The organism is Sedimentimonas flavescens (genome assembly GCF_019264375.1).
Lineage (GTDB): Bacteria > Pseudomonadota > Alphaproteobacteria > Rhodobacterales > Rhodobacteraceae > Rhodobacter > Rhodobacter flavescens.
In genome coordinates this window covers 55,082-109,106 of sequence record NZ_JAHVAI010000001.1, presented here as the reverse complement: position 1 = coordinate 109,106, position 54,025 = coordinate 55,082, and the positions used below count along the sequence as shown (strand labels likewise).

The 54,025-nt window shown below is 65.2% G+C and carries 57 protein-coding genes and 1 tRNA gene (2 of these 58 cut by a window edge); 31 read left to right on the top strand and 27 right to left on the bottom strand.

Annotation, left to right across the window (positions count from 1 at the left end):
• The 4 genes from ilvD to KTQ37_RS00565 form a co-directional block, all read right to left on the bottom strand.
• Positions 1-230: the 5' portion of a dihydroxy-acid dehydratase gene (ilvD, locus tag KTQ37_RS00580; protein ID WP_218628525.1), read on the bottom strand. 1,606 nt of this gene lie to the left of the window's left edge; the window shows 230 of its 1,836 coding nt (coding positions 1-230); its start codon is at positions 228-230; the stop codon falls past the left edge of the window.
• A gap of 110 nt (positions 231-340) precedes the next feature.
• Positions 341-817, bottom strand: a complete 477-nt coding sequence (gene ybaK / locus KTQ37_RS00575; protein WP_218628524.1) for a Cys-tRNA(Pro) deacylase — start codon at positions 815-817, stop codon at positions 341-343.
• A complete protein-coding gene (gene parE / locus KTQ37_RS00570; protein ID WP_218628523.1) occupies positions 817-2,775 on the bottom strand; it encodes a DNA topoisomerase IV subunit B in 1,959 nt (652 codons plus the stop codon). The genes ybaK and parE overlap by 1 nt, the downstream gene beginning before the upstream one ends.
• Before the next feature lie 98 nt (positions 2,776-2,873).
• A complete protein-coding gene (locus KTQ37_RS00565) occupies positions 2,874-3,539 on the bottom strand; it encodes a glutathione S-transferase family protein (RefSeq protein ID WP_218628522.1) in 666 nt (221 codons plus the stop codon).
• 157 nt (positions 3,540-3,696) lie between these two features.
• Between KTQ37_RS00565 and ppk2 the strand changes: the two genes are divergently transcribed.
• The 5 genes from ppk2 to KTQ37_RS00540 all read left to right on the top strand — a co-directional run bounded on the left by ppk2 (position 3,697) and on the right by KTQ37_RS00540 (position 8,039).
• Positions 3,697-4,725 (top strand): polyphosphate kinase 2, encoded by a 1,029-nt coding sequence (gene ppk2 / locus KTQ37_RS00560; protein ID WP_218628521.1) that lies wholly within the window; start codon positions 3,697-3,699, stop codon positions 4,723-4,725.
• 78 nt (positions 4,726-4,803) lie between these two features.
• Positions 4,804-5,400 (top strand): SAM-dependent methyltransferase, encoded by a 597-nt coding sequence (locus KTQ37_RS00555; RefSeq protein ID WP_218628520.1) that lies wholly within the window; start codon positions 4,804-4,806, stop codon positions 5,398-5,400.
• Between the two features lie 112 nt (positions 5,401-5,512).
• On the top strand, positions 5,513-5,962 hold the full coding sequence (locus KTQ37_RS00550; RefSeq protein WP_218628519.1) for a c-type cytochrome: 450 nt from the start codon (positions 5,513-5,515) through the stop codon (positions 5,960-5,962).
• Positions 5,963-6,027: 65 nt separating this feature from the next.
• Positions 6,028-6,609, top strand: coding sequence for a cytochrome b/b6 domain-containing protein (locus KTQ37_RS00545; RefSeq protein WP_218628518.1), 582 nt, complete (start codon positions 6,028-6,030; stop codon positions 6,607-6,609).
• Between the two features lie 86 nt (positions 6,610-6,695).
• The gene (locus KTQ37_RS00540; protein WP_218628517.1) at positions 6,696-8,039 is read left to right on the top strand and encodes an MATE family efflux transporter; all 1,344 of its coding nucleotides are present in this window, start codon (positions 6,696-6,698) and stop codon (positions 8,037-8,039) included.
• An 8-nt stretch (positions 8,040-8,047) separates the two neighbouring features.
• Here KTQ37_RS00540 and KTQ37_RS00535 read toward each other — a convergent pair whose 3' ends face one another.
• Positions 8,048-8,860: an alpha/beta fold hydrolase gene (locus KTQ37_RS00535; RefSeq protein ID WP_218628516.1), complete on the bottom strand. Its 813-nt coding sequence runs from the start codon at positions 8,858-8,860 to the stop codon at positions 8,048-8,050.
• The gene (locus KTQ37_RS00530) at positions 8,860-9,456 is read right to left on the bottom strand and encodes a 2-hydroxychromene-2-carboxylate isomerase (protein WP_218628515.1); all 597 of its coding nucleotides are present in this window, start codon (positions 9,454-9,456) and stop codon (positions 8,860-8,862) included. The genes KTQ37_RS00535 and KTQ37_RS00530 overlap by 1 nt, the downstream gene beginning before the upstream one ends.
• A gap of 114 nt (positions 9,457-9,570) precedes the next feature.
• Between KTQ37_RS00530 and KTQ37_RS00525 the strand changes: the two genes are divergently transcribed.
• The 3 genes from KTQ37_RS00525 to KTQ37_RS00515 are packed head-to-tail and all read left to right on the top strand — an operon-like array spanning position 9,571 to position 12,256.
• Positions 9,571-10,590 carry a ribose-phosphate pyrophosphokinase gene (locus KTQ37_RS00525; RefSeq protein WP_218628514.1) on the top strand — a complete coding sequence of 340 codons (1,020 nt, stop codon included), beginning with the start codon at positions 9,571-9,573 and terminating at the stop codon, positions 10,588-10,590.
• A 40-nt stretch (positions 10,591-10,630) separates the two neighbouring features.
• Positions 10,631-11,359 (top strand): esterase/lipase family protein, encoded by a 729-nt coding sequence (locus tag KTQ37_RS00520; protein WP_218628513.1) that lies wholly within the window; start codon positions 10,631-10,633, stop codon positions 11,357-11,359.
• Positions 11,360-11,413: 54 nt separating this feature from the next.
• Positions 11,414-12,256 carry a DMT family transporter gene (locus KTQ37_RS00515; protein WP_218628512.1) on the top strand — a complete coding sequence of 281 codons (843 nt, stop codon included), beginning with the start codon at positions 11,414-11,416 and terminating at the stop codon, positions 12,254-12,256.
• Positions 12,257-12,323: 67 nt separating this feature from the next.
• On the opposite strand, the gene KTQ37_RS00510 is transcribed toward KTQ37_RS00515, so the two are convergent.
• Genes KTQ37_RS00510 through KTQ37_RS00500 form a run of 3 tightly spaced genes read right to left on the bottom strand, consistent with a single transcriptional unit; the run spans position 12,324 to position 14,142 of the window.
• Positions 12,324-13,388, bottom strand: a complete 1,065-nt coding sequence (locus tag KTQ37_RS00510) for a 5-(carboxyamino)imidazole ribonucleotide synthase (RefSeq protein WP_218628511.1) — start codon at positions 13,386-13,388, stop codon at positions 12,324-12,326.
• Positions 13,381-13,869: a 5-(carboxyamino)imidazole ribonucleotide mutase gene (gene purE, locus KTQ37_RS00505; protein WP_218628984.1), complete on the bottom strand. Its 489-nt coding sequence runs from the start codon at positions 13,867-13,869 to the stop codon at positions 13,381-13,383. Before purE ends, KTQ37_RS00510 begins: the two co-directional genes overlap by 8 nt.
• Positions 13,870-13,923: 54 nt before the next feature.
• On the bottom strand, positions 13,924-14,142 hold the full coding sequence (locus tag KTQ37_RS00500) for a YdcH family protein (protein WP_218628510.1): 219 nt from the start codon (positions 14,140-14,142) through the stop codon (positions 13,924-13,926).
• A 206-nt stretch (positions 14,143-14,348) separates the two neighbouring features.
• Between KTQ37_RS00500 and KTQ37_RS00495 the strand changes: the two genes are divergently transcribed.
• Together KTQ37_RS00495 and KTQ37_RS00490 are read left to right on the top strand one after the other, a co-directional pair.
• Positions 14,349-14,762, top strand: a complete 414-nt coding sequence (locus KTQ37_RS00495) for an Hsp20 family protein (RefSeq protein WP_218628509.1) — start codon at positions 14,349-14,351, stop codon at positions 14,760-14,762.
• 10 nt (positions 14,763-14,772) lie between these two features.
• Positions 14,773-15,000, top strand: a complete 228-nt coding sequence (locus KTQ37_RS00490) for a DUF1150 family protein (protein ID WP_218628508.1) — start codon at positions 14,773-14,775, stop codon at positions 14,998-15,000.
• Positions 15,001-15,115: 115 nt separating this feature from the next.
• Here the strand turns inward: KTQ37_RS00490 and trxB are convergent, their stop codons facing one another.
• Positions 15,116-16,057 carry a thioredoxin-disulfide reductase gene (trxB, locus tag KTQ37_RS00485; protein WP_218628507.1) on the bottom strand — a complete coding sequence of 314 codons (942 nt, stop codon included), beginning with the start codon at positions 16,055-16,057 and terminating at the stop codon, positions 15,116-15,118.
• Positions 16,058-16,225: 168 nt separating this feature from the next.
• On the opposite strand from trxB, the gene KTQ37_RS00480 reads away from it, so the two are divergent.
• Positions 16,226-16,726, top strand: coding sequence for an Lrp/AsnC family transcriptional regulator (locus KTQ37_RS00480; RefSeq protein WP_218628506.1), 501 nt, complete (start codon positions 16,226-16,228; stop codon positions 16,724-16,726).
• Here the strand turns inward: KTQ37_RS00480 and KTQ37_RS00475 are convergent, their stop codons facing one another.
• The 4 genes from KTQ37_RS00475 to KTQ37_RS00460 form a co-directional block, all read right to left on the bottom strand.
• On the bottom strand, positions 16,727-17,701 hold the full coding sequence (locus tag KTQ37_RS00475) for a Gfo/Idh/MocA family protein (protein ID WP_218628505.1): 975 nt from the start codon (positions 17,699-17,701) through the stop codon (positions 16,727-16,729).
• A gap of 56 nt (positions 17,702-17,757) precedes the next feature.
• Positions 17,758-18,696, bottom strand: coding sequence for an ankyrin repeat domain-containing protein (locus KTQ37_RS00470; protein WP_218628504.1), 939 nt, complete (start codon positions 18,694-18,696; stop codon positions 17,758-17,760).
• 69 nt (positions 18,697-18,765) lie between these two features.
• A complete protein-coding gene (gene rpoH, locus KTQ37_RS00465; RefSeq protein ID WP_218628503.1) occupies positions 18,766-19,665 on the bottom strand; it encodes an RNA polymerase sigma factor RpoH in 900 nt (299 codons plus the stop codon).
• A gap of 151 nt (positions 19,666-19,816) precedes the next feature.
• Complete coding sequence (locus KTQ37_RS00460) at positions 19,817-20,866, bottom strand: RluA family pseudouridine synthase (RefSeq protein ID WP_413243715.1); 1,050 nt, start codon at positions 20,864-20,866, stop codon at positions 19,817-19,819.
• On the opposite strand from KTQ37_RS00460, the gene KTQ37_RS00455 reads away from it, so the two are divergent.
• Entirely contained in the window at positions 20,865-21,176 is a 312-nt protein-coding gene (locus KTQ37_RS00455; RefSeq protein ID WP_218628501.1) for a DUF6476 family protein, read from the top strand. The genes KTQ37_RS00460 and KTQ37_RS00455 overlap by 2 nt on opposite strands.
• Complete coding sequence (locus KTQ37_RS00450; protein WP_218628500.1) at positions 21,173-21,592, top strand: NUDIX hydrolase; 420 nt, start codon at positions 21,173-21,175, stop codon at positions 21,590-21,592. Before KTQ37_RS00455 ends, KTQ37_RS00450 begins: the two co-directional genes overlap by 4 nt.
• Here KTQ37_RS00450 and KTQ37_RS00445 read toward each other — a convergent pair whose 3' ends face one another.
• Positions 21,593-21,838: an accessory factor UbiK family protein gene (locus tag KTQ37_RS00445; RefSeq protein WP_218628499.1), complete on the bottom strand. Its 246-nt coding sequence runs from the start codon at positions 21,836-21,838 to the stop codon at positions 21,593-21,595.
• A gap of 116 nt (positions 21,839-21,954) precedes the next feature.
• On the opposite strand from KTQ37_RS00445, the gene lgt reads away from it, so the two are divergent.
• The 4 genes from lgt to KTQ37_RS00425 all read left to right on the top strand — a co-directional run bounded on the left by lgt (position 21,955) and on the right by KTQ37_RS00425 (position 25,702).
• The gene (gene lgt / locus KTQ37_RS00440) at positions 21,955-22,833 is read left to right on the top strand and encodes a prolipoprotein diacylglyceryl transferase (RefSeq protein WP_218628498.1); all 879 of its coding nucleotides are present in this window, start codon (positions 21,955-21,957) and stop codon (positions 22,831-22,833) included.
• Positions 22,830-23,912: a class I SAM-dependent methyltransferase gene (locus KTQ37_RS00435; RefSeq protein WP_218628497.1), complete on the top strand. Its 1,083-nt coding sequence runs from the start codon at positions 22,830-22,832 to the stop codon at positions 23,910-23,912. Before lgt ends, KTQ37_RS00435 begins: the two co-directional genes overlap by 4 nt.
• Positions 23,913-23,914: 2 nt before the next feature.
• Entirely contained in the window at positions 23,915-24,676 is a 762-nt protein-coding gene (gene pgeF, locus KTQ37_RS00430; RefSeq protein ID WP_218628496.1) for a peptidoglycan editing factor PgeF, read from the top strand.
• A gap of 216 nt (positions 24,677-24,892) precedes the next feature.
• Positions 24,893-25,702, top strand: a complete 810-nt coding sequence (locus KTQ37_RS00425) for a Hint domain-containing protein (protein ID WP_328799677.1) — start codon at positions 24,893-24,895, stop codon at positions 25,700-25,702.
• Positions 25,703-25,731: 29 nt separating this feature from the next.
• Here KTQ37_RS00425 and KTQ37_RS00420 read toward each other — a convergent pair whose 3' ends face one another.
• Positions 25,732-27,549 (bottom strand): M3 family oligoendopeptidase, encoded by a 1,818-nt coding sequence (locus KTQ37_RS00420; RefSeq protein ID WP_218628494.1) that lies wholly within the window; start codon positions 27,547-27,549, stop codon positions 25,732-25,734.
• 229 nt (positions 27,550-27,778) lie between these two features.
• Between KTQ37_RS00420 and KTQ37_RS00415 the strand changes: the two genes are divergently transcribed.
• The 4 genes from KTQ37_RS00415 (at position 27,779) to KTQ37_RS00400 (ending at position 31,787) form a co-directional block, all read left to right on the top strand.
• A complete protein-coding gene (locus KTQ37_RS00415) occupies positions 27,779-29,191 on the top strand; it encodes a circularly permuted type 2 ATP-grasp protein (RefSeq protein WP_218628493.1) in 1,413 nt (470 codons plus the stop codon).
• A 73-nt stretch (positions 29,192-29,264) separates the two neighbouring features.
• Positions 29,265-30,218, top strand: a complete 954-nt coding sequence (locus tag KTQ37_RS00410; RefSeq protein ID WP_218628492.1) for an alpha-E domain-containing protein — start codon at positions 29,265-29,267, stop codon at positions 30,216-30,218.
• A complete protein-coding gene (locus KTQ37_RS00405; protein WP_218628491.1) occupies positions 30,215-31,027 on the top strand; it encodes a transglutaminase family protein in 813 nt (270 codons plus the stop codon). Before KTQ37_RS00410 ends, KTQ37_RS00405 begins: the two co-directional genes overlap by 4 nt.
• Positions 31,028-31,061: 34 nt before the next feature.
• On the top strand, positions 31,062-31,787 hold the full coding sequence (locus tag KTQ37_RS00400; RefSeq protein ID WP_218628490.1) for a proteasome-type protease: 726 nt from the start codon (positions 31,062-31,064) through the stop codon (positions 31,785-31,787).
• Here KTQ37_RS00400 and KTQ37_RS00395 read toward each other — a convergent pair.
• The gene (locus KTQ37_RS00395) at positions 31,784-32,731 is read right to left on the bottom strand and encodes an alpha/beta fold hydrolase (protein WP_218628489.1); all 948 of its coding nucleotides are present in this window, start codon (positions 32,729-32,731) and stop codon (positions 31,784-31,786) included. The genes KTQ37_RS00400 and KTQ37_RS00395 overlap by 4 nt on opposite strands.
• Positions 32,731-33,018 carry an SCP2 sterol-binding domain-containing protein gene (locus tag KTQ37_RS00390; protein ID WP_218628488.1) on the bottom strand — a complete coding sequence of 96 codons (288 nt, stop codon included), beginning with the start codon at positions 33,016-33,018 and terminating at the stop codon, positions 32,731-32,733. Before KTQ37_RS00390 ends, KTQ37_RS00395 begins: the two co-directional genes overlap by 1 nt.
• Positions 33,019-33,083: 65 nt before the next feature.
• Here KTQ37_RS00390 and KTQ37_RS00385 point away from each other — a divergent pair, with 65 nt between their 5' ends.
• The 5 genes from KTQ37_RS00385 to KTQ37_RS00365 all read left to right on the top strand — a co-directional run bounded on the left by KTQ37_RS00385 (position 33,084) and on the right by KTQ37_RS00365 (position 38,005).
• On the top strand, positions 33,084-33,644 hold the full coding sequence (locus KTQ37_RS00385) for a tetratricopeptide repeat protein (protein ID WP_218628487.1): 561 nt from the start codon (positions 33,084-33,086) through the stop codon (positions 33,642-33,644).
• A 15-nt stretch (positions 33,645-33,659) separates the two neighbouring features.
• Positions 33,660-36,416 carry a helicase-related protein gene (locus KTQ37_RS00380; protein WP_218628486.1) on the top strand — a complete coding sequence of 919 codons (2,757 nt, stop codon included), beginning with the start codon at positions 33,660-33,662 and terminating at the stop codon, positions 36,414-36,416.
• 3 nt (positions 36,417-36,419) lie between these two features.
• On the top strand, positions 36,420-36,734 hold the full coding sequence (locus tag KTQ37_RS00375) for an RNA-binding S4 domain-containing protein (protein WP_218628485.1): 315 nt from the start codon (positions 36,420-36,422) through the stop codon (positions 36,732-36,734).
• A 108-nt stretch (positions 36,735-36,842) separates the two neighbouring features.
• The gene (gene fdxA, locus KTQ37_RS00370) at positions 36,843-37,181 is read left to right on the top strand and encodes a ferredoxin FdxA (RefSeq protein ID WP_218628484.1); all 339 of its coding nucleotides are present in this window, start codon (positions 36,843-36,845) and stop codon (positions 37,179-37,181) included.
• Positions 37,182-37,495: 314 nt separating this feature from the next.
• On the top strand, positions 37,496-38,005 hold the full coding sequence (locus KTQ37_RS00365) for a CarD family transcriptional regulator (RefSeq protein ID WP_218628483.1): 510 nt from the start codon (positions 37,496-37,498) through the stop codon (positions 38,003-38,005).
• A gap of 48 nt (positions 38,006-38,053) precedes the next feature.
• Here the strand turns inward: KTQ37_RS00365 and KTQ37_RS00360 are convergent, their stop codons facing one another.
• From KTQ37_RS00360 to KTQ37_RS00340, 5 genes are all read right to left on the bottom strand, one after another.
• Positions 38,054-39,943 carry a monovalent cation:proton antiporter-2 (CPA2) family protein gene (locus tag KTQ37_RS00360; protein WP_218628482.1) on the bottom strand — a complete coding sequence of 630 codons (1,890 nt, stop codon included), beginning with the start codon at positions 39,941-39,943 and terminating at the stop codon, positions 38,054-38,056.
• Between the two features lie 153 nt (positions 39,944-40,096).
• Positions 40,097-42,802, bottom strand: coding sequence for a hypothetical protein (locus tag KTQ37_RS00355; RefSeq protein WP_218628481.1), 2,706 nt, complete (start codon positions 42,800-42,802; stop codon positions 40,097-40,099).
• A 153-nt stretch (positions 42,803-42,955) separates the two neighbouring features.
• Entirely contained in the window at positions 42,956-44,239 is a 1,284-nt protein-coding gene (locus KTQ37_RS00350) for an O-acetylhomoserine aminocarboxypropyltransferase/cysteine synthase family protein (RefSeq protein WP_218628480.1), read from the bottom strand.
• An 80-nt stretch (positions 44,240-44,319) separates the two neighbouring features.
• Positions 44,320-45,315, bottom strand: a complete 996-nt coding sequence (locus KTQ37_RS00345) for a hypothetical protein (protein WP_218628479.1) — start codon at positions 45,313-45,315, stop codon at positions 44,320-44,322.
• Positions 45,316-45,433: 118 nt separating this feature from the next.
• Positions 45,434-45,517, bottom strand: a tRNA-Tyr gene (locus KTQ37_RS00340).
• A gap of 196 nt (positions 45,518-45,713) precedes the next feature.
• On the opposite strand from KTQ37_RS00340, the gene rlmB reads away from it, so the two are divergent.
• Complete coding sequence (gene rlmB, locus KTQ37_RS00335; RefSeq protein WP_218628478.1) at positions 45,714-46,496, top strand: 23S rRNA (guanosine(2251)-2'-O)-methyltransferase RlmB; 783 nt, start codon at positions 45,714-45,716, stop codon at positions 46,494-46,496.
• Between the two features lie 186 nt (positions 46,497-46,682).
• Positions 46,683-47,102 (top strand): CoA-binding protein, encoded by a 420-nt coding sequence (locus tag KTQ37_RS00330; protein WP_218628477.1) that lies wholly within the window; start codon positions 46,683-46,685, stop codon positions 47,100-47,102.
• A 77-nt stretch (positions 47,103-47,179) separates the two neighbouring features.
• Here the strand turns inward: KTQ37_RS00330 and KTQ37_RS00325 are convergent, their stop codons facing one another.
• From KTQ37_RS00325 to KTQ37_RS00310, 4 genes are read right to left on the bottom strand one after another with little or no spacing between them, the layout of a single operon-like run.
• The gene (locus KTQ37_RS00325) at positions 47,180-48,484 is read right to left on the bottom strand and encodes an NAD(P)/FAD-dependent oxidoreductase (protein ID WP_218628476.1); all 1,305 of its coding nucleotides are present in this window, start codon (positions 48,482-48,484) and stop codon (positions 47,180-47,182) included.
• A 4-nt stretch (positions 48,485-48,488) separates the two neighbouring features.
• Positions 48,489-49,856, bottom strand: a complete 1,368-nt coding sequence (locus tag KTQ37_RS00320) for a glutamine synthetase family protein (RefSeq protein WP_218628475.1) — start codon at positions 49,854-49,856, stop codon at positions 48,489-48,491.
• Between the two features lie 38 nt (positions 49,857-49,894).
• Complete coding sequence (locus KTQ37_RS00315; RefSeq protein ID WP_218628474.1) at positions 49,895-50,515, bottom strand: FMN-binding negative transcriptional regulator; 621 nt, start codon at positions 50,513-50,515, stop codon at positions 49,895-49,897.
• Between the two features lie 2 nt (positions 50,516-50,517).
• Positions 50,518-51,198 (bottom strand): type 1 glutamine amidotransferase, encoded by a 681-nt coding sequence (locus KTQ37_RS00310; RefSeq protein WP_218628473.1) that lies wholly within the window; start codon positions 51,196-51,198, stop codon positions 50,518-50,520.
• Between the two features lie 201 nt (positions 51,199-51,399).
• Here KTQ37_RS00310 and KTQ37_RS00305 point away from each other — a divergent pair, with 201 nt between their 5' ends.
• The 3 genes from KTQ37_RS00305 to KTQ37_RS00295 all read left to right on the top strand — a co-directional run.
• Positions 51,400-51,840, top strand: a complete 441-nt coding sequence (locus KTQ37_RS00305; protein ID WP_218628472.1) for a hypothetical protein — start codon at positions 51,400-51,402, stop codon at positions 51,838-51,840.
• Positions 51,841-51,958: 118 nt separating this feature from the next.
• Positions 51,959-53,053 carry an ABC transporter substrate-binding protein gene (locus KTQ37_RS00300; RefSeq protein WP_218628471.1) on the top strand — a complete coding sequence of 365 codons (1,095 nt, stop codon included), beginning with the start codon at positions 51,959-51,961 and terminating at the stop codon, positions 53,051-53,053.
• Positions 53,050-54,025, top strand: partial view of a FecCD family ABC transporter permease gene (locus KTQ37_RS00295; protein ID WP_218628470.1) — the 5' portion only. 83 nt of this gene lie beyond the right edge of the window; only the first 976 of its 1,059 coding nucleotides appear in the window; it begins with the start codon at positions 53,050-53,052; its stop codon lies off the right edge, out of view. Before KTQ37_RS00300 ends, KTQ37_RS00295 begins: the two co-directional genes overlap by 4 nt.

The following is a 54,025-nucleotide window of genomic DNA, read 5'->3' as shown; positions in this document are numbered from 1 at the left end:
ATGGTGTTGAATTCCTTGGCCACACCGCCCGCGGCTTCGATTTCGCGCGCGACCATCTGGCCCAGATCCTTGAGGTGGACGTGGCCCGGCACGAATTGTGTGAACGAGTTGACGACTGCGATGATCGGCTTGCCGAAGTCGCTGTCGGTCATGCCGGTGGCGCGCCAGAGGCCACGGGCGCCCGCCATGTTGCGGCCATGGGTGGATTTGCGGGAACGGTAATAGGGCATCTGGCTCCTCCGATATCTTGGCCGCCCGAAGCGCGGCGTTGCGCCCTCATAGCGCAGGCGAGGGGGATTTGCCAACGCCGAACGGCGTTGCAACGCTGCAAATCAAGGGGTCAGTCGGCGCAAAGCGGGTGGGGCGCCCCGCCGCTGGCGGCCAGCGCATCGGCGGGGGCGAGGGCCACCATCATGCCGCGCTTGCCGCCGTTGATGACGACCTCAGGCACGGTAAGGGCGCTGGCTTCGAAGGCCACCGGCACGCGGCGCTTTTGCCCGAAGGGGCTGATGCCGCCGGTGTGAAAGCCGGTCAGACGCTCGGCCTTGTCGGGGGGCATCATCGTGGCCGACTTGCCGCCGAAAGCCGTGGCTACCCGTTTCATCGACAGCGAGCGATCGGAGGGGATCACCGCGCAGGCGGGCTTGCCATCGACCTCGACCATCAGCGTCTTGAGGACCCGGCCCGGATCGGCCCCGACCGCCTCGGCCGCGTGCAGGCCGATCTTGTCCTGCCCGGACACGTAGTCGTATTCCATCACGCGAAAGGCCACCTTCGCCTGTGTCAGTGCGCGGGTGGCCGGGGTCTGGGTGCTCATTACACGTCCAGCTCTTCCACGAATTGGGCGTTTTCCTGAATGTACTGAAAGCGCAGCTCGGGCTTCTTGCCCATCAGACGCTCGACCAGATCGGCGGTTTCGCCGGGCAGATCGTCATGGATCGTCACCCGGATCAGCTTGCGCGTGGCGGGGTTCATCGTGGTGTCCTTGAGATCCTTGGCGTCCATCTCGCCCAGACCCTTGAAGCGCTGCACGTCGATCTTGCCCTTGCCGCCCAGACCTTTCTTCAGCCATTCCTCTTTCTCGGCATCATCGGCCACGTAAAGCCGCTTGGCGCCCTGCGTCAGGCGGTAAAGCGGCGGGCAGGCCAGATACAGGTGACCCTTGTCGATCATCGGGCGCATCTGGGTGAAGAAGAACGTCATCAGGAGCGAGGCGATGTGCGCCCCATCCACGTCGGCGTCGGTCATGATGATGATCTTGTCGTAGCGCAGATCGTCGATGTTGAACTTGGTGCCAAGGCCCACGCCAAGCGCCTGCGACAGGTCGTTGATCTCCTGGTTCTGGCCGAGCTTGTTCGACGCCGCCCCAAGCACGTTCAGGATCTTGCCGCGCAGGGGCAACAGCGCCTGGGTCTGCCGGTCGCGCGCCATCTTGGCCGAACCGCCTGCCGAGTCGCCCTCGACGATGAACAACTCGGTCCCGGCGCGATTGGTGGCCGAGCAATCCACGAGTTTGCCGGGCAGGCGCAGCTTCTTGGTGGCTGATTTACGCTGCGTTTCCTTTTCCTGACGGCGGCGCAGGCGCTCCTCGGCGCGCAGCACGAGGAAGTCGAGGATCGCGCCCGCCGATTTCGTATCGGCCGCCAGCCAGTTGTCGAAGTGGTCGCGCACCGCGCCCTCGACCAGCCGCTGCGCCTCGACGGTGGCAAGGCGGTCCTTGGTCTGACCCACGAATTCCGGCTCGCGGATGAAGCACGACACAAGCGCGCAGCCGCCCGTCAGCAGATCCTCGCGGGTGATTTCCTTGGATTTCTTGTTGTTGACCAGCTCGCCATAGGCGCGGATGCCCTTGAGGATCGCGGCCCAGAAGCCCGCCTCATGCGTGCCACCTTCGGGGGTGGGGACGGTGTTACAGTAGGACTGGATGAACCCGTCGCGCGAGGGCGTCCAGTTGATCGCCCACTCGACCAGGCCGGGCACGCCGAACTTCTCCTGGAACTGCACCTTGCCCGCGAAGGGGCGGTCGGCATAGGTCGCGGCCTTGCCAAGCGTCTCGGTCAGGTAGTCGGCAAGACCGCCCGGGAAGTGAAACACCGCCTCGGTCGGGGTCTCGCCATCGTCGATCTCGGATTTCCAGCGGATCTCGACGCCCGAGAAGAGATAGGCCTTCGAGCGCACCATCTTCATCATCCGCGCGGGCTTGAAGCGGTGATGGCCAAAGATCTGCTCGTCAGCGTGGAAGGTCACCGTGGTGCCGCGCCGGTTCGGCGCCGCGCCGATCTTGGCGACCGGCCCCTGCGGGAGGCCGCGCGAGAAACGCTGCTCGAACAGCTCCTTGTTGCGCGCCACCTGCACGACCATCGTATCCGACAGCGCGTTCACGACCGAGGCGCCGACCCCGTGCAGACCGCCCGAGGTCTGGTAGGCATCGCCCGAGAACTTGCCGCCCGCGTGCAGGGTGCACAAGATGACCTCAAGCGCCGATTTGCCGGGGAATTTGGGGTGCGGGTCGATCGGGATACCGCGGCCGTTGTCGCGGATCGTGACCGAGTAATCGGCGTTCAGCTCGACCTCGATGCGGCTGGCGTGACCCGCCACGGCCTCGTCCATCGAGTTGTCGAGGATCTCGGCCACCATATGGTGCAGCGCGCGTTCATCCGTGCCGCCGATATACATCCCCGGCCGCTTGCGCACCGGCTCCAGCCCTTCGAGCACCTCGATCGAGGAGGCGTCATAGGCTTTCTCGGGCTGCGCGGAGAGAAGATCGTCGGCCATGCTGCTCGCTTTCTTTTGTAGCTTTGAGGGAAAGAGATACAGCAGCTAGGGGCGGGTGAGCAAGCACGGGGGCAGACCCGCGCCTGCTTTGGACCCGATCAGGCCGGCTCGCCGTCGCGCGTTGCCCACATCTTCTTGAAGGCCGGACGGGACTGGCACAGCTCCAGCCAGCTCTTGACGCGCGGCACCTGCGCCATCAACGGCGCGTGGGGTTGGGCATAGCGCACGATCTCGGCCATGTTGATGTCGGCCACCGTGAAGCGCCCGCCAACCATGTGGCTATGCGCGGCCAGATGGACCTCGAGCGCCTTGAGCGGGCGCAGCAACTGGTCGGCCGAAGTCTCGATCACGCGCTGGCCGCCCTCATCCACGCCCTTGGCATAGGCGAAGGTGATCTCGAGCGCGGGACCCTCGATCGCGGTGGCGCCGTAAAGCGCCCATTGCATCATCAGCGCCTCTTCGCGCGCATCGCGCGGAGCCAGCGTGCCGCCAGCCTTCTTGGCAAGATAGAGGTTGATCGCAAGCGACTCGGACAGCAGCAGCCCTGCATCCTCCATCACCGGGATCGCGCCTGCCGAGGTCAGCCGCAGATACTCCGGGCTGCGCGTGTTGAAAGGGGCATCCGGTGCCAGCGGGTCGATGCCCTTGGCCTCAAGCCGGTAGGCCTGGATGACCGGCTTGAGGGTGTAGGGCAGGCCCAGTTCCTCAAGCGCCCAGATGTTGCGCGTCGCGCGCGAGCGGTACATGCCGTAAAGGGTAATCATCGCCGTCTCCTGTTCGATGGGGGCAGGTTGGCCTGCCTGTGTCCGGAAGAAAAGAGCGATCTTCGATCTGGAATTGCTCTAGGTTGATGCGCATCAAGGCGGGTTTGCCGGTTTTCCGCTATGGCGCATCGAGTTCAGATTGATTGGAGGGATGTGCATGGAAGATCAGATCGCAAAAGAAGAAATTCAAGCTGTAGAGGAAGCTCCGACTGTTCCGGCCGCGAAGGTCGAGGCGGTTCCTGTGGCGAAACCTGTCGATCCGAACGAGCCGCACCCCGCAGTCGTTCCCGGCGAGCCAGAGAGCGTCGGCCCCAAGAGTTTTCCGCGCGTCGATCCCAATGCCATCCGCCTTGCTTTTGAGACCGGGAAATATCCCTATTCTCGCCGCTTGGGCCGCCCGACCTACGAGAAGGAAAAGGCCCAGCTTCAGGCCGAACTGCTCAAGGTTCAGCTGTGGGCGCTGGAGACGGGGCAGAAATTCGTCATTCTTTTCGAAGGCCGCGACGCCGCCGGCAAGGGCGGCACCATCAAGCGTTTCAACGAACACCTCAATCCGCGTTTCGCGCGCGTCGTGGCGCTGAACAAGCCCACTGACGAAGAGCGCGGCCAGTGGTATTTCCAGCGCTATATCCGCTGGATGCCGACGGCGGGCGAGATGGTTTTCTACGACCGCAGCTGGTATAACCGTGCGGGCGTAGAGCGGGTCATGGGCTTCTGTTCCGCCACCGAATACCTCGAATTCATGCGTCAGACGCCCGAGCTGGAGCGGATGCTCGTGCGCTCGGGGATCCGGCTCTACAAATACTGGTTCTCGGTTACGCGCGACGAACAGCGTCGCCGCTTCAAATCGCGCGAGACCGATCCGCTCAAGCGCTGGAAGCTCAGCCCGATCGATCTGGCGTCGCTGGACAAGTGGGATGACTACACCGAGGCAAAGGAGGCGATGTTCTTTTACACCGACACCGCCGACGCGCCTTGGACGATCGTCAAGTCGAACGACAAGAAGCGCGCACGGCTGAACTGCATGAAGCACTTCCTTTCGACGCTCGATTACCCGGACAAGGACCTGAGCATCGCAACGCCGCCCGATCCGCTGATCGTCGGTCACGCAAGCCATGTGGTCCATCAGTCGGAACATATCCTGGGCGCCTCGCTGCATCCCGATCAGCGCCGCACCCGGACCTGAACAGTCGCGCGCGGCAGGTCGTCAGCTTGCCGCGCGCCGTTTTTCCACCATCCTTGATCTGGTCGAACGGGGGTTGAGATGAGTTGGAACGAGCGTTTTTCCGGACCTGACTTTCTTTTTGGCACCGAGCCTGCGGATTTCGTGCGCCGCCAGGCGTGGCGGCTAGCGCCGGGCGCCCGCGTGCTGAGCCTCGCCGAGGGCGAGGGGCGCAACGCGGTCTATCTGGCGGGGCAGGGGCTGCGGGTGACGGCGTTTGAATCCTCGCCCAACGCGCTGGCAAAGGCGCGGGATCTGGCGCAGGCGCGTGGCGTCAGCGTCGATTGGCGCGTGGCGGATCTTGCGAGTGTTGACTGGCCCGAGGCGCAATTTGACGCGGTTCTGGCCTGTTTCATCCAATTCGCCGACCCCGCCTTCCGCGCGTGGATCTTCGACGGAGCCGCTCGGGCGCTGCGGGCGGGCGGTCTGATGCTGATCCATGGTTTCGCCACGCGCCAGCCCGGCTACGGCTCGGGCGGGCCGGGAAATGTCGCTCACCTCTACACGCTCGATCTGCTGCGCGAGGCTTTCCCCGGTTGGCCCATCCTGCATCAGGCCGATTACGACGCGATCCTTGACGAGGGTGTGGGACACGCCGGGCGCGCGGCGCTTGTTGACTTTATCGCGAGCAAGCCCTGAAGGGCTGGACGTTGCCCGCCGGGGAATGTCACATTCCGTTTCGGCGATATTTGCGCCGGAAACGATACCCGACCGCGTAACACCGGAACCATCCATTCAAAGGAGACGCTTCATGCGCCGAATTCTTCTTGCCGCCATTCCCGCAGCCCTCGTGTTCGCATCCTCTGCCTTCGCCGACCCGATGGCCACGGTCGAGGCCCGTCAGGCCTATTTCAAGTCGCTTGGCGCGTCGATGAAGGCGATGGGGCCGCTGACCCAGTCCTTTGATGCCGAGGCTGCTAAGGCCGAGACCGCCAAGCTTGAAGCCATTCTGGCGACGGATACCGCGCCGCTCTTCGCGCCGGGAACCTCGGATGCGGATGTGCCGGGCAAGACCCGTGCCATGGCCAAGATCTGGGAAGATATGGAGAATTTCGGCGCAAAGGGCAAAGCCATGCATGAGGCCGGGGCCGAGCTGATCGCTGTGGCCCAGGGCGGGGATGGCGCCGAGTTTGCTGCCGCCTATGAGAAGTTTGGCGGCGCCTGCAAGGCCTGCCACGACGTCTATCGCCTGCCCGAGTGATCGCGCCACGCAATGACCTCGTGAGGCCGCGCCGCGCGCGGCCTCGCAAGAAGGATTGACGCCCCATGAGTTCACCCCCCGAAAAATCTGCGCCGCAGATCTGGGACCCGGCGCTGCGCGCCTTCCATTGGTTGCTGGTGCTGGCCGTGGTCGGCGGCTGGTTGCTGGGCCAGTTCGGTCCGCTCAAGATGACGCTGCATTTCTACGCGGGCTACACGGTCATCGGGCTGCTGGCGTTTCGCCTGATCTGGGGGCTGATCGGCCCGGCCAACGCGCGTTTCGCGCAATTCGTCAAAGGACCCAAGGCGGTGCTGGCCTATCTGCGGACCTTGCCCGCGCGGGCGGCTTCGCACAGCGATGGCCATAACCCGCTTGGCGGATTGTCGGTCGTGGCAATGCTGCTGGTGTTGGTGGGGCAGGTGGGAACAGGTCTCATCATCGACCCCGAGGATTATATCAATATCGGGCCGCTTGCGGATTCGGTCTCGACGTCCTGGAACCGTTGGGCGCTTGGCTGGCATCACCGGCTGGGGGTGTTGCTGCTGATCCTTGTGGTGCTCCATGTCGGCGCCATCCTGTTCTACCGTTTCTGGAAGCGCGAAGACCTTGTGACGCCGATGATCACCGGGCGGCGCAAAGAGCGCTAGGCACGTAGGAATCTGTGGACGAGGCAAATTCGCTCGGCTAGCGTCGCTCGATGTTTACCTTGCAGTCAAATTTAGATGCGGGCCGGATGACATTTACGGGCCATTCCAAAGCGCTCCTGACGCTCGGCCTGCCGATTATCGGCTCCAACCTGGCGCAGATGGGGCTGCATGTCACCGATACGATCATGCTCGGCTGGTATGGCGTGCCCGAACTGGCCTCGGTCGTGCTGGGTTCGAGCTATTTCTTCTTCCTGTTCATCCTTGGGTCCGGGTTCTCCTATGCCGTGATGGGGCGCGTTGCCGCCAGCCTTGGCGCGGGGGACGATACGCAGGCGCGACGCGATGCGCGGATGGGGCTGTGGCTGTCGATCCTCTACGGCGCGCTGGTGACGCCGCTGATGTGGAATTCGGGGCAGATCCTGATCCTGCTGGGCCAACAGCCCGAGCTTGCCGCGCTGGCGCAGGAATATCTGCGGATCGCGATGCTGGGCATGGTGCCCGCGCTGATCATTGCCGTCCTCAAAGGCTTTCTTGCCGCGCAGGAGCGAACTCAGGTCGTGATGTGGGTCACCTGGCTGGGGGTGGGCCTGAACATCGTGCTGAACTGGATGTTCATCTTCGGCAACCTGGGCGCCCCCGAGATGGGGGTGCGCGGGGCGGCGCTGGCTTCGGTTGCGGTGCAGATCGCAACCGCGGGGCTTTTGATGCTTTACGCGGCCTATGCGCCCGCTTTGCGTCATGTGCATCTGTTCCAGCGCTTCTGGCGCCCGGATTGGCCGTCTTTCTACTCGGTCGCGCGGATGGGGATTCCGATCGGGCTGACCTCGCTGTCCGAGGCGGGGTTGTTTCAGGCCTCGGCGCTGATGATGGGCTGGATTGGCACGCGTGAACTGGCGGCACACGGGATCGCGCTGGAACTCGCCTCGCTGACCTTCATGGTGCATATGGGCCTGTCGAACGCGGCCACGGTGCGCGCGGGCCGTGCCTCGGGCGCGCGCGACATCGTGCGTCTGCGCGATGGGGCGCTGGTCGCGCAGGTGCTCTCGCTCGTGTTCGGGCTGGTGACCGTTGTGGTGTTTCTGGCGATCCCTCAGCAGCTTATTGGGTTGTTTCTGGACCGCACCAACCCCGAGGCGCCCGCGATCATGGCGTTTGGCGCGCGGCTGATGGTTGTCGCGGCGCTGTTCCAGTTGTTCGACTCGACGCAGGTCATGGTGCTTGGGCTTCTGCGCGGGGTGCATGACACGCGCGTGCCGATGTGGGTGGCCACGATCAGCTATTGGCTGATCGGCATCCCCTCAAGCTACGTTCTGGCCTTCCCGCTTGGCTACGGCGGGGTCGGTCTGTGGCTTGGCCTCGTGATCGGGCTGGCCTGCGTGGGCCTCACGCTGAGCGTTCGCTTCTGGCGCGGGCCGTGGCTGCGCGCCTGAAGGGCGCGTCAGCTGCGGTCGAGGTTCAGGGCGATCAGTTCGGACAGTTGCTGCGCGTGGGTAAGCGGTAGCATGTGCCCCGCGCCCGGCACGCAAGCGGTTCCGACATCGGGCAGGCGCGCGGCGATGGACTCGCACACGCGGGCCGTGATCGGCGGGCTGCGGTCTCCGTGAACCAGCAGCACCGGTGCGTCGATCTGCTCCAGGCCGCCCTCGCGGCAGATATTTCCGGGGTCGTCGAAATTGCCCGGCGCGACTTCGGCGATGATCGCCATCTGCGCGATGAACTGCGCGCGCTGATGCGCCGGCAGCGCCTCCCACGGCAGCCCAACCCCCCAGTCCCGGACAAAACGACGTGCGGCCTCTTCGTGCTCCCCGGCAGCCATCAGCGCCTCGAGGTGGTCCTGGTGGGGCCGCAGGGTGTTCCATTCCTCCGTGTTCCGGGCGGCCGCGAACAGGACCGGTTCAACCAGCGTCAGGGATCGTACCGCTTCCGGAGCGGCCACGGCGATACGCAGCGCTACGATAGCGCCGAAACTGTGCCCAATCAGATCCACCGGCCGTTCGATGAAAGAGGCCGCGATTTGCGTGGCCAGCCGCTGATAGGCGCCCGGCTCGACCGTCTCCGGGGTCCACGGCGCGCTTTTGCCATGACCGGGAAGGTCAAAGGTTGTCGCGCTGATCTGCGCGCCAAGCGGCGCGAGAACCGGCGCCCACATCTCGCCTGCGCCCAACATGCAATGGATTGCCAGCGCAGGCCGCTCTCCTTCGCCGATGACCTGCCAGTTGGTCTCGGCGCCCAGTCGAATATCCTTGGGCATCAGAGCGTTCCCAGATGCTCGTCGAGGAACTCCAGCCGGTCCTGCCCCCAGAAACGCTGATCGGTCTCGCGCACGATATAGAAAGGCGTGCCGAAGACACCCTGTTCGACGGCGTCTTCGAGGTTGCGTTCATAGGCCATCGCGCCGTCGAACAGCCCCGTGGTCACGAGATTGCCGTCGAACCCATTGGCCTCCAGCGCCGCGCGGATTACCGCATCATCGGCGATGTCCTTGTCCTCGGCCCAACGCGCGCGCAAGATCGCATGGGTCAGACCGCCCAGATCGCCGCCGCCGGCCTTCTGCGCGGCGATGATCGCGTAAGACGCAGGCGCGGGGTTGTGCGGCGTGACCATGCCGGTGTCCATCTCCATCCCAAGGCGCTTCGACCAGCGATCAAGCTCTTGCTTGCGGTAGGCCACGCGATTGGGGTGGCGCGCGGCGGGACGCGTGCCCCCGGTACGGTCGAACAGGGACATCACGTCAAACGGCCGATAGGTGATCGTCGCGCCGTGGCGAGCCGCAATTTCCTCAAGACGGGTGCCCGCCAGATAGGTCCAGGGGCTGAGAACAGAGAAAAAATAGTCAATATGGGCCATCGGGCACCTTTCACGCGCGCGTCATGTTTGCGGGCAGGCTAGGCCGGTGCTAAGGCAGGCGCAATCCCCCCGAATCCGCCGGCGCTGCTCCCGGCGCAGCCGAAAGGTGACCTGATGCCTGCCATGACCGAACCGAAACTGATCTCCGGCAATGCCAATAAGGTGCTGGCGACTTCCATCGCACGGCGGATGTCCATGCACCGCGGCATGTCGGTCGGACTGGTCGATGCGCGCGTCGAGCGTTTCAACGACCAGGAGATCTTCGTCGAGGTCTACGAGAACGTCCGCGGCGAGGACATGTACATCATCCAGTCGACCTCGCGCCCGGCGAACGACAACCTGATGGAACTGCTGATCATCACCGATGCGCTCAAGCGCTCCTCGGCCGATCGCATCACCGCCGTGATCCCCTATTTCGGCTATGCCCGCCAGGATCGCCGCGCCAAGGCGCGCACGCCGATCTCGGCCAAGCTGGTGGCGAACCTGCTGACCGAGGCGGGCGTCGACCGCATCCTGACGCTTGATCTGCACGCAGCCCAGATCCAGGGCTTCTTCGATATCCCGGTGGACAACCTCTATGCCTCGCCGATCTTCGCGCTGGACATCCTGCACCACTTCAAGGGCCAGACCGACGACATCATGGTGATCTCGCCCGACGTCGGCGGCGTGGCCCGCGCGCGTGAGCTTGCCAAGCGGATCAACGCCCCCCTCGCCATCGTGGACAAACGCCGCGAGAAGGCGGGCGAAGTCGCCGGCATGACCGTGATCGGCGACGTGAGCGGCAAGAAATGCATCATCGTGGACGACATCTGCGACACCGCAGGCACGCTGTGCAAGGCCGCCGAGGTGCTGATGGAGGCTGGCGCGACCGAGGTTCACGCCTATATCTCGCATGGCGTCCTGTCGGGCCCGGCGATAGAGCGTGTGACCAATTCGGTCATGAAATCGCTTGTCATCACCGACTCGATCGAGCCGACTGACGCCGTGAGGGCTGCCAAGAACATCCGCATCGTGCCGACCGCGCCGATGTTTGCCCAGGCGATCCTGAATACCTGGTCGGGTACCTCGGTGTCGTCGCTCTTCGAGACCGACACGCTCGTGCCGATCTACGAAGGTCTCTATTCGCAGGGCTGAGTTCTGGCCAGCACCCGAGAGCCGCGATAAGGTCCGGTCCATGTGGGTCCGGGCCTTTCTTCTTTTCCTGCTGTCGGCTTTGCCCGCCTCGGCGGAATGCGTCGTGCTGCTGCACGGGCTTGCGCGTGGCCCCGCCAGTCTGAGCGTGCTGGAAAAGGTGCTCACCGGCCGCGGCTATCAGGTGGTCAATGCCGATTACCCCTCCACACGCCTGCCGCTGCCCGAGCTTCTTGCCTATGTCGAGGACGCCGTGGCCCGCTGCCCCGAGGGCCCCGTGCAGGTCGTGACCCATTCGATGGGCGGGATCTTGCTGCGACTTTGGGCGACCGAGCCGGGAAACAGCGCTCGTATCGGCCGCGCGGTCATGCTGGCGCCCCCTGCGCAGGGATCGGAGATTGTCGATACCTTCGGCGATCAGGCGTGGTTTGCCTGGCTGAACGGCCCCGCCGGCCTGCGCCTCGGGACCGGCCCCGACGGAATCGCGGCCCAACTGCCGCCCGTGAATTTTCCCGCCGGGGTGATCGCGGGAAACGAAAGCCTCAACCCGGTGACCTCGGCGCTGATCCCGGGACCGGATGACGGCAAGGTCTCGGTCACCAGTACCCTCGGCGCAGGGATCAGCGCGCATATCGTGCTGCCCGTGACCCATACCTGGATGATGAACGATCCCCGGGTGATCCTCGAGGTGCTGAGCTTCATCGAAACCGGCGATTTTCGCCCTGAAATGAGCTGGATAGCGGCCTTCAAAGAGCTGGCCTCCCGCCACTAACCTCCGCACGGAAGGCGCGTTGCATTCCCCGCGCCCCTCGCGCAGGATGCCGCCATGCGTCTCTTCCTGCTTGTCTCGCTTGTCATGGTGGCCTTTGCCGCGAATTCGGTACTGAACCGGATGGCGGTTTTCGGCGCGGGGCTCGACCCGGAATGGGTGGCGGTTCTGCGCCTGGGCGCGGGGGCGGTCGTGCTGCTCGGGTTGACGTTGGCGCTGCAAGGCGCGCAGTCCCTGCGGATCAGCCCCAAGATCGTTCTGGTGGGCATGGCGACGCTGTTTCTCTATATCTACGGCTTCTCCATCGCGAGCGGGTTGATCGACGCGGGCGTCGGCGCGCTGGTGCTGTTCGGCTCGGTCCAGATCACCATGTTCGTGGGCGCCTGGATCACGCATGAGCGCCTGACCCGCTGGCGCCTGATCGGCGCGGCGCTGGCCTTCGCGGGCCTGGTGACGCTGCTCCTACCCGGCTCGAGTGACGCTCATATCGATCCGGCGGGCGTGGGTCTCATGGTGCTCGGCGGTATCGGCTGGGGACTCTACTCGCTTAACGGGCGGGGCGTGCGCGACCCGCTCGCGGCAACCGCCCTCAACTTCACGCTGGCGCTGGTTCTGGCGCTCGGCTGGCTTGCAGCCTCGGGCGATCCGGGGCAGGGGCAGGCTTGGGGTATCTGGCCCGCACTGGCGTCGGGCGCGATCACTTCGGGGCTTGGCTATGCGCTCTGGTATCGCGTGCTGCCGCAGGTTCCCGCCAGCCTTGCCGCGATCGCGCAGCTCTCGGTGCCCCTCATCGCGGCGCTTGGCGGCGCGCTCTTGCTGGCCGAGGTGCCTGGTCCCCGCTTCTGGATCTCGGCCACCCTTGTCCTCGGCGGCATTGCCCTCTCGCTTAAGAAATCCTGATTTCTTCTTGGCGGAAATACCTCGGGGGAGAGGGCCGCAGGCCCGAGGGGGCAGCGCCCCCGCGCGCTCAGAGCACGCGGTTCACATGCCCCATCTTGCGCCCGGCCTTTGCTTCGGCCTTGCCGTAAAGATGGATCTGCGTGCGCGGCGTCTTGGCCAGATCCGGCACCATCGCCACGTCGTCGCCGATCAGGTTCAGCATCTCGACATCGGCATAGCGGCTGCCATCGCCAAGCGGCCAACCGGCGACGGCCCGGATATGCTGCTCGAACTGATCGACCGCACAGCCTGCCTGCGTCCAGTGGCCCGAGTTATGCACCCGCGGCGCGATCTCGTTCACCAATAGACCCTTGGGTGTCACGAACAGCTCCACCCCCAGCACGCCGACATAATCGAGCGCGTTGAGGATCCGCGCCGCGATCAGGATCGCATCGGTGCGCTGCGCCTCCGAGATCCGCGCGGGCACGGTGGTCGTGTGCAGGATGCCGCTCTTGTGGACATTCTCGCCGGGATCGAAACAGGCGACCGAGCCATCAAGCCCGCGCGCCGCGATCACCGAAATCTCGGCCGAGAAATCGACGAAGCCCTCAAGAACGGCGGTCGCCCCCTCCATTGCCGCAAGCGCGGCGGGGGCATCCTCGGGCGCCATGATCCGCGCCTGGCCCTTGCCGTCATAGCCAAGCCGCGTGGTCTTGAGGATGGCGGGCGTTCCGATCTTCGCGATCGCGGCCTCAAGCGAGGCCAGATCGGTCACCTCGGCCCAGGGCGCGGTGGCCAAGCCGATCTCGTTCAGAAAGCTCTTCTCGTGAATGCGATCCTGGCTGATCGCCAGAACGCGGCGACCCGGGCGGATCGCGCGGGTGGCCTCGATCAGGTCGAGCGCCTCGGTGGGGATATTCTCGAACTCGTAGGTCACCACATCGACCGAGGCCGCGAACTCGACCAGCGCCGCCGCATCGTCATAGCTTGCGATGGTCACCCGATGCGCAACATGGCCCGCCGGGGGCTCGGCGCCGGGTTCAAAAATGTGGCACTTGAAGCCAAGCCGCGAGGCCGCAACCGAGAGCATCCGCCCCAGTTGTCCGCCGCCAAGAATGCCAATGGTCGCGCCGGGTTGCAGCATCTCACTCATCGGCAGGCTCATCCGGGATCGAGGCGGAAAGGGCGTCGCGCCATGCATCAAGGCGCGCGGCCAGATCGGCGTCATTGATAGCGAGGATGCCAGCGGCCATCAGGCCAGCATTGGCGGCACCCGCCGCACCGATCGCCATGGTCGCGACGGGAAAACCCTTGGGCATCTGCACGATCGAATAAAGGCTGTCCACGCCCGACAGCGCGCGGGTCTGGACCGGCACGCCGATCACCGGCACGCGGGTCTTCGAGGCCATCATGCCCGGCAGGTGTGCCGCGCCACCCGCTCCCGCGATGATCACATGCAGGCCGCGCTCGACGGCGCTCTTGCCATAGGTCCAGAGACGGTCGGGGGTGCGGTGCGCCGAGACGATCTTTTTCTCGTAGGCGATGCCAAGCTCGTCGAGGATGGTTGCCGCCTCGCGCATGGTGGACCAGTCCGACTGGCTGCCCATGATGATTCCAACTTTAACGCCCATGATCGTCCCTCCGTCCGAGGCGCGCACTATAGGCAGGTGCGTCGCGGGAGCAAGGGCTCAGGCGATGATGTCGGGCGTCAGGTGGTCCTCGATCCGCGCAATCTGGTCCTTGAGCGCGAGTTTCTGCTTCTTCAACCGCACAAGGCGCAATTGGTCGGGATGCCCGGCCTGTTGCAGCGCGTGAATCGCCTCATCAAGGTCGCGGTGCTCGCTTCTGAGCACCTCAAGTTTCATGCGGAGCACCTCTTCAGGGTTCATCTCGATATGTGCGTTCATATCTGGCATCCGTTTGGCTGGCGTGACGACTCGGTCGCAGAGAACGTTAATATAACAATTGCGCGCCCTTGCGGTGGAAAAATCGGCCTGTGCGCGAAGGCCGCACCCTCTTGCAGCGCATCTTTCATCTGCCCATATCTTGAAGGAAGGGATGGCCGCACGCGCGGGATCCTGTTTGCAACGTCGCTTGAAGAAGGGCTTGCCACATGACGAAACTGAGCTTTGGCGCGCATCCGTACCTGCTGGGCTTCGACCAGCTTGAGCGCCTTGTCGAGCGGACGGTGAAATCCGGCTCGGACGGCTACCCGCCGTATAACATTGAGCAATCCGGGGCTGACGCGTTCCGCATCACGCTGGCCGTGGCCGGTTTTTCCGACGCCGATCTGTCGATCACCATGGAGGACCGCGCTCTGGTCATCCGCGGACGGCAGGCCGATGAGGGGGCCGAGCGGCTGTTCCTGCACCGCGGTATCGCGGCGCGTGCCTTCCAGCGCAGCTTCGTGCTGGCCGAGGGGGTCGAGGTTGCGGGCGCAGGGCTGGAAAACGGTCTTCTGCATATCGACCTGAAGCGGGCGCAGCCCGACCCTGTCGTGCAGACGATCCCGATCCACCGCAAGTAAGGAGGCGCGCATGGATACGAAATTCGACTTCGGTCACGAAAGCGGCGAGCGCATCGTCTATGTCCGCCCTGTCGATGTGAGCGAACTGCCTGAAGAGGTGCAAGCCCAGGCGGGCGGGCTGCGCAAGCTCTACGCGGTGCACGACGCCAATGGCGAGCGGCTTGCGCTGGTGAAGGATCGCGCGCAGGCCTTCATCCTGGCGCGGCAGAACGATCTGGCGCCGGTGAACGTGCACTGAACCCGCGACAGGCGAATACCAAGGGGGCCGGCTGGCCCCCTTTGTCATTTGCCCGTGAAATGCAAAACGCCCCGGCAGGCCGGGGCGTTTGCTGTTTCGATGGTCGATGGCACGGTTACTCGTGCTCGGCCAGCCAACGCTCGGCATCAAGCGCGGCCATGCAGCCCATGCCCGCCGAGGTCACAGCCTGGCGATAGACGTGGTCGGTCAGGTCGCCCGCAGCGAACACGCCCTCGATCGAGGTTTGGGTGGTGCCCGGCTCGACCTTCACATAGCCGCCGCGGTGCAGCTCCAACTGGTCCTTGACCAGTTCCGAGGCAGGGGCATGTCCGATGGCGACGAAGAAACCGTCGCAGGGGACCACGCGCTCTTCGCCGGAATTCACGTCTTTCGCACGCACGCCGGTCACGCCAAGCGGCGCCTCGGTGCCGACGACCTCTTCGACCGTATGGTTCCAGAGCACCTCAACCTTGGGGTTCTTGAACAGGCGCTCTTGCAGGATCTTCTCGGCGCGGAAGCTGTCGCGGCGGTGGATCACCGTCACCTTCGAGGCGAAGTTGGTCAGGAACAGCGCCTCTTCAACGGCCGTGTTGCCGCCGCCGATCACGACCACTTCTTTGCCGCGATAGAAGAACCCGTCGCAGGTCGCGCAGGCGGAAACGCCAAAGCCCTTGAACTTCTCTTCCGAGGGCAGCCCGAGCCAACGCGCCTGCGCACCGGTGGCGAGGATCACGGCGTCGGCCTCGTAGGTGGTGCCCAGATCGCCCTGTGCGACGAAGGGTCGCTTGGAAAGGTCAAGCGACATGATCGTGTCGCTGATGATCTCGGCGCCCATCGCGCGAGCGTGCTCTTCCATCTGCACCATCAGGTCGGGGCCCTGCACCTCGGTGCGGCCCGGCCAGTTCTCAACCTCGGTGGTGATGGTCAGCTGGCCGCCGGGCTGCAGGCCCTGTACCAGAACGGGGTTCAGCATGGCGCGCGCGGAATAAACCGCTGCCGTGTAGCCCGCCGGGCCGGACCCGATGATCAGAACCTTGGTTTTCTTCGTCTCGCCCATGCCGGCCTCCTGTCATTCCCCGACCGATATAGTCAGAGCGGAGCGCGGCGGAAACCCCTTCGTTGCGCTTGGGTGACTATGTCAATTGCTCTTGATCTCGCCTGTGCGAAATATTATTGCGCCCATCCCGTCTCGCGAGTAAGTTCGCGCGCAATTGTGGAGGTAACCATGGCCAGTACAAAGCTTGATGAGATCGACCGGAAGATTCTGGCCGAGCTGCAGGCGGACGGCCGGATGACCAACGTCGAACTGGCCAAACGCGTCGGAATCTCGGCGCCACCCTGCTTGCGCCGTGTCCGCACGCTGGAAGAGGCGGGCTTTATTCGCGGTTACCATGCCGATGTGAACCCGCGCGAGCTGGGGTTCGAGGTTCAGGTCTTTGCCATGGTGCGTCTGCAAAGCCAGGCCGAGGCCGACCTGTCGGCTTTCGAGAGCCGCTGCCGCGCTTGGCCGCTCGTGCGTGAGTGCCACATGCTGAATGGCGAGATCGACTTCGTGCTGAAATGCGCCGCGCCCGATCTGAGCACCTTCCAGAGCTTCCTGACGGGGCAACTGACCGCAGCCGAGAACGTCGCCTCGGTCAAGACCTCGCTGGTGATCCGCTGTGCCAAGGATGAACCCGGCGTGCCCTTCGATGTGCTCGAAGAGCGTCTGGCCAAGCTTGCCTGATCAGGCCTCGGACGCCCGCACCTTGTCGATCATCGCCTGCCCCGCGCGCGCGTCTTCAAGCGTCCAGGGGTAGGGCGCGCCCTCGCGGATGTGGCGGGCGAAGTTCTCGACCTGAAGCACGTATTGATTTACGCCGGGATGGCGCAGGACGCGGTCGGGCTCGCCCGTGCGTTGCAGGGTGAGCGCAGCTTCGCCGGCCACACCGGCGTTGAAGGGCACATGCACCCGGATCAGGCCGCGATCGCCCTGAAAGGTGACCTCTTGCCTCGGGTGCAGGCGCGTCGAGGTGATGGCCGAGTAGCTGAAGCCGCCCTGCGGGCCGATCATCTCGCCGGTCACCTGCGCAAAGACATCCACGCCATTCTCGCGCCGGATCAGCGCGCGTAGCGCGCCCGGTTCCGCCCGCGCGGCGTAGCGCACCGAGGAATAGGCATAGACGCCGATATCGGGGATCGAGCCGCCCCCTGTTTCCGCCCGGTTGCGAATATTCGCCGGGTCAGGGTTGTTGAAGGAAAACACCACGTCGGCATGGCGCAACTCGCCGATCTGGCCCTCGTCGAGCCACTCCCGCACCTGTTCCCATTGCGGGTGATGCACGATCATATAGGCCTCGGTTGCGAAGAGGCCCGCGGCATCGCGTGCGGCGATCAGCGGGCCGATTTCCTCGGCGCGCATGGCGATGGGTTTCTCGCACAGGACATGCTTTCCTGCGGCCAGCGCCTTGAGGCTCCATTCGATGTGGAGCGTGTTGGGCAGGGGAATATAGACGGCCTCGATCTCGGGGTCGGCCAGCAGCGCGTCGTAGCTGTCATGCACCCGCAAGTCGGGGCAGAAGGCGCAGAAGGGCGCGGCTTTCTCGGGCGAGGAGGTGGCAAGGGCGCCGAGCCGTGCGCCGCTTGCGGCATGGATTGCGGGCCCCATATGCTTCAGCGCGAAATTCGACGCCCCCAGGATGCCCCAGTTGATCGGTTTCATGATGCCCCTCCGTTTGCGCTAACGCGGGCACCCTATCCCGAACCGCAGGGCGGGGTCTAGTGGCGGGCAAGCGCCGCGCGCATCAGTGCAAGCGATGCCTCGTAACCTTCGACCACTTCCGCTTCGTAGCGCGCATCGCGGCCATTGGCGCGGCGTTCGGCCAGCGCCATCTCGGCTTGCGCGGCCTTCACGGCGAAACTGCCGATGACCGGGCGCGGGTCGGCGCCGTGTTCAAGCAACAGGCGCAGCTTGCCGGCCTGATGTCCGGCGGCGATCAGCATATGTTCGGCGCGGGCATAGCCGGGGGCCGCGCGCTCGGTCGGGGCGGCATTCGGATCGGCTCCATGGCGCAGGAGCGCCGCGACCTCGGTGGTGTTGCCCTCGAAGACGGCGCGGTAAAGCGGTGTCCAGCCCCAATGAGTGCGCCCCTCGATCCGCGCGCCGTGCTTTTTCAGCAGCCCGACGATGGTGCAAAGCTCCTTGGGGGTTTCTTCGCCCCAGGGGTAGCCACCGACAAAATGCAGCGGGTTATACCCTTCGTCGCTGACAAAGCGCGCATCGGCCCCATGCGCCAGCAACGCACCGATGACCTTGGCCGAGCGGTGATTGGCGCTCATGGCCCAGATCAGCGGCGGCATTCCGAAACCGTCCGTCAGGGCGTTCAGGTCGACGCCCGAGGCGAGCAGGTTTGTCAGGGCGGCAAGATCCCCGCTTTCGATTGCATCGCGAAGCTCGTGGTTCGGATCGGCACTATTGCAGGCCGGGCGCGCCGAGTTGGCGCGCAGCATCTGCACCAGGGCGGCCACCCGCTCCATATTGCCCGATTGCTCAGCCGCGCGGACCTGCGCCAGCCAAAGCTCGGCCCGGTCGGCCGCGGCGTTGCGGGCGACGTCTTCGATCACAACCGGCTGCACCATGCGCGCGCGGGTGGCGGCAGCGGTGGGGCGCAGGGTCGTATGCGGGTGCAAAGCACTATCTTTGCGAATCTTCGTCATGAAATCCTCGGCAAGAAAAACGGGCCGCGATGGCCCGTTTTTGCAGAGTTTCATGGCGCGAATACGGCCTTAAGCGGGTATTGCCATGCCCTTTTCGCGGGCAAGGGTCCGCATCCGGTCCTGCAACTTCTCGAAGGCGCGCACCTCGATCTGGCGAATTCGCTCGCGCGAGACGTCATACTGGCTCGAGAGTTCTTCCAGCGTGACGGGCTCATCGCGCAGGCGGCGCTGCATCAGGATATCGCGCTCGCGCTCGTTCAGAACGTCCATCGCGGCGAACAGCATGGCGCGGCGGGCCTCCAACTCGTCTGCCTCGGCATAGGCCTCGGCCTGGTCGGCGTCGGTATCCTCAAGCCAGTCCTGCCATTGCGATCCGCCGTCCCCGTCGGTGGCCCCGACCTGCGCATTCAGCGACGCGTCAGAGCCCGACAGGCGGCGGTTCATCGAGATGACCTCTTCCTCGGTCACGTTCAGATCGCGCGCGATCTGGGCCACGTTCTCGGGGCGCAGGTCGCCGTCTTCATAGGCGCCGATCTTCGATTTGGCCTTGCGCAGGTTGAAGAACAGCTTCTTCTGCGCCGAGGTCGTTCCAAGCTTCACCAGCGACCACGAGCGCAGGATGTATTCCTGAATCGCAGCGCGGATCCACCACATCGCATAGGTGGCCAGACGGAAGCCCTTTTCCGGGTCAAAACGCTTGACGGCCTGCATCAGGCCCACGTTCGCCTCCGAGATCACCTCGGCTTGCGGCAGGCCATAGCCGCGGTAGCCCATGGCGATCTTGGCAGCCAGACGCAGGTGCGAGGTCACCAGCCGATGTGCGGATTCCGAATCCTGGTGATCGACCCAAGCCTTGGCCAGCATGTATTCCTCCTCGGGTTCGAGGAGCGGAAACTTGCGGATTTCCTGCAGATAGCGGTTCAGGCCCTGTTCAGGACTGGGCGCAGGCAGGTTGGCATAAGTTGTCATTCAGACCTTCTCCCTCATCGACCCCCAAAAGTGGGAACGCTGACGCGCCGTTCAAGTGCTGTCCGGCCGATATCTCAGAGTGCTGAACGCAGAATGAAGCGCTTTCCGTCGTATCGCAACACTAGCTGACGCTTTCGTGAACGCTAACAGCTCAGCCCTTCTGCACGCCGTTGCGCAGGGCGTCCAGCAGCGCCTCCATGTCGGCGGGCAGGGGGGAGGAGAAGCTCAGCTCCTCGCGCGTGACGGGGTGGATGAAGCCAAGCGTGGCCGCGTGCAGCGCCTGCCGGGGGAAGCCGGCAGCAGCCTGGGCGGCGGCCTCGCCGATCACCTTGGCGGGTAGCTTGCGCTTGCCGCCATAGACCGGATCGCCGATCAGCCCGTGACCCGCATGGGCCAGGTGCACACGGATCTGGTGCGTGCGCCCGGTCTCGAGCCAGCAATCCACCAGTGACGCGGTGCCGGCGAAATCCTCGACCACGCGAGCGCGGGTGACAGCATGGCGGCCGCCGTCGAACAGCACCGCCTGACGCTGGCGGTCGGTCTTGTGGCGCGCTAGCTGCGAGGTGACTTTCAGGATATTCCCCGCCTCAAAGCTGACCCCGCGCGTGCCGCGCAGGCGCGGGTCGGCAGCATTGGGCACACCATGCACCACGGCCAGGTAATGGCGGTGGACCGAGTGCTTCTCGAACTGTGCGGCAAGGCCGTGATGCGCGCGGTCGGATTTCGCCACAACGAGCAGCCCCGAGGTGTCCTTGTCGATGCGATGCACGATGCCGGGCCGCGCCTCGCCGCCGATGCCCGACAGATTGCCGCCGAAATGGTGCAAGAGCGCGTTCACCAGCGTGCCATCCTCAGACCCCGGCGCGGGGTGAACGACCATGCCCGCAGGCTTGTCGATGACGATCAGGTCGTCATCCTCCCACAGCACCTCCAGCGGGATTTCCTGCGCGACGGTTTCGACGGGTTTGGGGGGCTCCAGCGTGATCTCGTAGACATCACCCACGGCCACCTTGGCCTTCTGGTCGGTGATCGGCGCGCCATTGCGCAGCACCGCACCCTCGGCGATCATCTTCGCCAGGCGCGAGCGCGACAGGGCCGCTTCCTCTGGCACAATGGCGGCAAGCGCCTTATCAAGGCGGTCAGCGGGGGGATTGCCGTCCTCTCCGGCTTCGATCACCAGCTTCAGGATACGTTCTTCCATGTCCGACATGATGCCTTCCGATCAGACCCCGCTGCCCGAGGTCCGCTTTCTCAAAGTTCTGGTGACGGCGCTGACGGCCACGATGATCCTGGGGCTTATAATCATCGTCGCGCTGATTGTCATCCGCATGCCGGACAAGGCGGTGATGCCCGTCCTGCCCGAGACGATCGCGCTGCCCGAAGGGGTCTCGCCCGCCGCCATCACCTTTGCAGGCGAGCGCATCGTGGTGCTGAGCGCCGATGATCGCGTGTTGGTCTATGCGGCCGACGGGCGGCTGATTGGCCAAACCGTTCTGGCTGGCGGGCAATGAGCGGCATTCCGCGCCTTGGCGTTCTGGCCGTGGTCCTGCGGGGCGACTCGGTCTTGCTGGTGCGCCGCGCAAATCCGCCCGATGCCGGGCTTTGGGGCTTTCCGGGTGGCAAGGTCGATTGGGGCGAGACGGTCGAGGCCGCCGCCCTGCGCGAACTGGCCGAGGAAACCGGCGTCAGCGCGGATCAGGGCCAGATCATCGCCAGCGCCGATGCGATCTCGCATGATGACAGCGGCGCCGTGGCCTTCCACTATCACCTTGTCGCGGTGCAATGCCGCTACCGGGCGGGGGAGCCCGTCGCCGCCGATGACGCGCTTGAGGCGGCATGGGTCGAGGTCGGACAGGTGCTCGCGCGGCAACTCCCGATGAGCCGCCGCGTCGATGAGGTGCTGCGTCGCGCGCTCGGGCGCGGGTAATTACTTCTCGGCGTTTTCGAGATTGGCGATGCGGGCCTTGAGGGCCTCGTTCTCCTCGCGCGCCTTCTGGGCCATGGCTTTCACCGCGTCGAATTCCTCGCGGGTGACGAAATCGCGGTCGGCCAGCCAGCGGTCCATCCAGCTTTTCATCGCGGTCTCGGCCTCGGTCTTGGCGCCCTGGGCCACGCCCATGGCGTTGGTCATCAGCTTGGACATCTCGTCAAAGAACTTGTTCGGCGCTTCCATCGGGTCTCTCCGGTCGTATCACGGGGTTTTGCCCTATATGAGCCTGCACGCGCCCAGAGACAAGGTTGACTTCGCCGCGGGGCCGAGGTGTTGTGCGCCCCGACACGAGGAGCGCCATGGCCATTCCCTTCCCAGATATCGACCCGAACGCCTTTGTCATCCCGGGTGTGGGCCTGCCGATCCGCTGGTATGCCCTGGCCTATATCGCGGGGCTGGTGCTGGGCTGGCGTATGGTCGTTGGCCTGATGCGGCGCCCCAAGCTGTGGGGCGGGCAGGCGCCGATGCCGCCCGAGCGGGTCGAGGATTTGCTGACCGCCGTGATCGTGGGCGTGGTTCTTGGCGGGCGGCTTGGTTTCGTGCTGTTCTACCAGCCGGGCTATTATTTCAGCAATCCGCTTGAGATCCTGAAGGTCTGGCAGGGCGGCATGTCCTTCCATGGCGGATTTCTGGGCGTCGTCGTGGCGATCTGGTGGTATTGCCGCCGCAACATGCTGCCGGTTCTGAACATCGCCGATGCCGCCGCGCTGGTCGCGCCGATCGGGCTGTTCCTGGGGCGCATCGCGAACTTCATCAAGCCCGAGCTTTGGGGCCGCCCGACCGACATGCCCTGGGGCGTGATATTCCCGGTGCCCGAGGCGCAGGCCTGTTACGGCTGGGCCGGGCAGGTCGATGGCCTCTGCGCGCGCCACCCCTCGCAGCTTTACGAGGCGGGGCTTGAGGGGCTTTTGCTCGGCGCCATCCTGTGGGTGATGTTGCAGGCTGGCGCGCTGCGCCGCCCCGGCACGCTCTTTGGCGTCTTCCTGATTGGTTACGGTGCGGCCCGCGCCTTTGTCGAACTGTTCCGCCAGCCCGACGCGCAATTTGCCGGCGTTGACAACCCCTTGGGCTATGCGCTGCAATTCGCCGGTGGCGGGCTTACGATGGGTCAGATCCTGTCTCTGCCGATGATCGTCGTGGGTCTGTGGCTGATCTGGCGCGCGCGGAGAGCGGCATGACCCCGCTGGCCGCGATCCTCGCTCGCAAGATCGCGACCGAGGGGCCGATGCGCCTCGATCACTATATGGCCGAATGCCTGCTGCATCCCGCGCACGGCTATTACGCGACGCGCGATCCCTTCGGGGCGGCGGGCGATTTCATCACTGCGCCCGAAATCTCGCAGATGTTCGGTGAGATGCTGGGCCTGTGCCTCGCGCAGGTCTGGGTCGATCAGGGCCGGCCTGCGCGTTTTGTTCTGGCCGAGCCGGGGCCGGGGCGCGGTACCTTGATGGCCGATATGACGCGCGCGATGCGCGCCGTGCCCGGTATGCTCGAGGCCGCCGAGATCCATCTGGTCGAGGCTTCCGCCACCCTGCGCGGTATCCAGCGCGACCGGTTGGCGGGGCTGGACGTGACCTGGCACGAAAGCGTCGAGGAGTTGCCCGAAGGCCCGCTTTATCTCGTCGCCAACGAATTCATTGACGCTCTGCCGATCCGCCAGTTCGAGCGCCACGGTAATGCCTGGGCCGAGCGTCAGGTGGGCCTCGGCCCCGATGGCGCGCTGGTGCCCGGCCTCACCGCGCCGCTGCCGCTGGCTTTGCTGCGCGATCGCATGGCCGATACGTCCGAGGGCGATGTCGTCGAGATCTGCCCCGGCGGCCCGTCCGTAGCCTCTGCCGTGGCGGGGCGCATCGCTGCGCAGGGCGGGGTTGCGATCTTCATCGATTATGGCAACTGGCGCAGCCTTGGCGATACGTTTCAGGCCCTGCGCGCGCACAAGCCCGAAAGCCCCTTCGCCAACCCCGGCGAGGCGGATCTGACCGCCCATGTCGCGTTCGCACCGCTCGCCCATTCTGCGCGCAACGCGGGCGCCGCCGTCAGCGCGATGACACCGCAAGGCGTGTTGCTCGAACGTCTCGGCATCACGGCGCGCGCGCAGGGCCTTGCCAGCAAGCTGAGCGGCGCGGCGCTCGAAAGCCATATCGCTGCGCATCGCCGCTTGACCCACCCCGAGGAAATGGGTCACCTGTTCCAAACCCTTGCCATCTATCCCGCTACCGCCCCACTGCCTCCGGGGTTCGATGGGGCCGCTGACTGATCATGCCGACCACGCTTGAAATTCTGACTTCGCCCGCGCTGAACGGTGTCGCGCATGGCTTCTTCACCCGCAAGGGGGGCGCCTCTTCGGGTGTGTTCCAGGGGTTGAATTGCGGCCATGGGTCCAGCGATCTGACGGACGCCGTCAACGTCAACCGCGATCGCGTGGCCGCGGCCATGGGCGTGACGCCCGAGGCGATGGTGGGTGTGCACCAGATCCATTCCGCCGATGTGCTAAGCGTGACAGGCCCGCTTGACGCGGCGGTGCAGGCCGATGCGCTGGTGACGGCGACCCCGGGCGTGCTGCTGACCGTGCTGACCGCCGATTGCCAGCCGGTGCTGTTTGCCGACCGTCAGGCCGGGGTCGTGGGTGCGGCCCATGCGGGCTGGCGTGGCGCGCTTGAGGGGGTGCTTGAGGCGACGGTCGAGGCCATGGAGGCCCTCGGGGCGGATCGCGCGAATATCACGGCGGTCATCGGCCCTTGTATCTCGCAGCGCGCCTATGAAGTCGGCCACGACTTCATGGAAAACTTCCTTGTCGAAGACCCCGATTATGGCCGCTTCTTCTCGGGCGGGCCCGCGGGCAAGCCGATGTTCGATCTGCCGGCCTTCGGGTTGCATCGCCTGCGCGAGGCTGGCGTGGGTGAGGCTGAATGGACGCGCCACTGCACCTACTCGGATAGCGAGCGGTTCTACTCCTATCGCCGCACAACCCATGCGGGCGAAGCCGACTATGGCCGCCTGATCTCGACCATCCGGCTGTGATCCGCGATTCGCTGTGAGTGCCTCGAACTGTGGCGAGAATGCGGCGGAATCCGTGTTCGGGGAAACAGTGACGATGCCGGGCGCGGACTGGTCTCGCGGGCCGTCATAATAGCTTCATAAATTTGACGCCAATGCGCCGGCCGCCCATAATTGGTCTGTCTCTCTGCATCCGGTGGGGGCCGTAGCAGATGTGACCAGACCGAAAGGGCTGTTCGCATGTCATATCCTCACCCTCCTGCCATGGGTGTTGCAATCTCTGGCGGGGACCGGTCTGGCCCATCGCACGCGCATCTGCGCGGGCACGTTGGAACTGAGCGGCGGCCTCTGCGCGCGATTCCTCTGACGCGCCGATACGAGGCCGCCTGGCTCACGTCTTCGGGCGAGATTGAGACCTCAAACCGTATTGCGCCCGCGATTCCGCTGTTCGAGCACGCCTGTTCTGCGCTTGCGCGTGGCGCTGTCGTGCAGACCACCGCAGGCCCCTGCGCGATCGAGGACCTGATGCCGGGCAGTCACGTTCTGGTTGCGGGCGGCGAGACCTGCCTGGTCCGCTGGATCGGATCGATGACGCATTTTGCCGCGATGCGGCCGGACTGTAGCGACGGCCGGACCTGCATGACGCGCCTGACCGCCGAGGCCTTGGGCGAGGGGCGCCCGGTCGCCGATCTGGTGCTCGGGCCGGGCGCACGCATCCGCATGGACAGCGCGCGGGTTCGCCGCATTGCGGACGCGGAGGCGGCCTTTGTGCCCGCCTGCGCGCTGGTGGACGGCATCGGCATCATTGAGGTCGCCCCCGTCGCTCCGATCACCACCTATCACGTCGTGCTCGATCGCCACGCCGCCCTGCGCGTCGCCGGGGTCGAGGTGGAAAGCTATCATCCGGGCGTCGGTCTTGAGCAACTGGTCGATCCGCGGATGCTGGAGCTGTTCGTTGCGCTCTTTCCGCATATCCGCCGGATCGAGGATTTCGGCGAGATGGCCCTGCCGCGCCTAGGTATGAAGGCGATGGCGGCGCTCTGGGAATGAAAACGGGGCCTCGCGGCCCCGTTTCTCGATCAGTCTTCCATCGCTTCCAACTCGTCGATGAAGCCCGCGATCATCGACAGACCCTTGTCCCAGAAGGCCGGGTCTGAGGCGTCGAGCCCGAAGGGCGCAAGCAATTCCTTGTGGTGCTTCGAGCCGCCCGCCGTGAGCATCTCGAAATACTTCTGCTGGAACTCGGGCAGCCCGTCGGCATAGGCCGCGTAAAGCGCGTTCACCAGCCCGTCGCCGAAGGCATAGGCATAGACGTAGAAGGGCGAATGGACGAAATGCGGGATGTAGGACCAGAAGGTCTCATATCCCTCCATGAACTCAAACGCCGGACCAAGGCTTTCGGCCTGCACCGACATCCACAGCGCGTTGATATCGTCGGGCGTCAGCTCGCCCTGCGCGCGGGCGGCGTGCAGTTTGCATTCGAAATCGTAGAAGGCAATCTGGCGCACGACCGTGTTGATCATGTCCTCGACCTTGCCCGCCAGAAGCGTCTTGCGCTCGGCCTTGGTCTTGGCGCCGTCGAGCAGCTTGCGGAAGGTCAGCATCTCGCCGAAGACCGAGGCGGTCTCGGCCAGCGTCAGCGGGGTCGAGGCCAGCATCTCGCCCTGACCGGCGGCCAGAACCTGGTGCACGCCGTGGCCAAGCTCATGCGCCAGGGTCATCACGTCGCGCGGCTTGCCCAGGTAGTTCAGCATCACATAGGGGTGCACCGTGGTCACGGTCGGGTGCGCAAAGGCGCCCGGCGCCTTGCCGGGTTTGACGCCCGCGTCGATCCAGCCCTTGTCGAAGAAGGGCTGCGCAAGCTCGGCCATCTGCGGGGCGAAGGCGGCATAGGCCTCAAGCACGGTCGCGCGCGCCTCGTCCCACATGATCTTGCGCGGGGCCTCGGTCGGCAGCGGCGCGTTGCGGTCCCAGACCTGCAGCTTGTCGAGGCCAAGCCAGCGTGCCTTCAGCGCATAATAGCGGTGCGACAGGCGCGGATAGGCGGCAACAACGGCGTTGCGCAGCGCCTCGACCACCTCGGGCTCGACATCGTTCGACAGGTGGCGCCCGGTCTGCGGGGTGGGCATCTTGCGCCAGCGGTCCTCGATTTCCTTTTCCTTGGCCAGCGTGTTGTGCGCGCGCGCGAAGATCTTGATGTTCTCGCCAAACACGCGGGCCAGTTCGCGCGCGGCGGCCTCGCGCTTGGCGCGGTCGTGATCCGACAGCAGCGTCGTCGTGGCCTCCAGGTTCAGCGTTTCGCCCAGCACCTCGAATTCGAGCGCGGCGGTGGTTTCATCGAAGAGCCGGTTCCAGGCGGCGGCGCCGACGACCGACTGGTCGTGCAGGAATTTCTCCATCTCGTCGGACAGCTGATGGGGCTTCATCGCGCGCATCCGGTCGAAGACGCGCTTGTAGCGGTTGACCAGCGGGTCGTTGAACACCGCCTCATAGCGGGCGTCGTCGATACGGTTGAACTCCAGCGAGAAGAACACCAGCGGCGTGGTGAAGGTGGTGATCTTGTCCTGCGCGTCGGCCATCAGTTTGACGCGCCCGGCATCGGTGGTGTTCTGGTAATAGCGCAGACCGGCATAGGACATCAGCCGCCCGGCGGTGGTTTCGATCGTCTCGTAGCGCGCGATGCATTGCGCCATCTGAGCGGCGTCGAGCGTCGCCAGCTTGCCCTCGTAATCGGCGGCAAAGGCGGCGCAGTCTTTCTCAAGCTGCGCCATGTCTCGCGCGAATTCGGGGGCGTCCGGGGCGGGGTAGAGGTCGCTCAGATCCCAATCGGGCAGATCGCCGAACCCCCCGGCGCTGGCGTTCGCATCGAAGACGGGTTGGGGCAGGGGAAATGTCATGGCGGCCTCTTGCTAGGTATAGCCCAAGACATAGGGGCTTGGCCCCGGTGGGGGCAAGGGGCGGGACGGGCCGAAGTTTCGCCGCGGCCATGGCCGTTCGCTTATTATTTGGGCGCGATCCCAAATTTCAGGCAAAAGCCGTGGGCTTTTCCCTTTCCTTGGCGGCATCCGCTTTCACTCGCCCAATCCGCTGCCTAAGATTCGATCAAGGCCGGAGGAATCACGCCCCATGACGAACTATTTCAACGAGATGTATGACGGCGGCAAAGTCCGCGAGCCTTACGCCCGGCTTGAGGGCTGGACCCGCGATATGCCCGCCGAGTTGCGGCAGATGAAGCAGGCCGAGGCCGAAGCCCTGTTTCGCCGTATCGGGATCACCTTTGCGGTCTATGGCGAGGGCGGCGACCCGGACCGCCTGATCCCCTTCGACATGTTTCCGCGCGTCTTCACCCAGCTTGAATGGCGCCGGCTGGAACGTGGTATCAAGCAGCGCGCAAGGGCGCTCAACGCCTTCCTGCTCGATGTTTACGGGCGCGGCGAGATCGTGCGGGCGGGCAAGATCCCGGCGCGACTGGTCTATCAGAACGACGCATTCGAACGCGCCGTGACGGGCTTTACGCCCCCGCGCGGGATCTACAGCCATATCGTCGGCATCGACCTTGTGCGTACGGGGCCGGATGAGTTCTACGTGCTCGAAGACAACTGCCGCACGCCCTCGGGCGTCAGCTACATGCTGGAAAACCGCGAGATCATGATGCGCATGTTCCCGCAGATCTTCCGCGAGAACCGGATTGAGCCGGTAGATGGCTATGCCGATGCGCTGCGCCGCACGCTGGCCTCGGTCGCGCCCGCGAAATGCGAGCGTGAGCCCACCATCGCCATTCTCACGCCGGGGCATTACAACTCGGCCTATTACGAGCACAGCTTTCTGGCCGACCTGATGGGGGTCGAACTGGTCGAGGGCGCGGATCTGTTCGTCGAGGGCGGCTTTGTGTGGATGCGCACGACGGAAGGGCCCAAGAAGCTTGACGTGATCTATCGCCGGATCGATGACGCCTACCTTGATCCGCTCTGCTTCCGGCCCGAGTCGATGCTGGGTGTGCCGGGGCTGATGGATGTCTATCGCTCGGGCGGCGTGTCGATCTGCTCGGCGCCGGGTGCGGGCGTGGCGGATGACAAGGCGGTTTACACCTTCGTCCCCGAGATGGTGCGCTTCTACCTGGGCGAAGAGCCGATCTTGCAAAACGTCCCCACCTGGCAATGCGCCAAGGCGGATGAATGCAAATATGTGCTAGAAAACCTTGGCGATCTGGTCGTCAAGGAGGTGCATGGCTCGGGCGGTTATGGCATGCTTGTCGGCCCGAAATCGACCAAGGAGCAGATCGAGTCCTTCCGTGCCAAGATCGTCGAAGACCCCGACAATTACATCGCGCAACCGACGCTCGCGCTTTCAACGACGCCGACCTTCGTCGAGGATGGGATCGCGCCCCGCCACGTCGATCTGCGGCCCTATTGCCTGGTGGGCGAGAAGATCGAGCTGGTGCCCGGCGGGCTGACGCGCGTGGCGCTGACCGAGGGCTCGCTGGTGGTGAACTCGTCGCAAGGCGGCGGTGTCAAGGATACATGGGTGTTGGCCGAATGAGACAGCGCCCCGAACCGAGCCATCAATACCGTTCCGCGATGCCCGGAACGTCTCATTTCAGCGGAGAGGCGGAATGCTAAGCCGGACTGCGGAAAACCTGTTCTGGATCGCACGCTATATCGAGCGGGCCGAAACCATGGCGCGACTGCTTGAGGTCGGCGCGCGCATCGCGCTGATGCCCTCGGCAGGGCATGGCTATCGCTCGGAATGGGAAAGCCTGTTGCAGGCTTCGGGCACCTCCGAGGGGTTTGCCGCGAAATATGGCGACCCGGTGCAGCGCAACATCGAAAGCTACCTGTTCTTCGACCGCGACAACCCGTCCTCGGTGATTTCCTGCATCGCCAGCGCACGAGAGAACGCCCGTATCGTGCGGACTGCAATGACCAGCCAGGTCTGGGACGCGCTGAACATGGCCTATCAGGAAATCCGGCAACTGGAGCGGATGCCGCGCTCGGAGCTGGAGCTGACCGAACTGACCGAATGGGTGAACCGGCAGGCGGCGCTCGTGCGCGGCACGATGGATGCCACGCTGCTGCGCAATGACGGCTACAGCTTCCTCAACCTCGGTTTCGCGCTGGAGCGCGCCGACAACACCGCGCGTCTGATCGACGTGAAATACTACGTCCTGCTGCCGTCGGTTGATTTCGTGGGCTCGGGGCTGGACAATTACCAGTGGCAGACGCTCTTGCGCGCCTTTTCGGCCACGCGGGCCTTCCACTGGGCTTACGGCGGCGAGGTCACGGCCGCCAAGATCGCCCACTTCCTGATCCTGAACCGGCAGTCGCCACGCTCGCTGATCTCGGCGGCCGACGCCGCGATGGAGCATCTCGACGCGCTCAGCCAGAATTACAACAAGAGCGGTCCGGCGCAGATGCGCGCTTGCGCGCTGGTAAGTGAGCTGGCCGAAACCCGTGTCGAGGACATCTTCGAAGAGGGCCTGCATGAGTTCCTCACGCGGTTCATCCGCGAGGTCGGAGAGCTGTCCGTGATGGTGCACAACGCCTATCTGAGCGGAGAAGCCAGATGATCCTGACAGTCAACCACGTTACCACCTACCAATACGATGTGCCGATGCGCTCTGCGGTGCAGACGCTGCGCCTCTTCCCGTCGCGCTTCGACGGGCAGCGGATCATCCGTTGGGATGTGTCGGTCGAGGGCGGCATCCGGGGCGGTTCGTTCAAGGACGGAGCGGGCGACAGGATCGAGGGCTGGTCCGTGCGCGGCCCGGTCAGCAAGGTCACGATAACTGCATCGGGACAGGTCGAGACGATCGATCTGGCCGGCGTGCTGCGCGGCCACCGCGAGCAGGTTCCGCCGCTGTCCTACCTGTGCGAGACCACCGCGACCTGGGTCGATGATGCGCTGGAAACCCTTGCCAATGAAGCCGTCCTTGGTGCCGAGGACGATCTGGATCGCGCGCACCGCCTGTCCCGCGCCGTCTCGGCTGCCATCGCCTACAAGCCTGGCGTCACACAAGCCCACACCACCGCCGCCGAGGCGCTGTCGTTGGGCGAGGGAGTCTGCCAGGATCATGCCCATGCGCTGATTGCCGCGGCGCGGGCCGTGGGGCTTCCGGCCCGCTATGTGTCTGGGTATCTCTTTGCCCGCGATGATGGCGAGCCGCACGAAGCCACTCACGCCTGGGCCGAGGTGCATGTGCCGAACATAGGTTGGGTCGGCTTTGATCCCGCCAATGCGTGTTGCCCTGACCAGCGGTATATTCGCCTCGGCTCGGGCGCGGATGCGCGGGATGCAGCGCCGATCAAGGGGATTGCCCTCGGTGTTGGCGAAGAGAGCCTTGATGTCGCAGTTGCCTTGGAGGCAACCCAACAATAATCTCGGCCGTCGGCGCGAATCCCCGGGGGAAAGAATGACCTATTGCGTTGGCCTGCTGCTGGATGCGGGCATGGTGCTGCTGAGCGATACCCGCACGAATGCGGGGCTCGATAATATCGCGACCTACCGCAAGATGTTCACCTTCGAGGATCCGGGCGAGCGGGTCATCACCGTGCTGACGGCCGGGTCGCTTTCGGTCACCCAGACCACCATCGCGCGCCTGCGCGAGGCGATCGAGGATGACGATGCGACGGGTGAGACCTCGATCATGCTGGCGCCGAGCATGTTGAAAGTGGCCGAGATCATCGGCAATACGCTGGCCTCGGTCCGCGAGGATATCGACCACAAGATGAACGCAGCGAAAGTCAGCGTCTCGGCCTCGATGATCGTGGCGGGGCAGCGCGCGGGCGGGGCGATGCGGATGTTCCTCGTCTACCCTGAGGGCAATTTCATCGAGGCGACCGAGGACACGCCCTTCCTGCAAATCGGCGAGCATAAATACGGCAAGCCGATCCTCGACCGCGTGGTGACCCCCTCGACCAGCATCGAGGACGCGCAAAAGGCGGTGCTGCTGTCGATGGATTCGACGTTGCGCTCGAACCTGTCGGTGGGGATGCCGCTGGATCTGGCGGTGATCGAGCGCGATGCCTGCCGGGTTTCCTCGCGCCGTCGGATCGAGGCGAAAGACCCTGATTTTGCCCGTATGTCCGAGGCCTGGTCGAGCGCGCTGCGCGAAGGTTTTAGCCAGATCGAGCTTTAAGCCGCGTCCGTGGCCGCGTCGAACAGCGCCAGGCAGCTTGCATAGAAACGCGCGCCGGTTTCGGGCTTATCCATCATGATCTCATGCTGCACGCCGGGGAACATCTCAAGCCGCGCGGCGGGCCAGTCTTTCAGTCGCTGCCGGATCGCCGTGCTGTCCACGACGCGCTCATCCGTGCCAAGGGCGCAGTAGCAGGGCAGGTCAGGCGCGGGCAGTTTCAGCAGCGCCTGACACTCCAGCAACGCCTCGGCGACCCAGTGCAGCGAGGGGCCGCCTAGTGCGAGCGCGGGCACTTCGGCCACCTGCTCGATCAGCTTGGCCCACATCATCGCATCTGTCGTCAGGAAGTTATTCTGAAACCCGTCGGTCAGCACATAGGTGACTTCGCTGGTTTCGGGTGCGTAGCGCCGTGCGCGCGGGTTGTCGAGCAGCACTCGCGCCAGCGGCAGGGCGATCTGGCGCATCGGCGCGTTCAGCGCGATCCCCAGCATCGGCGCCGACAGGGTGACCGCGGCAAAGGGATGCGGCCGGCTGAGGGCACGCAGCGCAATCGTGCCGCCCATGGAATGCCCAAGTGCGAGCCAGGGGCGGGGCAGATCCAGCGCCTCGGCGGCATGAAGCACGGCGGCGAGGTCGATCTGATACTCGGCGAAACGCTCCACATGGCCCATCATCTGGTCGGCGAGGGGGCGATCCGCCAGCCCTTGCCCGCGCCAGTCGATCGCAAGCACATCATAGCCCCGCGCGGTGAACTCGGCCGCCGCAAGGCCGTATTTCTCGATATATTCGGTGCGGCCGGGGAAGATGAACACCGTCCCGCGCGCCTCTCCCGCCGCAGGCCAGAGCCCCAGGCGGATGCGCCGTTCGTCTGCCGTATGCAGCCAGAGGGCGCGCCCCCCTTCAGGACCGCCGGAAATCGCGGCGTGAAAGGGGGCCTCTTCCATCAGCTCAGCGCCGAGCCAAGCTGCATCGCCAGGCCCATCGAGCCGTCGATCTTCAGCTTGCCGGTCATGAAAGCCATGGTCGGGTTGACGTCGCCGCTCAGGATGCCCTTGAAGGTTTCGGCATTGGCGGTCAGCGTCACGTCCGCCTCGTCATCGCCCGCACGCACCCCGTCGGCGTCGATCACGATCGCGCCCTCGTCGGTGATGACGAATTTCGCGGTCGAGGGAAAACCGTTCGGCATCTTCTCTTGCAGCGCGGCAACGGCCTTCTCGATGATTTCGCTCATGAACTCCTCCGAAATGTGAACGCCGGACCTATCGCTTTCTCCGGCGGTTGGGTTACATTTTAGTTATGCGCGGGCCAACAGCCATAAACAAATATGCCGTTGCGGCATTTCTCACGCTGTTTTGCAGCGCCGTTACGGCACATTCCGAGACCACCGGGTTGGAGCGATACTTCGCCGAACTGGCCGATCCAGACTATCCAGGTTGGGCGCGCGCGCAATCGGATATCGAACGGGCCTGGTCGCGTTCGGGCTCTCCGGCGATGGATCTGCTGCTCAAGCGCGGGACCGAGGCGCTCGACGCGGGCGACCTCGACGCCGCGATCGAGCATCTGACCGCGCTGACAGATCACGCGCCGGACTTCCCCGAGGGTTGGAATGCGCGCGCCACGGCGTTCTTTGTCGCCGGCCGCTACGGGCCGGCGCTGTCGGATATCGCGCAGACCCTGCGGCTTGAGCCGCGTCATTGGGGCGCGCTGAATGGCCTGGGCATGATTCTCGACGATATGGAGCAGCCCGAGCGCGCGCTGGCGGCCTATCGCGCCTCTTTCGCCTTGAACCCGCACCAGCAGGATGTGAAAGACGCAATCGACATGCTGGAGAAGGCGCTCGCGGGCGTCGCGCTGTAAGACTGGGCGGGAAAAATGTCTGCGCGTATCACGGCCGTGCTGGGGCCGACCAACACCGGCAAGACGCATTACGCGATTGAACGCATGCTGGCGCATCGCACCGGCGTCATCGGGCTGCCACTGCGGCTTTTGGCGCGCGAGGTCTATGATCGGATCGTCAAGGCGCGCGGCCCCTCGGTCGTGGCGCTAGTCACGGGTGAGGAACGCATCGTCCCCGAGCGCACGCAGTATTGGGTCTGCACCACCGAGGCGATGCCCGATGTCGGTGCCGATTTTGTGGCCCTCGACGAGATCCAGCTTTGCGCCGACCCCGAGCGTGGCCATGTCTTCACCGACCGCCTGCTGCACGCGCGCGGCCTGCACGAGACGCTGTTCCTCGGCTCGGAGACCATGAAAGGCGCCATCGCGGCGCTGGTGCCCAAGGCGCAGTTCACCCGGCGGGAGCGTTTCTCGGAACTCAAGTGGGCAGGTTCGAAAAAGATAAGCCGGATGCCGCCGCGCAGCGCCATCGTCGGCTTTTCGGTTGAAAATGTCTATGCCATCGCCGAGCTGATCCGCCGCCAGAAGGGTGGCGCGGCGGTCGTCATGGGGGCGCTCAGCCCGCGCACGCGCAATGCGCAGGTCGCCATGTATCAAAATGGGGATGTCGATTACCTCGTTGCCACAGATGCCATCGGCATGGGCCTGAACCTCGATATCGAGCATGTCGCCTTTTCGGCCACGGCGAAATTCGACGGGCGCCGGATGCGGCATCTCTTCCCGCATGAGCTTGGCCAGATCGCCGGACGGGCAGGGCGGCACACGATGGACGGCACCTTCGGCGTGACCGGTGAGGCCTCGCCGCTGCCGCCCGAGGTGATCGACGCGGTCGAGAACCACCGCTTTGCGCCGATCCAGCGCCTGCAATGGCGCAACCCGCGGCTTGAGTTCGGAACGCTGCCCCGGCTGATCCAGTCGCTTGAGGAAAGCCCCGGCGACGAGTGGCTGACGCGCGGGCGCGAGGCGGACGATCTGCGTGCTCTCAAGGCACTCAGCGAGTATCCGGAAGTCATCGACCGGGTGCGGCACCCAAATGATGTGCGTCTGCTCTGGGATGTGTGCCGAATACCCGATTTCCGCTCGATCTCGCAGACGGAACATGCGACTTTGCTGGCGCGTATCTTCGGCTTCCTGCAGGGCGGCAAAGGGATCCCATCGGACTGGCTGCGTGGCCAGATCGAGCGGATCGACCGGGTGCAGGGGGACATCGATGCGCTGTCGAAACGGCTCGCGTTTATCCGCACCTGGACATACGTGGCGCAGCGCAAGGGCTGGGTCGATGACGAAAGCCATTGGCGCGAGGAGACTCGCGCTGTAGAAGACCGCCTGTCGGATGCGCTGCATGGCGCACTGATCCAACGATTTGTGGACCGGCGCACCTCTGTGTTGCTGCGCCGGCTCAAGCAGAAGGAGACCCTCGTGGCCGAGGTGAACGACAAGGGTGAAGTGATGGTCGAAGGCGAATTCGCTGGCCGTCTGGACGGATTCCGGTTCCGGCAGGATGCGACCTCCTCGCCCGATGAGGCGAAGATGCTGGCACGTGCCGCCTACGAGGCGCTGCGTCCCGAGTTCAACCTGCGGGCGGACCGTTTCTACAACGCACCCGATACCGAGATGGACTTCACCGAGCAGGGTGGCCTGATGTGGGGCGAGATCGCCGTCGGCAAGCTCGTGAAGGGCTCTGAGCCGGCGAAACCCTCGGTCGAGGCCTTCGTCGATGAAGAGGCCGGTCCCGAGGTTGCCGAGAAGGTCAAGCGCCGTCTGCAGCATTTCATCGACCGCAAGGTCGCAACCCTGTTCGAGCCGCTTCTGGCGATCAGCCGTGACGAGGCCCTGACCGGACTTGCGCGTGGCTTTGCCTTCCGCCTTGTCGAGGGCATGGGCATCCTGCCGCGCGAAGGCGTGGCCGCAGAGGTCAAGGAACTTGACCAGGACGCTCGCGGCGCGCTGCGCAAGCACGGCGTGCGCTTTGGCCAGTACACGATCTTCATGCAGGCGCTGCTCAAGCCCGCGCCGACCCGTCTGCGCCTGGTGCTTTCGGCGCTCTGGGAAGGCCTGTCGGAGTTCCCCGAAAGCCCGCCTCCGGGTCTGGTGACCATCCCGCATATCCCCGAAGTGGGTATGCAGGCCTATACGCTTTCGGGCTATCGCCCGGCAGGGTCGCGCGCGATCCGCATCGACATGCTCGAGCGTCTGGCCGACCTGCTGCGCGGTCAGGACAGCCGGGGTGGCTTCGAGGCCAATCCCGACATGCTCTCGATCACCGGTATGACGTTGGACCAGTTCGCCGACCTGATGGAGGGCCTTGGCTACAAGGCCGAGAAGGGCGAGCGCGAAAAGACCCGTCCGGTGGCGGAGCCGAAGGCCCCCGAGGCTGGCGCCGAGAACCCGATCCCCGAGGATGCCTCGCCGATCGCCGAGGCTGAGGCCGAGGCGGCCTCTGCCGCGCCCGAGATGGAAGTGTTCTTCACCTTTGCCTGGGCCCCGCGTCCGCGCCACAACCCGCGCCCCGAGCGCGCGCCGCGCCGCGACGGTGGCGAGGGCAAGCGCCGCGAGGGTGGCAAGCCCGAATTCCGTGGCGAGCGCAAAGGCGGCGGCAAGCCCAAAGGCAAGGGTAAGCCGCATGAGGGCAAGGGCGCGCGCCACTTCGAGGCCCGCCCGCCCAAGAAGGAAAAGCCGATCGACCCTGATAGCCCCTTCGCGATCCTCGCGGCTCTGAAGGACAAGAAGTAAGCGATGGCGCACGGATCTGACCGGATCCGTATCGACAAGTGGCTCTGGCACGCGCGGTTCGTCAAGACGCGCGGGCTGGCCGCCGATCTGGTGCAGGCCGGGCGCGTGCGCGTGAACGGCCAGCGCATCGACAAGCCGGGGCGGGCGGTTGGCCCCGGCGATGTCCTGACGGTCAGCGTTGCGGGGGCCGTGCGCGTCATCCGGATCGAGGGCTGCGGTGAGCGTCGCGGCCCGGCGAGTGAGGCCGCGACCCTCTATACCGCGCTTGACGAGCCCAACGTTCCGCACGCGGCGCCCGAAGCCGAACGCCCGTTCTGAGTGCGGGGCCAGATCGCCGCAGCCCGGCTTTTCTGTGACACTCTCCCTTGATTGATCCGCAACGCCCCGCTAGGTATCGCCAGAACCTAAACGATCCGGGGTTGCTCCATGACCTATGTCGTCACCGATAACTGCATCGCCTGCAAATACACCGACTGCGTCGAAGTCTGTCCCGTGGACTGCTTCTACGAGGGCGAGAATACGCTGGTGATCCACCCCGACGAATGCATCGACTGCGGCGTATGCGAGCCCGAGTGTCCCGCCGACGCGATCCGCCCCGATACCGAGCCGGGAATGGAAGACTGGGTCGAGTTCAACCGCAAATACGCCGAACTTTGGCCCGTGATCACGCAGAAGAAAGACCCGATGCCGGATCACGAGAAGTATGACGGCGAGCCGGGCAAGCTTGATAAGTACTTCAGCCCGAATCCGGGCCAGGGCGACTGATTCTCATCTCGGTCCGGCGCGCCCCTGATTCGGGTCGTTCACAGCGCATGACGCGACGGAAGGCGTGAGGCTTGTTGCCCTTCAAGGGCTTGAGTTTCTGCATTCGCATAACAGTGATGCTTTGCCGCGCTTTGAATCGGTCCAATTTTGTGCTACATTATTGTGACATTGGAGTTTGATCCCGCCCTCGCAGACCTGCTCGCCTGCCGGGGGTTTATCTTTGACTGCGAGAGACATCGCGGAGCTTAAAGCGCCGTGGGTGTCTTGTGCGCTGTCGGATAGGGTGACCGCCCCGGCTGCAAGGAAGCGACTGAATGACCAAGACCAAGAAAACCGAATTCCGCCCGGACGATTTCGTTGTTTATCCCGCACATGGTGTCGGCAAAATCATGTCGATCGAAGAGCAGGAGATCGCTGGTATCCGTCTCGAACTCTTCGTCATCTCGTTCGAGAAAGACAAGATGACGCTGCGCGTTCCCACCAACAAGGCCGTCGATATCGGTATGCGCGGGCTCAGCTCGCCCGAGGTGGTGACCCGTGCGCTCGAAACGCTGAAAGGCAAGGCCAAGGTCAAGCGGGCGATGTGGTCGCGCCGCGCGCAGGAGTATGAGCAAAAGATCAACTCGGGCGATCTGCTGTCGATCGCCGAGGTCGTGCGCGATCTGCACCGTGCCGATGATCAGCGCGAGCAGAGCTATTCCGAGCGTCAGCTTTACGAAGCCGCGCTGGAGCGTCTGACCCGTGAAGTCGCCGCCGTGTCGGGCACCGACGAGGCTGGCGCCGCAAAGAAAGTCGATGACGTTCTGGTTGGTCGCGCCGCCTGATCGCAGGTAGATTTACGCAAGACGGGCCCTTCGGGGCCCGTTTTCGTTTCAACCCTCTTTCGTGACGCCGGCGTCGGCTGGCCGGTCGTCGGCATCGATCTTGCTGGTCCGGCGCGAGAACCGCTCCATCATTTCGGCTTCCAGTTCGGCATTCAGCTCGCGCGTGCGCTTGATGTATTCGGGGTTCTGTTCGACCGGAACGCCGGGCTTCCAGACCTGCGCCAGATCGCGCACGGCGGCGCGGTCGAGCTTGAAGAAGGTCTTTTCAAGCTCGGCGGCTTCGAATTCGCTCAGCCCGACATTCTCAAGCACGTAGCGCGCACAGCGCAGCGAAGAGTCGAACATCTCGCGCACGATGTCGTCGGCGCCGGCCCGGTAAAGCTCGAACACGTGAATACGATCGCGCGCGCGGGCGATGATGTGCAGGTCCGGCCGCAGACGCCGCGCATAGGCGACAAGCCGCGTGGTCGAGGCCTTGTCGTCGAGGCATACGACCAGCACGCGCGCCTTGGCCAGCCCGGCGGCGGCCAGCAGATCGGGCCGCGTCGGGTCGCCGAAATAGCTCTTGAAGCCGAAGGTCCGCATCAGTTGCACGGTCTTGAGATCGGCATCCAGAACGGTCGTCTGAAAGCCCGACATGGTGATCATGCGGTTGACCACCTGGCCGAAGCGGCCAACCCCGGCGATGATGATGGGTTGCTGCTCGTCGATCTCATCGGCCGAGGGGCCATCTTCGTCGCGCCGGAACCGGGCGAGTTGCTCGTGCGCGATGAACAGAAGCGGCGTGATCAGCATTGAGAGCGCAATGATCAGCAGGGTCTTTTCCGCGATTGCGGCCGGCAGGATGCGTTGTCCGACCGCGAAGGACACCAGGACAAAGCCAAATTCACCGGCCTGCGCCAGCCCGAGCGTGAACAGCGTCTTGTCCCCGCCTTTCAGCCGGAAGGCCCGCGCAAGGACGTAAAGGATCGCTGCCTTGAGGCCGACAAGCGCGAAAACCAGAAGCACGGTCGTGACCGGTGCTGCCGTGAAGACCGTGAAGTTGATCCCCGCGCCCACGGTGATGAAGAACAGCCCCATCAGCAGGCCCTTGAAGGGCTCGATATCGCTTTCCAGCTCGTGCTTGAACTCGCTGTCGGCCAGAACGACGCCCGCGAGGAAGGTGCCAAGCGCGGGCGAAAGCCCCACGAGGTTCATCAGCGAGGCGATGCCGACCACGATCATCAGCGCCATCGCGGTGTTGATTTCGCGCAGCTTGGCGGCGTGGACGAAGCGGAAGAGAGGACGCACCAGCAGGTGACCGGCAAGGATGACAAACGCCACCGCGGCCAGCGTGATCAGCGTTACCCCCCAGCCCGGCAGGCTGTCGATGAAATGGGCAACAACGTTGTCGGAGGCTTCGGCCTTCGACAGTGCCCGCGCACCGGGCAGCGCCAAAAGCGGCATCAGCGCCAGCATCGGGATGACGGCGATATCCTGCGTCAGCAGCACCGCGAAGGCCGAACGCCCGCCTGCGGTCTGCATCAGGCGCTTTTCGTTCAGCGTTTGCAGCACGATAGCGGTCGAGGAGAGCGCGAAGATCATCCCAAGTGCAAGCGCGATGCGCAGCGGCTGCCCCAGCAGCAGCGCCAGCGTCGTGACTGCCGCGACCGTCACCAGCACCTGAAGCCCGCCTAGCCCGAGCAGCTTGTCGCGCATCGCCCAAAGCGCGCGGGGCTCCAGCTCCAAGCCGATCAGAAACAGCATCATCACCACGCCGAATTCGGCGAAATGCTGAAGATCGGTCATTTCCGAGCCGGAAAGCCCCAGCACCGGGCCGATCAGAATACCCGCCATCAGATAGCCCAGAACCGAGCCAAGCCCCGCCCGCGAGGCGAGCGGCACAGCGATGACCATCGCAATAAGGTAAAGTGTGGCTTGAAGGAGGAAGCCTTCCATCGGGTGCACTATCTGGTTGGGCTACGCGGGGCGCGGCGCGAATGGGGGAGGAAAAAATGGTGGACCGGCTCTAAGCCTAGAGAATGCTGGACCGGGCGCAAGGCGAAACGGGCGATGTTTCGCGGCTGTTACCCGAGTTGATCGGATCGCGCCTTAGCTCCCTTTCAGAAGCGTCAGCGTATAGTTGCGAGAGCCTTTCTTGTAAGTCAGTTGTCCGGCTCCGATGGCGGTCACCTTGCCACCATCCAATCGATCGCCGACCGAGACCTTGACGTACTTGCCACTCGACAGGCGCACCAGCGCGCGGCGGTTCGAAGACGAGCCATAGACCCCGATCAGATTGATTTCCTTGAGGTCTATGGCGTTTTTCAGCGTTGCCTGCTTGGCCACCGAGGCAGAGGTGGGCAGCTTGGGGGCGACCGAGACGGGCTCGGGTTCGTCCAGTTCCTCGGGGGGCGGCTCGATCGCGGCCTGGCGAGCGGGGGCTGCGGCAACCTGGGTTGCGGCCGGGGCGGGTTCGGCGGCAATCGCGGCGGCCAATGCGTTCTCGACCGAGGTAGTGAAGTTGCGCGGTTTCGCAGGTGGGCGGCGCGAGACAGAAACCGCGCGCGCCGTGGCGCTGGCAAGGGCGGCGGTTTGCGCTTCGGCGGCGCGGGCGGCCTCGGCTGCGGCGGCCTCCTCGGCGGCGCTTGCGGTCGCGAAGGCACTCGCGATCGAGGCCGGGCGCGCCTTCGGTTTCGCGTTGGCCAGAAGCGCCAGGCGTGTGCTTTGCTCGGGTGTCAGCGCGGCACCGTCGTCGGTCTCGGGCGTGCTGGCCTCGGGGGCGGGTTCTGGCGTGGCAGCCTGCGCTGCCGCTTGCGCGGCGGCTTCAATGGCGGCGGGGCGGGGCTTGGGACGCAGACCTGCCAGCGCCGGATCGGCGTAGGGGGCGGGTTCCTCGGCCTCGGTCGGGGCGGCGGGCGCCGCTGCGGCCACCAGCGCGGCGGCGGCGATCGCTTCGGGGCGCGGCCCGGGCAGGCGCGGGGGCTTGCCCGCGTAAAGCGTGAAGTCGCCCGGCATGACCACGCCTTGCGGTGTGGGTTGAATGTCGCCCTCGGGTGTCAGCCGCGCAAGCTGCTCGAAGGGCGGCGGCGGCGGCGGCATGACCGGTTGGCTGTCGGTGAGGCTTTCAGCCGGGGGCAGCGTCGCCGTGGCGGTCGTGTCGCGCAAAGCCGGATCGGCCGTCGAGATCGACGAGAGCGACAGGTTCGGCGCCGGAACGATCTCGGGGCTAGACCGGGTTGGCTCGGCAGGTTGGGGCACCGCCGGGGCCGGTTCCGCCGCGGCTTGTTCCGTAGCGGGGGGCGGCGCGGCGGTTTCGGTCGCGGCCGGTTCGGGTGCGGGCTGTGCCGCAGGCGCCGTGATTTCGGGTGCGGGCGCTGGTGCCTGCGTTTCCAGAGCTGCGACCTCGGCAGGCGGGGTGTCGTCGCCAAGGAAGCTTGACCAAAGCGCGACGATACCAAGGAACAGCACCAGCCCTGCCGTCAGCTTCAGCCCAAAATGCCTGGGCTTTCCGCCTGTGAGGGCGGGCTGGAAGGTGCCAAACGGGCTGGCAGCGGGTTCGGCCTCCTCCGGAGCGGTGGCAGGTTCGTCATCCAGTTTGGGTTTGAGGCTTTTCACCAGCGCCTTGCCCGCGCTGTCGCCCAGTTTCACCGTTCCGCGCGCGGCCTTGTCTAGCCCGGCTTTCGCGGCGCGTTTCAGCGTTTCGGCGGCGCTGCGCAGATCCGTTTCGGGCAGCGCCAGGCCCGGCGCCGTGACCCCGGCCGAACCGCTTTGCATCAGCTTGGCCTTCTGCTCGGGTGGCATGGTGCGCGGCGGCATCGGGTGCAGCCGCGCCGCGCCGCCCAGACGGGGCGTGACGCCAGCATCGTCGGCGCGCGCGGCAAGTTCCGGCGTGCGGCGCGAGCTGAAGGCGGGAACGGGGGCCTCGGGTTCTGTCGGCTGCTCGGGGCTTTCCTGCGGCTCGAGCTCCGCCTGCGGCGTATCCGGCACAGCGGGTTCGAGCGGTTCTTCGGCAAGCGACAGCTCTTGCGGCGGCGCCTCCTCTGCCGGGGGCAGGTCGGGCACGAAGGGCGCGTTCAGCGCCAGTTCCAGATCGGTGAGAGCCTCTTCATCGTCGGCATCCTCCGGCTCAGGCACCGGGGGCTCGGCGGGGGGCTCCGGATCGGAAGGAGGCGCGACCGAAACCTCCGGCACTTCTTCTTCAGCAATAGGCTCGGGCGCAGGTTCGACAACCGGCTCTTCGGTCGCGGCCAGGAACTCTTCCAGGCTGACCTGCTCGACAACGCGCACCGGGTCCTGATCGCGGTCAACGCGCGCGCCTTCGGGAAGGTGCTGGGCGGCATTGGCGGTGAGGCCGAACCACGGCTCGCCACCGAACTGCCCCGGCTCGGGCAGGGCGACGAAGGAGATCGGGCAGAAGCCGTGCGACTCGGCGAAGGCCTCCGCCTCGGCCAGGGTTTCGCGCGCGACGATGGCGACCTGCACGGTTTCGCCATTGCCGGACCAGTCGAAAATGAGATCCTCGACGGGGTAGGGCGTCATCCCCTCCAGCGCGGCGGCGATCTGGCTGCGGCGCTGCGCGGTGCGCGGTCCGGGGGCGCGAACCTCGGTATAGAGGATCTGCGAGGCGGGGATGATCAGTTTCGAGGTCAGCCCGCGCGGTTCGGCCGAAAGGGCTGCGCGGCGCAGGCCGGTCAACGCGCCTTGCAGGTCATCGACCTCAAGTGAGACCTCACCCAACCGCGCCCAGCCATCGGCCCGGCGATGCAGAAGACCAATGCCGTCAAGCGAGAGATTGAGCGCGAAGCTGGGTTTCATTCCGGTGGCTCTGGCTGATCGAAAGGGGCGCGGATTCACCCGTCGCGACCCTTGGTAAAGCAGTTTGCCGCCTGTGAAAAGCGCCCCGCCCGAAAGGGGCGGGGCGATAGTCAGGTTTTTGCCGGTCGCGGGTACGAACTGCCCGCGTAGGCATCACGCCGTGGCGACAGCCAGCGCCTGATCGAGATCGGCGATCAGGTCGGCGGCATTCTCGATGCCGATCGACAGGCGCACCACGTTCGGCGCGGCGCCTGCGGCAACCTGCTGTTCTTCGGTCAACTGGCGGTGCGTGGTCGAGGCCGAATGGATGATCAGCGAACGCGCATCGCCAAGGTTCGCCACATGGCTGAACAGCTTGAGATTGTTCACCAGTTTCACGCAAGCGTCGTAGCCGCCCTTGACCGCAACGGTGAACAGCGCCCCGGCGCCCTTGGGGCAAACGCGGTTCGCGCGCTCATGCCAGGGCGAGCTTTCGAGGCCCGCATAGGTCACGTAGTCGATACGCGGATCGGCTTCGAGCCAGGCTGCCACGGTCTTGGCGTTGGCGACGTGCTTCTCCATGCGCAGGCTCAGCGTCTCGATCCCCATGAGCGTATAATGCGCGCCCTGCGGGTTCATCGTCATGCCCAGATCCCGCAGGCCGATGGCGATCGAGTGGAAGGTATAGGCCATCGGGCCGAGCGCCTCGTGGAATTTCAGCCCGTGATAGGCAGGCTCGGGTTCCGACAGCGAGGGGAACTTGCCCGAGGCCGACCAGTCGAACTTGCCCGAGTCGACGATGACGCCGCCGGTGACGGTGCCGTTGCCGGTCAGGTACTTGGTTGCCGAATGCACGACGAGGGTCGCGCCATGCTCGATCGGGCGGCACAGGTAGGGCGAGGCCAGCGTGTTGTCGACGATCAGCGGCAGGCCCACCTTGTCGGCGACGGCCGAAACGGCGGGCAGGTCGGTGACATAGCCGCCGGGGTTCGAGACCGACTCGCAGAAGATCGCGCGCGTGTTGTCGTCCACCGCGGCCTCAAGCGCCTCCAGATCGTCGAAATCGACGAATTTCGCCGACCAGCCGAAGCGTTTGATGGTCTGGCTGAACTGGGTGATCGTGCCGCCGTAAAGACGGGTCGAGGCGATGATATTGCAGCCCGGCATCATCAGCGGGAAGAGCGCCATGATCTGCGCCGCGTGCCCCGACGAGCAGCAGACCGCACCGACACCGCCCTCAAGCGCGGCCACGCGATTGGCCAGCGCCGAAACGGTCGGGTTGGTCAGGCGCGAGTAGATGTAGCCCACCTCTTGCAGGTTGAAGAGGCGCGCGGCGTGCTCTGCGTCTTTGAAGACATAGGCGGTGGTCTGGTAGATCGGCACCTGGCGCGCGCCGGTGGCCGGATCGGGCTCGGCCCCCGCATGCACTTGCAGGGTGTCGAAGGAATAGTCGGTCATGGGCCCCTCCCTAAACGAAATCGGGGGGAGCCTAGCCGTGGCCCCGATGGGCTTCAATCACATTCGATTGCACGCATGTTTCAGCGCAGCCAGAGCCCCTCGCGGCGGATCGCGTTGCGCAGCGCCTGTTCGCGTCGGGGCAGGGCGCTACGGTCGAACATGGCCCGCAACGCGCGACCTTTTCCCTGATAGATCAGTTTCTTGGCGGGCTCATAGGCCTTGAGTATCTTCTTCACTGGATTGGGCGCGCAGACCTGTTCGACCATCTCGACTGCGGCATCGCCTTCGCGCGCATAAAGCAAGGGCAGAGCGCGGTAATGGCAGCTGACATCGCCATCCAGCCCCGCCAGATCCGGCCCCGGACGCCCCCCGCCAAACGAGTGGATCACCAGCGGCAGGGCGATCTGATCGAGCCACGGATCGAGCGACTGACAGGCCAGCTCATCGGGCGTATCCCAACGGATCGCATGGGCGTAATGCAGGAAACGCTCGCCAAAGGCCTGCGCATCGGCGCCAAAGAACCAACCCGCGTTGAAGTAGAGATACCGCTCCCAGTGTTCGTCGAACTGGCTCAGATCGAGCGAACTTTCGAAATCCAACCCGAAGCGGTCGTAAAGCGCCTTCCAGATACCCGTGTAACCGGGGCCGTAAAGCGGCGGTGCGGGCCAGGTCCCCTCGCGCCGCATCGAGGCTGAGGGACGGTGGAAATCGAACGCCACCGACGCAAGCGGGCCGGTGAACACCGTATCTGTGTCGAAAAAGATGAAGGGAGCCCCGGGCATGGCGGCCATCGCCTCGATCTTGTTGCCCTGCGGGTAGGACTCGCCAAAGTGCTGGTTCTCGAAGGGAATGAACTCGACGCCTTCTGCCAGCAACAGTTCGCGCACCGGACCCGAGATTTGTGTGGGCTGCGACCAGCGCGCGCCCGAGGGCTCGGCCATCAACAGCCGGCCCCGAAAGCCCGGGTTCGCCGCGCGGAACGAGCGCGCGAAGATGATCGCCTCATACTCTAGCCGCCCCGCCTGAACGACGCAGAAAACGTTGTAATCGAGAGGGTTGTCAGCCGAAGTGCCCATGGGTCCGCAGTCCTGAATGCTGCGGCACTATAGCGGAATTCGGCAGGGGGGGAAGGCACTCACCCGCCGCGTACGGCGGGGCGCGGGCCCCGTGTAATCACCATTCCTGAGAGGGGGATGGTGGGTGACCCTGGAATCGAACCAGGCATGGGTCTCCCCGGCGGAGTTACAGTCCGCTGCCGCACCTTGCAGCTCGTCACCCGACGTGGGGCGGGGAATACCGAAGGGGGCGGGGGGCGTCAAGGGGGGCAGAACGCGGTGCGTGAAGAAAATCACACACGCCGCCCGGGGGCCGAAATTTGCCCCTTGGATCCCCTGCATAATGCTGCCTGCATCGGCGGCAGGCTTGCGATTTTGCGCATTTGCGCGCATCAACGGCGGCAATGCAGGAGTAAGCCATGAAAAAGCCGAGCTGGGTAATCGACAAGGAACGCGCCAAACGTGCCGCCGCCGCCGAGACGGTCTGGCTTTTCGGCCTGCACGCCGTGCGTGATGCGCTCATGAACCCCGCGCGACAAAAGCTGCGCCTCGTGCTGACCAAAAACGCCTCGGACAAGCTGCTTGAGGCGATCGCGGTGAGCGGGGTCGAGCCCGAGATCGTCGATCCGCGCAAGTTTGACAATCACGTCACTCTGGCCCCCGATTCCGTCCACCAGGGCGCGGCGCTTGAGGTCAAACCGCTCAACTGGGGTTCGCTCGAAGAGGTCTGCCTGACCGGCCGCGGTGCGCCGCTGGTGGTGATGCTGGATCGCGTGACAGACCCGCATAACGTCGGCGCGATCCTGCGCTCGTCCGAGGTCTTCGGTGCGCGCGCCGTCGTGGCGCCCGCACGCCATTCGGCCCCCGAAACCGGGGCGCTGGCGAAAACCGCCTCGGGGGCGCTGGAACGCCAGCCCTATCTGCGCGTCACCAATCTCGCCGATGCGATGGAGGAACTGCGCGCCATGGGATTCGTGCTGCTCGGCCTTGCGGGCGAGGCCGAGATGACCCTTGCCGAGGGCCTTGCCGAAGTGGGCACCCGCCCCGTTGCGCTGGTGCTGGGTGCCGAGGGGCCGGGCCTGCGCGAAAAGACGCGCGAGACCTGCGACAAGCTCGTCAAGATTCCCTTCGCGGGGGAGTTCGGCTCGCTCAATGTCTCGAACGCGGCGGCGATTTCGCTCTATGCCGCAGTGAACCGCTGAGTTCACAAGGACGCGAGATCGCCGTGAGGCCCTTTAATCGGGATTTTACATACCTATCTCATGATTGTGGAAGCGCGGTTGCGGAACCTCCGCGCTTCGGTTCACTGTCCCTCGTTCCGCCACTTGGCGCCCAGCCCTTGGCTTGGGCGCCTTTTTCTTTAGTGTCGCACCAAAACGGAGCGCGCCATGCAAGATCCTGAAATTCGAAACATACTGACCGAGACCCGGACCATCGCCGTGATGGGTTTTTCCGCCGAGCCCGGTCGCCCCTCGCATTATGTTTCCGAGTTCCTCCAGGCGGCGGGGTATCGCATCATCCCGGTCAATCCCGGCCTCGCGGGGCAGGTGATTCTGGGTGAAACTGTCTATGCGGACCTCGCCGCGATCCCCAAAGAGATCGCCGTCGATATGGTCGATATCTTCCGCCAGTCAAGCGCCGTGCCCGCCATTGTCGAGGCCGCGCTGGCGAACCTTCCCGCGCTGCGCACGATCTGGATGCAGATTGGCGTCCAGCACGACGCTGCGGCCGAAACCGCAATCGCTGCGGGCAAATCCGTGATCATGAACCGTTGCCCCAAGATCGAATACCGCCGCCTGATGGCGTGATCCCTTTCTTCTTGGGCAAAATACCTTGCGGGGGTGAATGCTCCGCAGGAGCAGAGGGGGGCGCATAGCCCCCCTTCTCAGATCCCCAGCTTGTCGCGCAACCCGTAGAAGGTCATCCCCGCCACAAGGATCGGCCAACGCAGATAGCCGCCGCCGGGGAAGGGATAGGTCGGCACCGAGGCCATCACGTCGAACCCGTCGCCCGTCGCGGTCACCGCCTGCGCCATCAGCTTGCCCGCCAGCGTCGCCAGCGCCACCCCATGCCCCGAGAACCCCGAGGCCGAGAGGCAGTTCGGCGAAGGCCGCCCGAAATAGGGCATCCGGTTGAGCGTGATCGCCAGCGTTCCGCCCCAGGCATGGGTAATCTTGACGTCGCGCAGTTGCGGATAGACCTGCAGCATCGGCACCCGCGCCTTGGCGGCAATGTCGCGCGGAAAGCGATAGGTCACCGACTCACCGCCGCCGAAGATCAGCCGGTCTTCGTGCAGGCGCCAGTAGTTCACCACGAACTTGGTGTCATGCGCGGCGATGTTCTCCGTCAGCAACTCGCGCGCGCGCTCCCCCAAGGGCTCGGTCGCAACGATATAGTTGTTGAGTGGCATGACCCGCGCGGTCACCTTGGGTTCCAGCCGGTCGAGATACCCGTTCGCGGCCAGAATCACATGCTCGGCCTCGACATGGCCTTGCGCGGTTCGAACGCGGCTTTTCTGTGTGCCGGTGCCATGTTCGATCCCGGTCACGACCGAGGTTTCATGGATCACCGCGCCCGCCGCCTCGGCCAGGCGCGCCATGCCAAGCGTCAGGTTCAGCGGATGCACATGGCCCGCGCCACGGTCGATGTCGCCGCCGATATAACGCTCGGACGGGATCAGCGCGCGCAGCCCGTCACGGTCAAGCGGCGTGATTTGATCATATCCGTAATGCGTCGCCAGATGCTCGGCCATCTCATGGGCATGGGCGACCTCGGAGGGCTTCAGCGCGGCATGGGCGATGCCGCGATATGTCGGCACGCCTGCGCGCGCGGCCAGATCGTAGGTCAGCGCCTTAGCCTCTTCGGCCAGATCCCACAGCCGCCGGGCGGCGGGCTTACCCATCATCTTCTCAAGCTCGGTCACCTCAAGCCGCTGGCCCGAGCCGATCTGCCCGCCGTTGCGCCCCGAGGCGCCAAAGCCCACCCGGTGCGCCTCGAGCAGGACCACGCGGCGCCCGGCCTCGGCCAGATGCAGCGCGGCCGAAAGCCCCGTGTAGCCCGCGCCGACGATGCAGACATCGGCCTGCACCGCCCCTTGCAACGCCGCCCGTTCGGGCGCGGCATCCCGCGTATCGGCATAGAAGCTCGCCGGGTAGTGGCCCGGTTTGTCATTCGCGAAAAGCAGGTTCATGGCATCACACGTTCAGCAGCAGGTGCTCACGCTCCCAGGGCGAAATCACTTGCAGGAACTCCTTGTATTCGTTGCGCTTCACCGCCTCGTAGACGGTGCAGAACTCGATCCCCAGCACCTCGCGCACCGGCGCGGAATCGGCCAGGATGTCCAGCGCGTCGCCCAGGTTGTAGGGCAGGTCGGTGTCGCCCATATAGGCATCGCCCAGGCATTCGGGGCGCGGCATCTTGCGCTCCTTGAGGCCCAGATAAACACAGGCCAGCGTCGCCGCCAGACCGAGATAGGGGTTGCAATCCATCCCCGCCAGACGGTTCTCGACCCGCCGCGCGGCCGGCCCCGAGATCGGCACCCGCAGGCCCGTCGTGCGGTTGTCGCGACCCCATTCGAGGTTGATCGGCGCCGCGAAATCCGGGACGTAGCGGCGGTAGCTGTTCACATAAGGCGCCAGCAGCGCGATCACCGCCGGCAGGTGGTTTTGCAGCCCCGCGATGGCATAGAGAAACTCTTCGCTCTCACCGCCATCGGCTTCCGAGAAGATATTCTCGCCGGTTTTGGTGCTGATGATCGACTGGTGGATATGCATGGCCGAGCCGGGCTCGCCCTCGATGGGCTTGGCCATGAAGGTGGCGAAGCAGTCGTGGCGCAGCGCGGCCTCGCGGATCAGGCGCTTGAAGAAGAAGATCTGGTCCGCCAGCGCGACCGGGTCGCCATGGGCGAGGTTGATCTCGATCTGGCCCGCGCCGCCTTCCTGCAAGATGCCGTCGATCTCGAAGCCCTGCATCTCGGCGAAGTCGTAGATGTCGTCGATCACCTTGCCGTATTCGTCCACAGCCGACATCGAATAGGCCTGCTTGCCAGCCGCGCGCCGCCCCGAGCGACCCATCGGCGGAATAATCGGCTGGTTCGGGTCAAGGTTGCGCGCAACAAGGAAGAACTCCATCTCGGGCGCGACGATCGGCTTCCAGCCCTCGGCCTCGTAGAGGCTGACGATATGCTTGAGCACGTTGCGCGGCGCGATCGGCACCGGGTTGCCCTGCTGGTCGTTCACGTCATGGATCACCTGAAGCGTGACGTCGGCGGTCCAGGGGGCGGCGGTCGCGGTCGAATAATCCGGGGTCAGGATCATGTCCGGCTCGGTGAAGGCGCCGATCGGGTTCTCGGCCCATTCGCCGGTGATGGTCTGTAGGAAGATCGAGTTCGGCAGGAAGAAGCGATCCTGAAACTGGAATTTCGAGGCGGGCATGGCCTTGCCACGGGCAACGCCCGCGACGTCGGCGACGATGCATTCAACCTCATCGAGGCGGCGCCCGGCGACATAGTCACGGGCAGCTTGCGGAATTTGATCGAGCCAGTTGTCGGTGTTCGAAGACATTTTCATAACTTTCCAATGGTTTGCGTGAAGGGTGAGCTTCACGCACCAGGGTCTGGCATCAGTCGGGAGAGCGGGTCGCCCTCGGCCATCATGCCCGCGCGGACGCCGACGCGGTCCTGGACGGGCCGGTTTTGCGATAGATTGAGCTTGCCTTCCATCGTTTCGACGAGGATCTCGAGCCCGACAATCCCGCGCATTTGCGCGGCGACGAAACTCTCGGGCGCATCAGAAACCGCCCAAGGGTCCGCGCGTACGCCTTCCTGCTGGTCGGTCAGGGCGTCCAGTTGGTTGCGCAGGAATTCGGTGCTGGTATCGAGCCGCGCCTGTCCGCGCACCTGCACCATGGCGTAGTTCCATGTCGGCACGACCTTTCCGGCCTCGGCCTTGGAAGGATACCACGAGGGCGTGACGTAGCTGTTGCCCGCCTGGAACACGACCAGAACCTGAGGGGCCGCAGCCAGTTCCGCCAGTTGCGGATTAGCCCGCGCCAGATGGGCGCGCAGGACGTGGCCGCCCGCGCGTTCCTCGATCAGGAAGGGGATCGGGTTCGCCATCACGCCCGCCGGACCCGAGGAAATCAGCAGCCCCAGTGGTGCCTGCGCGATCAGCGCGCTGAGCTGCTCGGGGTCGGTCTCGGCGAAGGCGGGCAGGCGATACATGATCAGCCCCGCGGCTTGTGGAAGAAATCCGCGATCCGGTCAGCAATGGTTGCGGATTGATTGGGCTGGTTGAGACGCGTGCGCGCAGCTTCCATCAGCGGATCGGGCACGAGGCCCTTGCCACGCGTATGCATCAGGCCGTCGACGAAGCTGTCGGGAAACTCCGGGTGGGCCTGCACGGTAAAGGCGGTATCGCCATAGACCAGCGCGGCGTTCTCGCAAAACTCGTTGCAGCCGGCGACCTCGGCCCCCTCGGGGCGCTCGGTTACTTGGTCGCGGTGCCAGGCGTTCAGCGTGATCTTCTCGCCGCCGAAGTCGTAATCCTGCGGGCCCACGGCCCAACCGCCCTCGAACCGCTCGACCTTGCCACCCATCGCCTGCGCGATGATCTGATGGCCAAAGCAGATGCCCACCAGCGGCACCTTGGCTGCGACGAGCTTGCGGATGAAGTCTTCAAGCGGCGCGATGAAGGGATGATCTTCATAGGCACCGTGGCGCGAGCCGGTAATCAGCCAGCCCTCGCATTCGTGGATATCGGCCGGGAACTCCATGTTCTCGACGTGATAGGTGCGGAAGGTCAGGCCGCGATCCGCCAGAAGGCGCGCGAACATGTCGGGGTAGTCGCCCGACGCGTCCCGAAGAACATCGGGGGATTGGCCGGTTTGCAGGATGCCGATCAGCATTGTCGTCTCATTGCTTGGATGGGCGAAGCCTAGCGGGGCCGATCCCATGCGGCAAGGGGGCTTGCTGAATAATTTGATCAAATATTTTCATCTGAGCGAAGAGATGCTGACCGGGCGGGCCGCGTCGGAGCGCCGCAGGGCGGTCCAAGAGGCTTGAGGCGCGGGGCCTTCCTGCGTAACCCTATGCGGCAGGAAGGTCACATGGCATTGGCACAGGCGCATCACCCTCGGCCCACCGCCTCCCGCAAGCTGCGCGGCTTTGCGGTGCGCGCGCTGTTTGCGCGGCTGGTGCCGATGGTCCTGCTGCTGTCGCTGTTCCTTTCGGGGATCGTCCCGCAGGGGATGATGCGGGTGGCCGATGCCGACTCGACCCGGCTGGTGCTGTGTACGCCCGAAGGGCCGCGCGACATCTGGATGCGCGCCGACGGTTCTGTCAGCGATCAGGCGCCGCTTCCCGACGAGAACCACGAAGTATCGAAATGCCTTGCGGTGACGCTGGCGCTGGCGGCCGTGCAGGATGCCGCGCTTGCGGCGCATAGCCCTGCGAGTTTCGCGCCCTTCGTTCCTGATCTGGCGGTGTCCCGGCCTATCGTTGCCGCCGAATGGCGGCCCGCGCAGCCCCGCGCCCCCCCTCTGGCTTGATCCGCTGAACCGCCGCTATGGCCGGGCGTGTTCTCGTGAGCGCCGTCTTGCGGCTCGCTCATTGCGCATATCGGTGCCGCCATGCCTGCGGCGCCGCGATCAACCCAAGGATATCAAAATGAAACTCGCTAAACTTGCGGCGCTGTCGGCGCTGCTCATGTCCACGGCCCCCGCCATGGCTGAAATCACCGTGACCGATCTGGACGGACGTACTGTCACCCTCGAACGCGTCCCCGAGCGCGTGGCGCTAGGCTTTTATTACGAGGATTACCTGGCCGTGACTGGCGCTGAGGGCGCCGCCAAGATCGTTTCGTTCTCGCGCGCACCCTGGGCCGATTGGCGCCCGGGCCAGTGGCAGCGCTACACCGCAGCCTTCCCGGCGCTGGAAACCCTGCCCGATTTCGGCAGCACCGATGACAACAGCTTTTCGGCCGAGGCGCTGATCGCCTCGAAGCCGGATGTGGCGCTGCTGGCAAGCTGGCAGACGGCGTCTCTGGGCGCGCCGGGCGTGAAGCAGATCGAGGATGCGGGTATCAAGGTGATCGCGCTCGATTACAACGCGCAGACGCTTGAGCGGCACCTGATGTCCACGCGGGTTCTGGGCGCTGTGATGGGCCAGCCCGAGCGCGCCGAGGAATTGGCGCAGATGTATCAGGCCAAGACCGAGGACACCGCCGCGCGTATCGCCAAGGCGGGGCCTTCGAACAAGAAGATCTATGTCGAGCTTGCGCAGAAAGGCCCCGGTGAGGTGGGCAACAGCTATGGCAAGGGGATGTGGGCCGGTGTGATCGACCTTGTCGGCGGCGCCAATATCGCCAAGGGCCAGATCGAGAACTGGGGGCCGCTTTCGCCCGAGTTTGTCATCGCAGAGCAACCCGATGTGATCCTGCTCGCGGGGTCGGAATGGCTCAACAAGCCCGAAGCGGTGCTCTTGGGCTTCGGCGCCACGGATGAGGCCGCGCAGCCGAAGATGGCCGCCTATGCCGCGCGCGCGGGTTGGGCCGATCTGCCCGCGGTGCGTAGCAAGCAGGTCTATGGCATCTACCATGGCGGCAACCGCACGCTGTCGGATTTCGTCTATGCCCGTGCGATCGCCAAGGCGCTTTATCCCGAGGCCTTCGCCGATGTCGATCCGGCGGCTGAGCTGAGCGACTACTACGCCAAGTGGATGCCCGTCATGGCGGATGGGCTATTTGTGACGCAGCTGAAATGAGCGTGCAGGACCGGCTCGACACTTCGGTTCGGGCGTGGCGGGCGCGGTCTGCGCGGCGTGGGGCGGCGGTTGGCGCCGCCCTGCTTCTGCTGATCGGGCTGGTTCTGGCTGATCTGATGACCGGCCCCTCGGCGATGTCGCCGGGGACGCTGTGGCAGACCTTTCTGGCCGGGCCGCAGGGCGCCGACCGGGCGGCGGCGGCGATCCTGTTCCAGATTCGCCTGCCGCAAACGGTGATGGCGCTGATCGTAGGCGGCGCGCTTGGGCTGGCGGGGCTGATGATGCAGACGATCCTGGCCAACCCGCTGGCCTCGCCCTTCACGCTGGGGTTCTCGGCGGCGGCAGGGTTTGGCGCGGCGCTTGCGATCATGTTTGGCTCGGCGCTCGCGGTGCCGGTGCCCGGCTGGCTGCTGACGCCCGCCTGCGCATTCGTGGCAACCCTCAGCGCGACCGCGCTTGTCTGGCTGGTGGCGCGCCTCAAGGGCAGCCAGCCCGAGGTTCTGGTGCTGGCGGGCATCGCGGTTTTGTTCTTCTTCCAGTCGCTGCAATCGCTGGTGCAGTTCATGGCCTCGCCCGAGGTCTTGCAGCAGATCGTCTTCTGGCTGTTCGGCTCTCTGCTCAAAGCGAACTGGACGGCGGTCAAGACGGCGGGGGTGATCGTTGCGCTCTGCCTGCCGCTGATCGCGCGCGAAACCTGGGCGCTGACGACCCTGCGCATGGGCGAGGCAAACGCCGAAAGCCTCGGGCTCGATACCGATGCGCTGCGCCGCCGGGTCTTCTTGATCACCGCAGCACTGACGGCGGCGGCGGTGTCATTCACCGGCACGATCGGTTTTGTCGGGCTGATCGCGCCGCATGTGGCCCGCGCGATGGTGGGCGAGGATCACCGCTTCGCGCTGCCCTTCGCGGCGCTGACCGGGGCGCTGATCCTGGTTTCGGCCTCTGTGGTGTCCAAGCTCTTGTCCTCGGGCG

Coding starts and splice junctions, on each gene's coding strand:
- ybaK (WP_218628524.1), bottom strand. CDS start 817: ATGAGCACCCAGACCCCGGCCACCCGCGCACTGACACAGGCGAAGGTG.
- parE (WP_218628523.1), bottom strand. CDS start 2,775: ATGGCCGACGATCTTCTCTCCGCGCAGCCCGAGAAAGCCTATGACGCC.
- KTQ37_RS00565 (WP_218628522.1), bottom strand. CDS start 3,539: ATGATTACCCTTTACGGCATGTACCGCTCGCGCGCGACGCGCAACATC.
- ppk2 (WP_218628521.1), top strand. CDS start 3,697: ATGGAAGATCAGATCGCAAAAGAAGAAATTCAAGCTGTAGAGGAAGCT.
- KTQ37_RS00555 (WP_218628520.1), top strand. CDS start 4,804: ATGAGTTGGAACGAGCGTTTTTCCGGACCTGACTTTCTTTTTGGCACC.
- KTQ37_RS00550 (WP_218628519.1), top strand. CDS start 5,513: ATGCGCCGAATTCTTCTTGCCGCCATTCCCGCAGCCCTCGTGTTCGCA.
- KTQ37_RS00545 (WP_218628518.1), top strand. CDS start 6,028: ATGAGTTCACCCCCCGAAAAATCTGCGCCGCAGATCTGGGACCCGGCG.
- KTQ37_RS00540 (WP_218628517.1), top strand. CDS start 6,696: ATGACATTTACGGGCCATTCCAAAGCGCTCCTGACGCTCGGCCTGCCG.
- KTQ37_RS00535 (WP_218628516.1), bottom strand. CDS start 8,860: ATGCCCAAGGATATTCGACTGGGCGCCGAGACCAACTGGCAGGTCATC.
- KTQ37_RS00530 (WP_218628515.1), bottom strand. CDS start 9,456: ATGGCCCATATTGACTATTTTTTCTCTGTTCTCAGCCCCTGGACCTAT.
- KTQ37_RS00525 (WP_218628514.1), top strand. CDS start 9,571: ATGCCTGCCATGACCGAACCGAAACTGATCTCCGGCAATGCCAATAAG.
- KTQ37_RS00520 (WP_218628513.1), top strand. CDS start 10,631: ATGTGGGTCCGGGCCTTTCTTCTTTTCCTGCTGTCGGCTTTGCCCGCC.
- KTQ37_RS00515 (WP_218628512.1), top strand. CDS start 11,414: ATGCGTCTCTTCCTGCTTGTCTCGCTTGTCATGGTGGCCTTTGCCGCG.
- KTQ37_RS00510 (WP_218628511.1), bottom strand. CDS start 13,388: ATGAGTGAGATGCTGCAACCCGGCGCGACCATTGGCATTCTTGGCGGC.
- KTQ37_RS00500 (WP_218628510.1), bottom strand. CDS start 14,142: ATGAACGCACATATCGAGATGAACCCTGAAGAGGTGCTCCGCATGAAA.
- KTQ37_RS00495 (WP_218628509.1), top strand. CDS start 14,349: ATGACGAAACTGAGCTTTGGCGCGCATCCGTACCTGCTGGGCTTCGAC.
- KTQ37_RS00490 (WP_218628508.1), top strand. CDS start 14,773: ATGGATACGAAATTCGACTTCGGTCACGAAAGCGGCGAGCGCATCGTC.
- trxB (WP_218628507.1), bottom strand. CDS start 16,057: ATGGGCGAGACGAAGAAAACCAAGGTTCTGATCATCGGGTCCGGCCCG.
- KTQ37_RS00480 (WP_218628506.1), top strand. CDS start 16,226: ATGGCCAGTACAAAGCTTGATGAGATCGACCGGAAGATTCTGGCCGAG.
- KTQ37_RS00475 (WP_218628505.1), bottom strand. CDS start 17,701: ATGAAACCGATCAACTGGGGCATCCTGGGGGCGTCGAATTTCGCGCTG.
- KTQ37_RS00470 (WP_218628504.1), bottom strand. CDS start 18,696: ATGACGAAGATTCGCAAAGATAGTGCTTTGCACCCGCATACGACCCTG.
- rpoH (WP_218628503.1), bottom strand. CDS start 19,665: ATGACAACTTATGCCAACCTGCCTGCGCCCAGTCCTGAACAGGGCCTG.
- KTQ37_RS00455 (WP_218628501.1), top strand. CDS start 20,865: ATGTCCGACATGATGCCTTCCGATCAGACCCCGCTGCCCGAGGTCCGC.
- KTQ37_RS00460 (WP_413243715.1), bottom strand. CDS start 20,866: ATGGAAGAACGTATCCTGAAGCTGGTGATCGAAGCCGGAGAGGACGGC.
- KTQ37_RS00450 (WP_218628500.1), top strand. CDS start 21,173: ATGAGCGGCATTCCGCGCCTTGGCGTTCTGGCCGTGGTCCTGCGGGGC.
- KTQ37_RS00445 (WP_218628499.1), bottom strand. CDS start 21,838: ATGGAAGCGCCGAACAAGTTCTTTGACGAGATGTCCAAGCTGATGACC.
- lgt (WP_218628498.1), top strand. CDS start 21,955: ATGGCCATTCCCTTCCCAGATATCGACCCGAACGCCTTTGTCATCCCG.
- KTQ37_RS00435 (WP_218628497.1), top strand. CDS start 22,830: ATGACCCCGCTGGCCGCGATCCTCGCTCGCAAGATCGCGACCGAGGGG.
- pgeF (WP_218628496.1), top strand. CDS start 23,915: ATGCCGACCACGCTTGAAATTCTGACTTCGCCCGCGCTGAACGGTGTC.
- KTQ37_RS00425 (WP_328799677.1), top strand. CDS start 24,893: ATGTCATATCCTCACCCTCCTGCCATGGGTGTTGCAATCTCTGGCGGG.
- KTQ37_RS00420 (WP_218628494.1), bottom strand. CDS start 27,549: ATGACATTTCCCCTGCCCCAACCCGTCTTCGATGCGAACGCCAGCGCC.
- KTQ37_RS00415 (WP_218628493.1), top strand. CDS start 27,779: ATGACGAACTATTTCAACGAGATGTATGACGGCGGCAAAGTCCGCGAG.
- KTQ37_RS00410 (WP_218628492.1), top strand. CDS start 29,265: ATGCTAAGCCGGACTGCGGAAAACCTGTTCTGGATCGCACGCTATATC.
- KTQ37_RS00405 (WP_218628491.1), top strand. CDS start 30,215: ATGATCCTGACAGTCAACCACGTTACCACCTACCAATACGATGTGCCG.
- KTQ37_RS00400 (WP_218628490.1), top strand. CDS start 31,062: ATGACCTATTGCGTTGGCCTGCTGCTGGATGCGGGCATGGTGCTGCTG.
- KTQ37_RS00395 (WP_218628489.1), bottom strand. CDS start 32,731: ATGGAAGAGGCCCCCTTTCACGCCGCGATTTCCGGCGGTCCTGAAGGG.
- KTQ37_RS00390 (WP_218628488.1), bottom strand. CDS start 33,018: ATGAGCGAAATCATCGAGAAGGCCGTTGCCGCGCTGCAAGAGAAGATG.
- KTQ37_RS00385 (WP_218628487.1), top strand. CDS start 33,084: ATGCGCGGGCCAACAGCCATAAACAAATATGCCGTTGCGGCATTTCTC.
- KTQ37_RS00380 (WP_218628486.1), top strand. CDS start 33,660: ATGTCTGCGCGTATCACGGCCGTGCTGGGGCCGACCAACACCGGCAAG.
- KTQ37_RS00375 (WP_218628485.1), top strand. CDS start 36,420: ATGGCGCACGGATCTGACCGGATCCGTATCGACAAGTGGCTCTGGCAC.
- fdxA (WP_218628484.1), top strand. CDS start 36,843: ATGACCTATGTCGTCACCGATAACTGCATCGCCTGCAAATACACCGAC.
- KTQ37_RS00365 (WP_218628483.1), top strand. CDS start 37,496: ATGACCAAGACCAAGAAAACCGAATTCCGCCCGGACGATTTCGTTGTT.
- KTQ37_RS00360 (WP_218628482.1), bottom strand. CDS start 39,943: ATGGAAGGCTTCCTCCTTCAAGCCACACTTTACCTTATTGCGATGGTC.
- KTQ37_RS00355 (WP_218628481.1), bottom strand. CDS start 42,802: ATGAAACCCAGCTTCGCGCTCAATCTCTCGCTTGACGGCATTGGTCTT.
- KTQ37_RS00350 (WP_218628480.1), bottom strand. CDS start 44,239: ATGACCGACTATTCCTTCGACACCCTGCAAGTGCATGCGGGGGCCGAG.
- KTQ37_RS00345 (WP_218628479.1), bottom strand. CDS start 45,315: ATGGGCACTTCGGCTGACAACCCTCTCGATTACAACGTTTTCTGCGTC.
- rlmB (WP_218628478.1), top strand. CDS start 45,714: ATGAAAAAGCCGAGCTGGGTAATCGACAAGGAACGCGCCAAACGTGCC.
- KTQ37_RS00330 (WP_218628477.1), top strand. CDS start 46,683: ATGCAAGATCCTGAAATTCGAAACATACTGACCGAGACCCGGACCATC.
- KTQ37_RS00325 (WP_218628476.1), bottom strand. CDS start 48,484: ATGAACCTGCTTTTCGCGAATGACAAACCGGGCCACTACCCGGCGAGC.
- KTQ37_RS00320 (WP_218628475.1), bottom strand. CDS start 49,856: ATGTCTTCGAACACCGACAACTGGCTCGATCAAATTCCGCAAGCTGCC.
- KTQ37_RS00315 (WP_218628474.1), bottom strand. CDS start 50,515: ATGTATCGCCTGCCCGCCTTCGCCGAGACCGACCCCGAGCAGCTCAGC.
- KTQ37_RS00310 (WP_218628473.1), bottom strand. CDS start 51,198: ATGCTGATCGGCATCCTGCAAACCGGCCAATCCCCCGATGTTCTTCGG.
- KTQ37_RS00305 (WP_218628472.1), top strand. CDS start 51,400: ATGGCATTGGCACAGGCGCATCACCCTCGGCCCACCGCCTCCCGCAAG.
- KTQ37_RS00300 (WP_218628471.1), top strand. CDS start 51,959: ATGAAACTCGCTAAACTTGCGGCGCTGTCGGCGCTGCTCATGTCCACG.